Consider the following 55,838-nt stretch of genomic DNA (forward strand, 5'->3'; position numbering starts at 1 on the left):
TCTGAAAGTCGCACGGGACGCCAACTCGGCGACCTTCCTGACGTTCCAGTCGTTCGGCATCGCCGCGTTGATCTACCTGGCCGTGACCTTTGCCTTGGTCGGCCTGTTCCGGGTTGCCGAACGCCGCTGGCTGGCATTTCTCGGACCGGCCCATTAAGGACGGCAGTCACCGTTTGCGGCCTGCGCGTCGCAGCGAACCCTTTTTCTTTCTGGATGTTTGCGCCCATGTACAAACTGACCATTGAAGAGTTGCACAAGAGTTACGGTAGCCACGAAGTGCTCAAGGGTGTGTCCCTCAAAGCCAAGACCGGGGATGTGATCAGCCTGATCGGTGCCAGTGGTTCGGGCAAGAGCACCTTTTTGCGTTGCATCAACTTTCTCGAAACCCCCAACGACGGCGCCATGAGCCTGGACGGCAAGTCGATTCGCATGGTCAAGGATCACCATGGCATGCGCGTGGCCGACGACGCCGAGTTGCAGCGCCTGCGCACGCGCCTGGCGATGGTGTTCCAGCACTTCAACCTGTGGGGCCACATGACGGTGCTGGAAAACATCAGCATGGCGCCACGCCGGGTGCTGGGTGTCAGCAAGAAAGACGCTGAAGAGCGGGCCCGCCGTTACCTGGAAAAGGTCGGCCTGCCGGCTCGTGTGGCGGAGCAGTATCCGGCGTTTCTTTCCGGTGGCCAGCAGCAGCGGGTGGCGATCGCCCGTGCGCTGGCGATGGAGCCGGAAGTCATGCTGTTCGACGAACCCACTTCGGCCCTGGACCCGGAGTTGGTGGGTGAGGTGCTCAAGGTGATCCAGGGGCTGGCCGAAGAAGGCCGGACCATGATCATGGTCACCCATGAAATGAGCTTTGCGCGCAAGGTCTCCAACCAGGTCTTGTTCCTGCACCAGGGGCGAGTCGAAGAGCAGGGCGCGCCGGAAGAGGTGCTGGGTAATCCGAAGAGTGAGCGTCTGCAACAGTTTCTCAGCGGTAACCTGAAGTAAGTGCGCGCGCGTTTGGCCTTGGGGCTGGACGCGCGTAGCTTTTTATAGCGAGAGCAACAGGCGTCCGGCAAACAGAATCAGGATCACGCCCATGGTCCGTTCGAACCAGTGGCCCATGCGCATGAACTGCAAGCGCACCCGATTGCTGGAAAAGAACAGCGCCACCAGGACAAACCACAGGGCGTTGACCAGGCACATCCACAGACCGTACAACGCCTGCACCCCTAGCGGCGTGGTGGCGCTGATGAGCGTGGTGAAGATCGCCAGAAAGAACAGCGTTGCCTTGGGGTTGGTGGCGTTGGTCAGGAAACCGGTGGTGAAGGCTTTGCCCAGGCTCTGCGGGGCATCGGGTGCGGCGGCGGCCGGTTCGCTGTCAAGCGTCGACTTGGGTTTGCTGCGCAGCAGGCTGACGCCCAGATAAACGATATAGCCGCCCCCCAGCACCTTGGCCACTGTCAGCAGCCAGGGTGTGGTGTGCATCAGTGCGCCGACGCCCAGCACCGTGTAAAGCACATGCACCGAAATGCCCGCGCCAATGCCCAGTGCAGTGCAGATTCCCACCCAGCGGCCAAACCTCACGCTCTGGCGGATCGTCACTGCAAAGTCCGGCCCCGGGGCCACCACGGCGAGAAAGTGAATGGTCGCCAACGCCAGGAACTCACCCAGATAATTCGAAAGCATTTCAACTCCAGCTGATAAGGGGAGCATGCTCTGGCGAGCATGCCGGTAACGTGTGCTTTCGGGGTGGGGCGAGGCAGGCCGGGACTCAGCTGACGTCGTAGCGCACGGACAGCGTGCCCTTCTTCTGCGAGAGGCTGGCGATGGTCACCGTGCCCAGTTCCTGCAGACGCTGTACATGGGTGCCGCCGCAACCGTAGGCGGGCAGTTCACCAAAACTGATTTCCCGTGCGCCTTCGCGCAGCGAGGTCAGGCGCGGCAAGTCTTCTTCAATCCACTGGGCCAGGGCATCTTGCAGTGCGCTGGCATCGAACTCCGTGGGCGTCTCACCCGGCTTGAACGTCACCCGCCCTTCGCCTGGCCAGTGATGGGCCTTGATCGGAATCCAGCCGAGGGTTTCGGCAAAGTGCCCGATCAAGTGCCCGGCCGTATGCAGCCGGGTATTGAGTTGGCGACGTTGCTCGTCGAGGCGGATGCGGGTCATGCCGGGGCTGATGGGGCGATCGACGTAGTGCACGATGCGCTCGGGCTCCTGAACCACCCGCAGGACCTGGCTTTCACCGATCCAGCCGGTGTCGCAGAGTTGGCCGCCACCTTGAGGGTGGAACAGCGTGGCGCGCAGTACGACGGCAAATTCGCTCTCGTAGGGCGTGCATTCCAGGACTTCCACGTTGGCACTGTGTTCATCGCTGTGGAAGAACAGGCGAAGCGTCATATTCCAGGCTCTTATCAAAATTTCCATTTTTTATTATATGGATGGCGCAATAGCGTGATAATCCGTTCAAACATCAAAGGACTGTTGCGCTGTGAGCATAAATCTCCCGTTACCGCTGTTGGGTGAAATGGCAATTTTCGTCAAGGTGGTCGAGACCGGCAGCTTCTCGGAAGCTGCGCGCCAACTGGGCTCTTCTCCCTCGGCGGTGAGCCGGAGTATCTCGCGCCTGGAAAAAGCCCTGGCCACCCGCTTGCTGCAACGCACTACGCGCAAGTTGCGCCTGAGCGATGGTGGCGAAGAGGTGTTCAAGCGCTGCCAGGAGATGGTCAGCGCGGCCCGTTCGGTCATGGAAATCAGTGGCCAGTTCACCCAGGAAGCCGAAGGGCGGGTGCGGGTCAGCGTGCCCAAGGCCGTGGGACGGTTTGTGATCCATCCACATATGCCGGAGTTTCTGCGGCGCTACCCCAAGGTCGATGTCGAGTTGCTCCTGGAGGACCGTGAGGTTGACCTGATCGACGACCATGTCGACCTGGCGATTCGCATCACCGACCGCCCGCCAGTGGGGCTGGTAGGGCGCCAGTTGCTGACCATCGACCACCTGCTGTGCGCGACGCCGCAGTACCTGGCGGAGCACGGCACGCCGAGCCATCCCCACGACCTGCTGAATCACAGTTGTATCTACCTGGGCGAAACGCCGAGCGACGCGCGCTGGAAGTTCAAGCAGGGCAGCAAGGCGGTGACCGTCGGGGTGCGCGGGCGTTATGCCGCCAATCACACCGGGGTGCGCCTGGGGGCCGTGTTGCAGCACATCGGCATTGGCAGCCTGCCGTACTTCACCGCCCGGCATGCGCTTGAGCAGGGGTTGATTGTGCAGGTGCTAGCGGACTGGAGCTTTCTTGCTTCCTACAGTGGTGGTGCCTGGTTACTGCACTCGCCAACCCGCTACTTGCCACCCAAACTGCGGGTGTTCATCGATTATCTGGTGGAGTGCCTGGAGAAAGAGCCAACGCTGAGTAAGCCGGGGAAATCCGCTGGGGCTGGCGCGCTCGTTGCGCACTATGAGTTGCCGGAGAGTGAGGGGCTGTTCTGAGGGGCGGCGGGGTGATTCAGGCTGTACGCGTGGTCGTCAACGTCCATCGCGAGCAAGCTCGCTCCTACAGTGTCCCTGGCTTACACGGGAATTTTGAAGAAGCTGGCTTGCCAGCGAACAGGGCCGCAAGCCATTGCAGGGCTGTTGATCAGTGCTTGCTGTCCTGGTTCGACAGGGCCAGCAGTTGTTTTTCCTGGTTCCAGTCGAAGGGTTCGTCGTTCTGTTCGGCTTCGAAGCGACGTTCTTCCAGGGCCTGGTACAGGTCGATTTCATCGTCGGGCATGTAGTGCAGGCAGTCACCGGCGAAGTACCACAGCAGGTCGCGTGGGACCATATGGGCGATTTGCGGGTAGCGCTGGATGATCTGGCACATCAGGTCCTGGCCCAGGTACTGGCTTTCGATCGGATCGATCGGCAGGGCGGCACGCAGTTCGTCGAAGCGTTCCAGGAACAGCGCATGGCTTTCTTCCGGAACCTGCTCGGCTTCACCGACAGCGACCAGGATACTGCGCAGGAGGTCGAGCTGGACGAGAGTTTGGTCGAGCATAACGGGAGTCCTCTAGAACTAAAGCAAAACGGGCGCCGGAGTATATAGCCCTGGCGCCCGTTTTTCATCTGTACCGCGCTGGACGGGCCCGGGTATTAGCGGACTTTGCCCTCGGCCAGTTGCAGTTGCTCCTTGGAAAAGTCATCGACGTCGATCACCTTGCGGCGCGCTACTTCGGCTTCGCGCAGGTTTTGCGCTTCCACGGCTTGCAGCACCCCGGCCTCGAGTGCCGCGTCGATGAGGTTCTCCCCGGCAGCGGGCTTGAACTGCCCGCTCTTGAGGGCCAGGTGGACTTTTTTCTGCAGTGGATGGACTGCATTGAGCAGGTCGCAGGCGTGTTGCAGGGCGCCCACCGGATCGTCGACGGCTTGCGGACGGTAGCAGCCGCCCAGCAGTTCTTCGAGGGTCGGGTCGCCCTTGGGCCGGCCGATCACGCCTGCCACTTCGGCACCGAGTCGATCGTCCGGGCCTTTGTGGCGGCGTCCGAACGGAAACACGATGACCCGCAACAGGCAGCCCAGCACCTTGCTCGGGAAGTTGCTCAGCAACTCGTCCAGCGCCCGCTCGGACTGCCCCAGGCTTTCCTCCATTGCCCAGGTGAACAGCGGCCGCATGTGTTCAGGCGAGTCGAGGTCGTGATAACGCTTGAGCGCCGCGGAGGCCAGGTACATGTTGCTCAGCACATCGCCCAGACGGGCCGACAAGCGTTCACGGCGTTTCAGTTCGCCGCCCAGCAACATCATGCTCAGGTCGGCGAGCATGGCGAAGGCAGCCGCCTGACGGTTGAGCGCGCGGAAGTAACCCTGGCTGAGTTTGTCACCGGGACTGTGTTCCAGATGACCAAGACCGAGGTTGAGTACCAGGGTGCTGGCCGCGTTGCTCACGGCAAAGCCGATGTGCTTGAGCAGCAGGCCGTCGAACTCTTTCAGTGCCTGCTCTTTGTCTTCGCGACCGGCGAGGGCCATTTCCTTCAGGACGAACGGGTGGCAGCGGATCGCGCCCTGGCCGAAGATCATCAGGTTGCGCGAGAGAATGTTCGCGCCTTCCACGGTGATGAAGATCGGCGCACCTTGCCAACTGCGTCCCAGGTAGTTGTTCGGCCCCATGATGATGGCCTTGCCGCCGTGCACATCCATTGCGTGGCTGATGCACTCGCGACCCCGTTCGGTGAGGTGATATTTGAGCACTGCCGAAAGCACCGAGGGTTTTTCGCCTAGGTCCAGGGCGCTGGCGGTGAGCATGCGTGCCGCGTCCATCATCCAGGCATTGCCACCGATGCGCGCCATGGCTTCTTGAATGCCTTCGAAGGCCGAGAGCGGCACGTTGAACTGTTCGCGCACCTGGGCATATTGGCCGGTGACCAGGCTTGTGAACTTGGCGGCGCCCGTGCCTACGGCCGGCAACGAAATCGAACGCCCCACCGACAGGCAGTTCATCAGCATCATCCAGCCCTTGCCGAGCATCTCCTGGCCGCCAATGAGGAAGTCCAGCGGCACGAACACGTCCTTGCCGGAGTTGGGGCCGTTCATGAACGACGCGCCGAGGGGCAGGTGGCGACGCCCGATTTCCACCCCGGCGGTATCGGTGGGAATCAAGGCCAGGCTGATGCCCAGGTCTTCCTCGTCGCCCAGCAGATGGTCCGGGTCATAAGCCTTGAACGCCAGGCCGAGCAGGGTGGCGACGGGGCCCAGGGTGATGTAGCGCTTTTCCCAGTTCAGGCGCAGACCCAGGGTTTCCTCGCCTTGCCATTGGCCTTTGCAGATCACCCCGGTGTCGGGCATCGCGCCAGCGTCGGAACCTGCCAGCGGGCCGGTCAGGGCGAAGCACGGGATGTCATCGCCACGGGCCAGGCGCGGCAGGTAGTGGTTGCGTTGTTCTTCGGTGCCGTAGTGCAGCAGCAGCTCGGCCGGCCCCAGTGAGTTGGGGACCATCACGGTGGAGGCCAGGTCGCCACTGCGGGTCGCCAGTTTCATCGCCACCTGCGAGTTGGCGTAGGAGGAGAACCCCTTGCCGCCGTATTCCCGGGGAATGATCAGGGCAAAAAAGCCGTTGGCCTTGATATGTGCCCAGGCTTCGGCTGGCAGGTCCATGGTCTGGCCGATCTGCCAGTCGCTGACCATGGCGCAGAGTTCTTCGGTCGGGCCGTCGAGAAAGGCTTGCTCCTCGTCGCTCAACTGCGCCTTGGGATAGGCCAGCAGCTTGTTCCAGTCCGGCCGGCCGCTGAACAGTTCGCCATCCCACCAGACAGTGCCCGCATCGATGGCGTCGCGTTCGGTCTGCGACATGGGCGGCAGGGTTTTCTGGAACCAGCTGAACAGCGGGGCGCTGAAGAATTTGCGCCGCAGGTCTGGCAGGAGCAGGGGGGCGGCCACGGCCGCCAGCGCAATCCAGAAAATCAGCAGCAACCAGCCTGGTGCATGACTCAGGATGCCCATCGCCAGCAGGTAGACGGCGACGATGCCCAGGGCGGGCAGGGGCGCGGTGCGGCGGTGAGCCAGATAGGCAATTCCGAACACCAGAACCAGTATCCACAACAGCAACATATTCAATCCTCCGTGAAACCAGGGTCAAAACCACCCCAAGAGCTTAGTCGGCATCTGCCAAAGGGGGCGGTTGGTACTATGTGTTTGAATGTGTAGGAAACAGGGGGTGTATTTCGCTTGTGAAACCGGGCGGCAAGCTGAGTAAACCCTGCGTGGGGTGTGCGACAAGCGCTCATGTTTGGCCGAAATGTCGTTATCTCTGTGCTGAGGGTATCGCTAGACTCGGGGCTTCCCCAGGAGAGCGTTCTCATGCACGAGTATCTAAGTCCCGGCCGCTTCATCGATAGTGACCACCCCTCGGTGGTGGAGTTCGCCGAAAAACATCGGGGCAGCAGTCGTGACCCGATCGCGCAGGCGGTCAATCTCTATTACGCGGTGCGCGAGGCCGTGCGCTACAACCCCTACACCTTCAGTCGTGATCCCGAGACACTGCGCGGCAGCTATGCCCTGGCCACCGGTGAAAGCTACTGCGTGCCCAAGGCCACTTTGCTGGCCGGCTGTGCCCGGCATTGCGGGATAGCCGCACGCATCGGCCTGGCGGACGTGCGCAATCATCTGTCGACTCCGCGCCTGATCGCCTTGCTCAAGAGCGATGTATTCGCCATGCACGGCTACACCGAGTTGTATCTGCAGGGGCGCTGGGTCAAGGCGACGCCGGCGTTCAATGCGCGGCTGTGTGAAGTGTTCGATGTGCCAGCGTTGGAGTTCGACGGGGTCAACGACAGCGTATTCCATGCCTTCAACCGGCAGGGGCAGCAGTCCATGGAGTACCTGGTGGATCATGGCCAGTTTGCCGATGTCCCCGAGGTGTTCTTTTTCGAGCACCTGCAGCAGTGCTACCCCCATTTGTTCAGCGAGCAAATGCCGGCCCTGTTGGGTGACATGCAGAGCGATTTGTCTGACGCCTGATCCGGCGTAGACTGCTGCGGCATTCATCCATTGAGGGAAGATCATGCTGAAGATCTGGGGTCGGAAAAACTCGTCGAACGTCAGGAAACCCCTGTGGGCGGCGCAGGAACTTGGCCTGGCCTACGAGGCCATCGACGCCGGCGGCGCGTTTGGGCTGGTCGATACGCCTGAGTACCGGGCCATGAACCCCAACGGCCGAGTGCCGGTGATCGAAGATGACGGGTTTGTCCTTTGGGAGTCCAACACCATCGTGCGTTACCTGATGGCCCGTCATGCCAATGGGACCCCTTGGTATCCGGCCGATGTCCAGGCCCGTGCCAGTGCCGAAAAGTGGATGGACTGGACCACTTCCAGTTTCGCCGGTCCGTTCCGCACCGTGTTCTGGGGGGTGTTGCGCACCCCGCCCGCGCAGCAGGACTGGTCGGCGATCAAGGCCGCGATCAAGGAGTGCGAAGCCTTGCTGGCGATGGCGGATCAGGCATTGGCCAGCCAGCCCTATCTGTCCGGTGCCGAGATCGGCATGGGCGACATTCCCCTGGGCAGTTTCATCTATGCCTGGTTCGAGATGCCTATCGAGCGCACCCATCAGCCCCATCTGCAAGCCTGGTACGCGCGCCTGAAACAGCGCCCGGCCTATCAGCAGGCGGTCATGACCGCGTTGACTTAATACTGACTATCAATACGCATGACTGTACTTGTGCGGCGTCGCCAAGCACCATAACGCTCATGCGCCGCGGTGGTTTTGCTCGCCGCGAGCCCCAACGTATTCCTCACTTCCCTTCTTGGTGCGTAAATCCGATATGAGTTCTGCTCTGTCCATCCGGCAGCTAACCAAAACCTACGGCAACGGTTTCCAGGCCCTGAGTGGTATCGATCTGGATGTCGCTGAAGGTGACTTCTTCGCTTTGCTCGGCCCCAACGGTGCCGGCAAATCCACCACCATCGGCATTCTCTCGACCCTGGTGAACAAGACCAGTGGCAGCGTGAATATCTTCGGTCACGACCTGGACCGCGACCCGGCCGGGCTCAAGCGCTGTATCGGCGTGGTGCCCCAGGAGTTCAACTTCAACCAGTTCGAAAAGACCTTCGACATCGTGGTGACCCAGGCCGGTTACTACGGGATTCCGTCCAAGGTGGCCAAGGAGCGGGCCGAGCAGTACCTGACCCAGCTTGGCCTGTGGGACAAACGCGATGTACCGTCGCGCTCACTGTCTGGCGGCATGAAGCGCCGGCTGATGATCGCCCGGGCGCTGGTTCACGAGCCGCGCCTGCTGATCCTTGACGAGCCCACTGCCGGCGTTGATATCGAACTGCGTCGCTCGATGTGGAGCTTTCTCACCGAGCTGAACCAGAAGGGCATCACCATCATCCTCACCACCCACTACCTGGAGGAGGCTGAGCAACTGTGCCGCAACATCGGCATCATCGACCACGGCACCATTGTCGAAAACACCAGCATGCGTAATCTGCTCGGCCAGTTGCATGTCGAGACGTTCCTGCTCGACCTCAAGCACGACATGCAGGTGGCCCCGCAGTTGATCGGCTACCCGAGCCGGCTGATCGACAGTCATACCCTGGAAGTCCAGGTGGATAAAGCGGTGGGCATCACTGCGTTGTTCGCTCAGTTGGCGACGCAGAACATCGAAGTGTTGAGCCTACGCAATAAAACCAATCGCCTCGAGGAGCTGTTCGTGTCCCTGGTGGAGAAAAATCTGGCGAAGGTGGCCGTATGAGTTCCGAACTGCAACCCAACCTCGTTGCCCTCAACACCATCGTTTACCGTGAAGTCCGCCGGTTTACCCGGATCTGGCCGCAGACCCTGCTGCCGCCGGCGATCACCATGGTTCTGTACTTCGTGATTTTCGGTAATCTGATCGGCCGGCAGATCGGTGACATGGGTGGCTTCACCTACATGGAGTACATCGTGCCGGGATTGATCATGATGTCGGTGATCACCAACTCCTACGGCAACGTGGTGTCGAGTTTCTTCGGCAGCAAATTCCAGCGCTCCATTGAAGAGCTGATGGTGTCACCGGTGTCCCCGCACACCATTCTGATCGGCTACACCCTGGGCGGCGTGCTGCGTGGCTTGATGGTCGGGGTCATCGTGACTTTGCTGTCGTTGTTCTTCACCGACTTGCAGGTGCATCACCTGGGCGTGACTGTCCTGGTGGTGGTGCTGACAGCCACTATTTTCTCGTTGTTGGGGTTCATCAACGCGGTGTTTGCACGTAACTTCGACGATATCTCGATTATCCCGACCTTTGTGCTGACTCCCCTGACTTACCTGGGCGGGGTGTTCTACTCCATCAGCCTGCTGCCGCCATTCTGGCAGACGGTGTCGCTGGCCAACCCGGTGCTGCACATGGTCAACGCCTTCCGCTACGGCATTCTTGGCGTGTCGGACATCAAGATCAGCATCGCCATCACCTTCATGCTGGTGGCCACCGTGGTGCTGTATGTCGGTTGTGCACGGTTGCTTGTCAGTGGTCGCGGGATGCGCACCTGATACCGTCACTCGGTGACAACAAAAAACGGCACCTCAGGAGGTGCCGTTTTTCATTTGGTCCGTCGGGCTTTCTTGCGTCGCGTCCACTGCCGGCCGACCCACCAACGCCAGTAGGTCATGGTCATGCAGTAAGCCAGGGCGCCGAGCACCAGGCCGGCCACCACCGAACCCAGCAGGAACGGTTGCCACAGCGTTGACAGTTCGCCGCTGATCCATTCCCAGGTCAGCTCCTCCGGCAGGCTGCGGGCGGGGACATTCATCAGCCAGGCGCCAGTCTGGTAGGTACAGAAAAACACCACCGGCATGGTGATCGGGTTGGTCAGCCAGACCAGGCTCACCGCGATCGGAATGTTTCCGCGCACCGAAATTGCCAGTGCCGCGGCCACCAGCATCTGCATGGGGATCGGCAAAAAGGCGGCAAACAGGCCCACGGCCATGGCTCGGGCTACAGAGTGGCGGTTGAGGTGCCAGAGGTTCGGGTCATGCAGCAGGGTGCCGAGAAAGCGTAAGGACTTGTGTTCCCTGATGCTGCTCGGGTCTGGCATGTAACGTTTGAATAAGCGCCGGGGCATAGGGCTTCTCGGTCAGTTCAGGCGGCAAGTATGCCCGGATTCGAGGAAACGCCCATTCAGACTTTGTGACAATTAATAAATGCGCGGCATCGTGACTCGGCTAATCCAAGAGAGGGAACTCTCAAGGACGGGCTTATGCGCACAGGGATGTTGGCGCTCGCGCTGGGTCTGTTGACCCTGGTTTTTTTGCCGGCCTTACCACCGGTCGGGATGTTGCTGGCGATGGTGTTGCTGGCGTTGATGCTGTTGCCGTTTCGCACCTATCCGCTGGCGTTTTTTCTGTTGGGCCTGGTGTGGGCCTGTATCAGTGCGCAGTGGGCACTCGATGACCGTCTGGCGCCGGAGCTCGACGGCCAGACTCGCTGGATTGAAGGCCGGGTCGTCGGCTTGCCCCAATACTCGCCAGGGGTAGTGCGTTTTGAATTGGCCGATGCCCGGGCGCGGCGTACCGAGGTGCCGACGTTGCTCCGGCTGGCCTGGTATGACGGGCCACGGGTCAACAGCGGCGAACGCTGGCGGCTGGCCGTGACGCTCAAGCGGCCAGTGGGCCTGCTCAACCCCCATGCTTTTGATTACGAGGCCTGGCTGTTGGCGCAACGCATCGGTGCCACGGCCACCGTCAAGGACGGACACCGTCTGCAGTCTGCGCAATGGGCCTGGCGCGACGCGGTTCGCCAGCGCTTGCTGGCCGTCGACGCCCAAGGCCGGGAGGGGGCGCTGGCGGCGTTGGTGCTGGGCGACAGCTCTGGGTTGAGCCGTGCCGACTGGCAGGTCTTGCAGGACACCGGCACCGTGCACTTGCTGGTGATATCCGGACAGCACGTGGGTTTGCTGGCGGGGATGGTCTATCTGCTGGTTGCGGGCCTCGCGCGGTATGGCCTGTGGCCGCAGCGCCTGGCGTGGTTGCCCTGGGCCTGTGGCCTGGCGTTCGCCGCAGCGCTGGGCTATGGGCTGCTGGCCGGATTCGAGGTGCCCGTGCGCAGGGCCTGCGTGATGATCGGCCTGGTGTTGTTATGGCGCCTGCGCTTTCGCCATCTGGGGGCCTGGTGGCCCTGGCTGCTGGCGCTGAATGCGGTGCTGCTGCTGGACCCATTGGCCAGTCTGCGCCCGGGGTTCTGGCTGTCGTTTGCCGCGGTGGCGGTGCTGATCTTCACCTTTGGCGGGCGACTGGGGCCGTGGCGCTGGTGGCAAACCTGGACCCGCGCCCAGTGGCTGATTGCGCTTGGCTTAGGTCCGGTGCTGTTGATCCTCAACCTGCCCATCAGCCTCACCGGTCCCTTGGTCAATCTGCTGGCCGTGCCCTGGATCAGCCTGCTGGTCCTGCCACCCGCCTTGCTGGGGACGTTGTTGCTGCCGGTGCCCTATGTCGGGGAGGGGCTGTTGTGGCTGGCTGGCGGCTTGCTCGATGGGTTGTTCAGTGCACTGAGCTGGGTGGCAGGGAAACTGCCGGCCTGGGTGGCGCCAGCAGTGCCTTTGTGGGCCTGGGCGATCGCTGTGCTGGGCGCGGTATTGCTGTTGCTGCCCAAGGGGGTGCCGTTGCGGCCACTTGGTTGGCCGATGTTGCTGCTGCTGGTGTTCGCGCCGCCCCGGGTGGTGCCCGAGGGCCGGGCCGAAGTCTGGCAGCTGGATGTCGGCCAGGGCCTGGCGATTGTGGTGCGTACCCGGCAACACACCTTGCTCTATGACACGGGGCCGGGTTTTCGCGGGTTTGACCTCGGCGCGCAAGTGGTCCTGCCGGCGTTGCGCAAGTTCGGTGTCCGCCACCTGGACCTGATGTTGATCAGTCACGCCCATGCCGATCATGCCGGGGGCGCACGCTCAATCTGGCGTGGCCTGCCGGTCAGGCAAGTCATCAGCGGCGAACCGCAGGATCTGCCGAATGAATTGCGTGCGTTGCCCTGTGCCAGTGGCAAGCAGTGGGAGTGGGACGGTGTGCGTTTTACCCTGTGGCATTGGTCTGGGGCGACTGACAGCAATCAGAATTCCTGCGTGTTGCAGATTGAGGCCAACGGTGAGCGCTTGCTGCTGACCGGCGATATTGACGCCCGTGCCGAGCGGGTGTTGCTCGATTCGCCGCTGGCGGTCAGCAGCCATTGGCTGCAAGCGCCGCACCACGGTAGCCGCAGCTCCTCGTCCGAGGCGTTTGTCCGTGCGCTGGCGCCCCAGGGGGTGCTGATTTCCCGGGGGCACGGCAACAGCTTCGGTCATCCCCATCCCCAGGTGGTCGAGCGCTATCAACGCCTGGGTGTGCAGATCTATGACAGTGCCGAGCACGGCGCGGTGCGCCTGCTTCTGGGGGAGTTCACGGCGCCGCAGGCGATGCGTCGCGCCGCGCGTTTCTGGCGCAGTGCGCCGTCTGTCAGCCCTGCGCCCTGAGGCGGCCCGGACTGGTGTCATGGCCGGGCACGGTCGTCGGCGGGCCCGGTCTCTACGGCCTGTCTGTATGCTAAAGTGGCGCACTTTTTCGAGGGGACTGTCACTGTGTGGGAATTGGTCAAATCCGGCGGCTGGATGATGTTGCCGATCATTTTGAGTTCGATCGCTGCATTGGGCATTGTTGCCGAGCGCCTGTGGACCCTGCGGGCCAGCCGTGTGACCCCGGAGCATTTGCTCGGGCAGGTCTGGGTGTGGATCAAGGACAAGCAACTCAATAAGGAAAAACTCAAGGAACTGCGCGCCAACTCGCCGCTGGGGGAAATCCTCGCCGCGGGCCTGGCCAACTCCAAGCATGGTCGCGAGATCATGAAGGAGTGCATCGAAGAGGCTGCCGCCCGGGTCATTCATGAGCTGGAGCGCTATATCAATGCACTCGGCACCATTGCTGCCATGGCGCCATTGCTGGGGCTGCTGGGTACGGTGCTGGGCATGATCGATATCTTCAGCTCGTTCATGGGCTCGGGCATGACCACCAACGCCGCGGTGCTGGCCGGTGGTATCTCCAAAGCCTTGATCACCACCGCCGCAGGCCTGATGGTGGGGATTCCGTCGGTATTCTTCCACCGGTTCCTGCAGCGCCGCATCGATGAACTGGTGGTCGGCATGGAGCAGGAGGCGATCAAGCTGGTTGAAGTGGTGCAGGGCGACCGTGACGTTGACCTGACCGAGGGCAAAGCGTGAAATTCCGCCGCAAACCACGGGAGAATGTGGACATCAACCTGGCGTCGCTGATCGACGTGGTGTTTATCCTGCTGCTGTTTTTCGTCGTGACCACCACTTTCACCCGGGAAACCCAACTGCGGGTCGACTTGCCGGAAGCGGTCAGCGGCTCGCCGGCCGAAGACCAGCAGGCCAAGCAACTGGACGTCGCCATCAGCGCCGACGGGACGTTCTCGGTGAACAACCAGGTGCTGCCCAAGAACGACCTGGCCAGCGTGATCGATGCGCTGAAAAAAGAGTCCAATGGCGACACCAACCTGCCGCTGTCCATCAGCGCCGATGGCAAGACCCAGCACCAGGCGGTCATCACCGCCATGGACGCCGCCGGCAAGCTGGGGTTCACCCATTTGCGCATGACCACTGTTGAGGCGGCTCCGGCACCCTGATGGCCATGTCCGATCGATTGCTCACTGCGTGGTACGCCGGTCATCCGGCGCTCAAAGTCTTGTGGCCACTGGAGTGGTTGTACCGGCGCGTGGTCACGGCCAAGCGCCAGCGGTTCCTGGCGGGCGAAGGCGAGATCTACCAGCCCCCGGTGCCGCTGATCGTGGTCGGCAATATCACCGTCGGGGGTACCGGCAAGACACCATTGATTCTGTGGATGATCGAACACTGCCAGCGCGCCGGCCTGCGGGTCGGGGTGGTCAGTCGCGGCTACGGGGCGACGCCGCCCCAAATGCCCTGGCGGGTCGAGGCGCAACAGACTGCCGCAGTGGCCGGCGATGAGCCGCTGCTGATCGTCCAGCGTACCGGCGTGCCTTTGATGATCGACCCGGACCGCAGCCGTGCCGTCCAGGCGTTGCTGGCCACCGAGCCGCTGGACCTGATTCTTTCTGACGACGGCATGCAGCATTACCGCCTGGCGCGCGACCTGGAACTGGTGCTGATCGATGCGGCGCGCGGCCTGGGCAATCGTCGTTGCCTGCCGGCGGGGCCGTTGCGCGAGCCGGTGGAGCGTCTGCAAAGCGTCGATGCGGTGCTGTTCAACGGCGCCCTGGCCGATGCCGACGAGGGTTTTGCATTCCGCTTGCAACCCACAGCGCTGGTCAACCTGCTGACCGGTGAACGCCGCGGCCTCGAGTATTTCCCCGCGGGGCAGGCGTTGCACGCAGTGGCCGGGATCGGCAATCCGCAACGTTTCTTCACTACCCTTGAAACGCTACACTGGCAGCCTGTGTCACATGCGTTTGCCGACCACGCGCAATACAGCGCGGCGGCCTTGAATTTCACGCCATCGCTGCCACTGGTCATGACGGAAAAGGATGCGGTGAAATGCCGAGCCTTTGCTGCTGCCGACTGGTGGTACCTGGCGGTCGATGCTGCGCCTTCACCGGCTTTCGTGGCCTGGTTCGATACGCAGTTGATGCGGCTGTTGCCCGCACGTCTTTTGCCTTAAAACGCTTTTTCCAGGGAGTTTTCATGGACACCAAATTGCTCGACATCCTCGCCTGCCCGATCTGCAAAGGTCCGCTCAAGCTCAGCGCCGACAAGACCGAACTGATCAGCAAGGGTGCTGGCCTGGCATTTCCGATTCGTGATGGCATTCCGGTCATGCTGGAAACCGAAGCCCGTACCCTGACCACCGAAGAGCGCCTGGACAAATGAGTCACGCGTTCACGGTGGTGATTCCGGCGCGATTTGCCTCCACGCGCCTGCCAGGCAAGCCCCTGCAGATGATTGCCGGCAAGCCGATGGTCCAGCATGTCTGGGAACAGGCGCGCAAAAGTGCCGCCCAGCGAGTGGTGATCGCCACTGACGACGCGCGCATTGTCGAGGCCTGCCAGGCCTTTGGGGGTGAAGTGGTGATGACCCGGGTCGACCACAACTCCGGCACTGACCGCCTGGCCGAGGTCGCCAGCCAACTGGGTCTGGCGCCAGATGCCATTGTGGTCAATGTCCAGGGCGACGAGCCATTGATTCCGCCGAGCGTGATCGACCAGGTCGCCGCCAACCTGGCAGCCCATGCCGAAGCGGGCATGGCGACCCTGGCCGAACCGATCGAAGACCTTGAAACCCTGTTCAACACCAATGTGGTCAAGGTCGTCAGCGACCTCAATGGCCTGGCGTTGACCTTCAGCCGGGCGACCCTGCCGTGGGCGCGCGACCAGTTCGCCAAGAACCAGACGCAAATGCCCGAGGGTGTGCCGTACCGCCGTCATATCGGGATCTACGCCTACCGTGCCGGCTTCCTGCATGACTTCGTCAGCTGGGGCCCCTGCTGGCTGGAAGACACCGAGTGCCTGGAGCAACTGCGCGCACTCTGGCATGGCGTGCGAATCCATGTCGCCGATGCCCTCATTGCCCCGCCAGCGGGGGTCGACACCCTTGAAGACCTCGAGCGCGTCCGTCGCCTGCTGGAGGCCTGATGCGGGTTCTGTTTGTCTGCCTGGGCAATATCTGCCGTTCGCCGACGGCCGAGGGCGTACTGCGGCATAAATTACGTACCGCCGGATTGACCGGGCAGGTCGACGTGGCTTCTGCCGGCACCGGCGACTGGCATGTCGGCAATCCGCCGGACAAGCGCAGCCAGGCCGCGGCGTTGCGCCGTGGCTACGACCTGTCGGCGCAGCGGGCGCAACAGGTGACGCGGGCCGACTTCTCCAGCTACGACCTGATCCTGGCCATGGACCAGAGCAACCTGCGCAACCTCAAGGCCCTGCAGCCGGCCCAGGGCAAGGCCGAGCTGGACCTGTTCCTGCGTCGTTATCAGTCGAGTGTCGATGACGTGCCGGATCCTTATTACGACGGTGAGCATGGCTTCGAACAGGTACTGGACCTGATCGAGCAGGCCTGCGATTTGCTGGTGATTGAATTGAAGGGACGCTTATGACTTTGCACCTGCAGTCGCAGGTTTCGCTCAAACCATTCAACAGCTTTGGCGTGGACGTGCGTGCGCAACTGTTCGCCGAGGCCCGTAGCGATGCCGACGTTCGCCAGGCGCTGGCGTATGCCGACGAGCACGGGCTGCCATTGTTGGTGATTGGGGCGGGCAGCAATCTGCTGCTGACGGCGGATATCCAGGCGCTGGTGCTGCGCATGGCCACTCGCGGTATTCGCCAGTTGAGCGACGACGGCACGCGGGTGGTGATCGAGGCCGAGGCCGGCGAAGCCTGGCACCCCTTTGTACAGTGGACGCTGGCGCAGGGCTTGTCGGGCCTTGAAAACCTCAGCCTGATTCCCGGTACGGTAGGGGCGGCGCCGATGCAGAACATCGGGGCCTATGGGGTGGAGATCAAGGACGTGTTCGCCGGGTTGACGGCCCTCGATCGCCAGACCGGCGAGCTGCGGGATTTCACCCTGGCCGAATGCAACTTCGCTTACCGCGACAGCCTGTTCAAACAACAGGTTGGCCGCTGGTTGATCCTGCGGGTGCGGTTTGCCCTGGACCGGGTCGAGCATTTGCACCTGGAGTACGGCCCGGTGCGCCAGCGCCTGACCGAGCAGGGCATCGAGCAGCCAAGCGCCAGTGATGTCAGTCAGGCGATTTGCAGCATTCGCAGTGAGAAGTTGCCTGACCCGGCGGTGCTCGGCAACGCCGGCAGCTTTTTCAAGAATCCGGTGGTCGGCGCCCAGCTCGCTGCACACATCCGCCTCGCGCACCCGGGCCTGGTCGGTTATCCGCAAGCTGATGGCCAGGTCAAGCTGGCGGCTGGCTGGTTGATCGAGCAAGCGGGCTGGAAAGGTTTTCGTGAAGGCGACGCCGGGGTGCACCGCTTGCAATCGCTGGTGCTGGTCAACTACGGCGGCGCCACCGGGCTTGAACTGCTCGAACTGGCGCAGCGGATCCAGAAAGACATACTCGAGCGTTTTAATGTCGAGCTGGAAATGGAACCGAATCGCTATTGAGCTACGCTTGAACGCTGAACCCAGAGCCCTGCACGCCCTAATGGTTGCAGGGCTTTTTTGTTAATGATCAGTTAACGTGATCTTCTGACGATGTTTTCCTTTGCTCCAACAAAGGCCCGGTGAAGACCCATCTTCACAAGAGAGCCCATCAGCCTGAGTCGATCTGCGTGTTCCGAACCCTCGCTACAGCGCGGCAGATAACTCGACCCCATAACCTCATGCATATGCGGGCGTGCCCATGATTACCCTGAAGCTCAATGGTCAAGACCATCAACTGGATGTCACCGAGGACATGCCGCTGCTCTGGGCGATCCGCGACGTTGCCGGTTACCGCGGCACCAAGTTTGGCTGCGGTATGGGCCTGTGTGGTGCATGCACTATCCATATCGACGGTGCCCCGGCACGCAGTTGCATCACCCCGATCGGCTCGGTGGTCGGCCAGGCTGTCAGCACTATCGACAATCTGCACCGCGATCCGCTCGGTCAACTGGTCCAGCAAGCCTGGCTCGATACCGCCGTCGCGCAGTGCGGGTTCTGCCAGGGTGGCCAGATCATGTCGGCCACGGCATTGCTCAAGACCCATCCCAATCCCAGCGATGAGCAGATCGAGACTGCGATGGTCGGCAATATCTGCCGCTGCGGTACCTATAACCGGATCAAGACCGCGATCCGCCAGGTGGCGACCCATCTGCAGGAGGCCAAGGCATGAGCCGCTTACCAATGGATTTTGTCCTGAGTAACCTCAGCCGACGCGGCTTCCTCAAGGGCGTAGGGGCCACGGGAGCGCTGGTGCTGGCGGCCAGTTGGGGCTGGCAGGACGCGTTCGCCGAGGACAAGAAGTTCGGTGCCGACGGCATGCCCAACGGCTGGGTCGATGACCCCAAGGTGTACGTCAGCATCGCCGCCGATGGCACCGTGACGGTGCTGTGCAACCGCTCGGAAATGGGCCAGGGCGTGCGCACCAGCCTGAGCATGGTGGTGGCCGATGAGCTGGACGCCGACTGGGCCATGGTCAAGGTTCGCCAGGCGCCGGGCGATGAAGTGCGTTTCGGTAACCAGGACACCGACGGCTCGCGCAGCATGCGCCACTGGTATGAGCCGATGCGCCGGTGTGGGGCCGCGGCGCGGAGCATGCTGGAACTGGCGGCGGCCAATCAGTGGCAAGTGCCGGTCGGCGAATGCCGGGCGCAATTGCACACCGTCCTGCACCAGCCCAGTGGGCGTCAGTTGGGTTATGGCGCGCTGGCCGAGGCGGCCGCTGCCTTGCCGGTGCCGGCGCGAGAAAGCCTGCGGCTCAAGCAGCCTTCGCAGTTTCGTTATATCGGCAAGGAGTCGGTGCGTGCCATCGATGGCGAAGACATTGTCACTGGGCGGGCGGTCTATGGTGCCGATGTGCACTTCGAAGGCATGCTCTTTGCCACCGTGGCGCGGCCGGCGGTGTATGGCGGCACGGTCAAGTCCTTTGATGCCAGTGCGGCGCTGAAGGTGCCGGGGGTGGTCAAGGTGATGCAGATCGACAGCCGGCCGATTCCCTCCGAGTTCCAGCCGTTGGGCGGTGTGGCGGTGATTGCGAGCACTACCTGGGCGGCGATCAAGGGGCGCGAGGCACTGAAGATTGTCTGGGACGACGGCGCCAATGCCGGTTATGACTCGATCGCCTACCGCAAGGTGCTGGAAGCTGCGGCGCTCAAGCCGGGCAAGGTGGTGCGCAGCACCGGTAATATCGACGAGGCGCTGAACAGTGCCGACAGCAGCCTGGAGGCGACCTATTACTTGCCTCACCTGGCGCAGTCGCCGATGGAACCGATGGTTGCCGTCGCACGCTTCCAGGACGGTCAGTGCGAGGCTTGGGCGCCGAGCCAGGCCCCTCAGGTCACCCGTGAGCGTATCGCCGAACGCCTGGGCATACCTTTCGACAAGGTCAGGGTGAACGTCACCTTGCTCGGTGGTGGTTTCGGGCGCAAGTCCAAGCCGGACTTCATCCTTGAGGCGGCTATCCTGGCCCAGGCGCTCCCTGGCAAGGCAGTGCGGGTGCAGTGGACCCGTGAAGACGATATCCACAACTCCTACTTTCACACGGTTTCGGCCGAATACCTCAAGGCCAGTCTCAACCAGGACGGCATGCCCTCCGGTTGGCTGCACCGCACCGTAGCGCCAAGCATCACCGCGTTGTTCGCGCCGGGGATGAATCATGAAGCCGCTTTTGAGCTGGGCATGGGCTTTACCAACATGGCCTATGCGATTCCCAATGTGCGCCTGGAAAACCCTGAAGCCGCTGCCCATACCCGGGTCGGCTGGTATCGCTCGGTGTCGAACATTCCCCATGGCTTCGCCATCCAGAGTTTTGTCGACGAGCTGGCGCACAAGGCCGGCCAGGATCCGCTCAAGTACCAGATCAAGCTATTGGGGCCCGATCGGCAGATCGATCCACGGACCTTGAGCGAGGAGTGGAACTACGGCGAATCCCCGGAACGTTACCCGATCGACACCGCGCGTTTGCGTGCTGTGCTGGAAACCGCCGCCCAGGCCGCCGGCTGGGGGCGCGAGTTGCCCCGGGGGCGTGGCCTGGGGCTGGCGGTGCACTACAGCTTCGTCACCTATGTGGCGGCAGTCATCGAAGTGGAGGTCAGCGGCGACGGCACGTTGCTGGTGCACAAGGCGGATATCGCCGTCGATTGTGGTCCGCAGATCAACCCCGAGCGTATTCGCTCGCAGTTCGAGGGGGCTTGCGTGATGGGCCTGGGCAACGCCGTGCTGGGGGAGATCAGCTTCAAGGACGGTAAGGTCCAGCAGGACAACTTCCATATGTACGAGGTGGCGCGCATGTCCCTGGCGCCAAAGGTACTGGCGGTGCATCTGGTCACGCCCCCCGGCAATGTGCCGCTGGGCGGGGTTGGTGAGCCGGGCGTGCCTCCGATTGCACCGGCCTTGTGCAATGCGATCTTTGCCGCGACCGGCAAGCGCATCCGCAGTTTGCCTGTGCGTTATCAGTTGCAAGGCTGGCAGCAGGAAAAGGCGTGATGAGGCGCGTGCAGTGCAATGTCGGCGCGATCATTCTCGCGGCAGGGCAGGGCAGTCGTTATCGGCAAGTGGCCGGCGCCGACCAGGACAAGCTGCTGGCGCGGTGTAAGGGTCGCGACGGTGTTGTCCGGCCGGTGCTCGAACACAGCCTGCGCAATTTGCCGGACAGCGTCCAACCGCGCTGGCTGGTGACCACGCCGGACCGCCCCGAGGTTGCCCGACTGGCCCGTGCCTACGGCTGCGAAGTGCTGTGGCTGGCCTCCGCGGGGATGGGCGACAGCATTGCTGCGGCAGTGTCGGCCTGCCCGGGACTGGGCGGCTGGCTGGTGGTGCTGGGGGACATGCCGTTTATCTTGCCGGCGAGTATCGATGAGGTCGTGGCACAGGTGACGGCCGATGCCATCAGTGTGCCGGTGCGGGCCAGCGAGTTCGGCCACCCTGTGGGGTTTGGCGCGTCGTTTGGCCCGGCGCTGATGGCGTTGTCCGGAGACCGTGGGGCCAAGCCGTTGTTTGCCAAGGCCAGGGTGGTCGAGGTGGTGGTGGACGATGGGGGCGTTTTGTGGGATGTGGATGTGCCACAGGCGCTGGTCTTTGATCAGTCCGCCGGGGGATACCTGTAGGCGTTTGCGGTTTGCTCGCGATGGGTGCGAGGGTGCAACCCGAATATAAAAAAAGCCCCACCTGATTGCTCAGGCGGGGCTTTTTAGTGGCCGATGGAATCAGGCGAGGGGTTTAGGCTCGTGCTCTTTTTCCAGGGCCTCAGGGTGTTGCTCTACCACTTCTTCGACGGAACGCAGGTTTTCGTCGATGGCAGGGGCAGCAGGCTCGGCAGCGACTTCAGCGACCGGTGCAGCAGCGGCAGCCAGTTCGGCTTCCTTCTGCAGGCGCTCGGCTTCACGCTTGCGGCGACGCACTTCACGTGGGTCGTTCGGTGCGCGACCGTTTTCGGTCAGGACCACGGCTGGTGCAGCTTCGACAACGGGTGCAGTTTCGACAACCGGGGCAGCCGCTTCGGCCACGACTGGCGCTTCAACTGGCGCTGGCTCGGCAACCACAGGGGCAACCGGTGCCACAACCTCGGTGACTACGGCTTCAACCACGGCTGGCTCGGCTACCCAGTTGAAGGCGGTCTGCTCTTCGCGGGCTTCAGGTGCCTGTTCGGCTACCGGCGCTTCGACAGCAGGTGCTTCAACCACCACAGGGGCTTCGACTACCGCTTCTACAGCGACAGGTGTGTGCACCACGGCTTCGGCTTCAGCCACTACTTGCGGTTGTGCTTCAACAACCTGGGCTTCAACCACGGGCGCCACTTCTACAGCAGGAGCGGCTGGCGCTTCGACTGGGGTGGTGGCTTCCACGGCGGGTGCTTCAACCTCAGCGGTTGGCTGAGCAACGTCTTCAGTCACGGCGGCGGTAGCGCGCTCAGCTTGCTGATGAGCCTCGGCTTCGGCTGGAGCACTGATCACGCTGCTGGCAACCGCTGCGGTCACGGCCAGGCCGGCAGCCAGTTCAGCGCCCGTAGGCTCTTCGTTGCCTTCGGACTCTTCCGAGCCTTCGATCACGTTGCCGTTGGCATCACGTTGACGCTCACGACGGTTGCTGCGGCGACGCTGGCCACGGGAGCGGCGACGTGGACGATCGCCTTCGGCGTTGTCCTGGCCATCTTCCGACAGTTGCTCTTCGCTGGTTACCAGTTCTTCTTCGGCAACCGGGGCAGCAGCCTGTTCGGCACGTGGTTGACGCTCTTCACGCGGCGGACGCGGTGCACGCTCTTCGCGTGGCTGACGAGCTGGGCGCTCTTCAGCGACGGCGGTAGCAGCAACAGCGGCAGTAGCAGCGGCGGGGGCGGCATCCAGAGGCTCACGCAGTTCACGTACCGGACGGTCTTCACGATCGCCACGTGGCTTGCGCTCTTCACGGGGTGGGCGTGGAGCACGCTCTTCACGTGGGGCGCGAGGTGCGCGCTCTTCGCGAGCAACGGTCGGGGTCTCTTCACGGGCTTCGCGTGGTTGGCGCTCTTCGCGCGGCTCGCGTGGAGCGCGTTCTTCACGCGGTGCACGTTCTTCGCGTGGCTTGCGTTCTTCATCGCGGCGACCGTTACGGTTGCGGCTCTGCTGACGGCCGTTGCGACGCTCTTCATTGCGGGCTGGACGCTCGGCGGCAGGTTTTTCAACCACTACCGGAGCGGCTGGCTCTTCCTTGGTGGCGAACAGGCTGACCAGCGACTTCACCAGGCCCTTGAACAGGCTTGGCTCTGGCACGGCAGCCGGAGCCGCTACCGGAGCCGCTGCGACTTCAACCGGCACCGGTGCGTTGGCACGGGCTGGGGCAGTCTTCACCGCGGCTTCCTGGCGAACCAGGGTGCGGGTGGCGGCGGCCGGTTGCACTTCTTCCACTTCAGCCGCGGCAGCTGCGATTTCGTAGCTGGACTGGTTGGTGTGGGCTTCCGGGCTGTCATCGCGCAGGCGCTGCACTTCGAAGTGCGGAGTCTCGAGGTGATCGTTCGGCAGGATGACGATGCGGGCGCGGGTGCGCAGTTCGATCTTGGTGATCGAGTTGCGTTTTTCGTTGAGCAGGAACGCTGCCACCGGGATCGGCACCTGGGCGCGAACTTCGGCAGTGCGGTCTTTCAGGGCTTCTTCTTCGATCAGGCGCAGGATCGCCAGCGACAGCGATTCAACGTCACGGATGATGCCGGTGCCGTTGCAACGCGGGCAGACGATGCCGCTGCTTTCGCCGAGCGATGGACGCAGGCGCTGACGGGACATTTCCAGCAGGCCGAAGCGCGAGATGCGACCGACTTGCACGCGAGCGCGGTCGGCTTCCAGGCATTCGCGGACTTTTTCTTCCACGGCGCGCTGGTTCTTGGCAGGGGTCATGTCGATGAAGTCGATGACGATCAGGCCGCCGATGTCGCGCAGGCGCAACTGACGGGCGATTTCTTCGGCGGCTTCAAGGTTGGTCTGCAGGGCGGTTTCTTCGATGTCGCTGCCTTTGGTGGCGCGCGCCGAGTTGATGTCGATGGACACCAGGGCTTCGGTTGGATCGATGACGATGGAGCCGCCGGAAGGCAGTTCAACGACGCGCTGGAAAGCGGTCTCGATCTGGCTTTCGATCTGGAAACGGTTGAACAGCGGCACGCTGTCTTCGTACAGCTTGATCTTGCTGGCGTACTGCGGCATCACCTGGCGGATGAAGGTCAGGGCTTCGTCCTGGGCTTCAACGCTGTCGATCAGCACTTCGCCGATGTCCTGGCGCAGGTAGTCGCGGATCGCGCGGATGATCACGTTGCTTTCCTGGTAGATCAGGAATGGCGCGGAGCGATCCAGCGAGGCTTCTTTGATGGCGGTCCACAGTTGCAGCAGGTAGTCGAGGTCCCACTGCATTTCTTCGCTGCTGCGGCCAAGGCCGGCAGTGCGCACGATCAGACCCATGTCAGCCGGGGCAACCAGGCCGTTCAGGGCTTCACGCAGTTCGTTGCGCTCTTCACCCTCGATGCGACGGGAGATACCGCCAGCACGTGGGTTGTTTGGCATCAGCACCAGGTAACGACCGGCCAGGCTGATGAAGGTGGTCAGGGCGGCGCCCTTGTTGCCACGTTCTTCTTTTTCGACCTGAACGATGACTTCCTGGCCTTCGCTCAGGACGTCCTTGATGTTGACGCGACCTTCAGGAGCTTTCTTGAAGTATTCGCGGGAGATTTCTTTGAGGGGCAGGAAGCCGTGGCGCTCAGAGCCGAAATCGACAAAGGCAGCCTCAAGGCTTGGTTCGATGCGAGTAATCCGGCCTTTATAGATGTTGGCCTTCTTCTGCTCGCGTGCACCGGATTCGATGTCCAGGTCGTAGAGGCGCTGGCCATCTACCAGTGCAACACGCAACTCTTCGGGTTGAGTTGCGTTAATCAGCATTCTTTTCATGTAGTACCGTCGGTTTCCGGGCTGCCGGAAACGGCGTTCGGCACACACGACTTCTCACGGTCGGTGTCAGGTGCGTCAGGAGTGGTTGGCCATTCCCGTGTCCAGCGAAGTCCGGCCAATGTGGGCCTTCATCGCGACGTACGCGTCCTGCTTGCTGTGGCTACTTAAGCACTCAGTCAGGAGGAGGAATCAACCGGCGACTGTGGACGAGATGAAGCGTCTAAATATAAGCCTAGTGCTACACGGTCCGACGGTTGTGCATCTCCACCCTACACGTATCCCTGATAATTCGGGTGCTGCCGCGCGCAGAATCCGCAGCGGGTTGGCATTTACCGTGTTCTCCAATGGGGAGTCCACGCTCATGGCTACACAAGACTGGGTGAAAGCTGTTTGGCTGGCTCCCAGCTTGTAACAGGCGTTGTTTCCGAAACTCTCGACCCAGGTGTGATTCGGGACTGACTGCACTTTGTGAACTGGCCGTAAATATCGGCGCAACAGACGAGTGGTACTCTGTTTGTTGCACTCGCTTCAGGCCTCATGTCACCTGCGCTTGTTACAATCACGAACCTTCCAGAAGATGCGAAAGCCCCGTAGGACGGCCTCGCGTCCTGATGAATTGCGTTGGTCAGGGCCGGCAACTTGCCGTTTGTCCTCTGTCCAGCCGCTTTTGGCGGCGTTCGCGACTATAGCAGCAATGATTAAGTGCTTCAATTCCATAAAAAATTGTTATCATTCGCGACATGACGACGACTACCCCCCCGACCCCAGCCGTACAACTGCTGGAGGTCTCGCCGGAATATGCCGGCCAACGAATTGACAACTTCCTTCTTGCTCGGCTCAAAGGCGTGCCCAAGACCTTGATTTACCGCATTTTGCGTAAAGGCGAAGTGCGAGTGAACAAAGGTCGGATCAAGCCCGAGTACAAACTGCAGGCGGGCGACATCGTGCGCGTGCCGCCGGTGCGTGTGCCGGAGCGTGACGAGCCGGTGCCCCTGGCCCAGGGGTTGTTGCAACGCCTGGAAGCCTCGATAGTCTTTGAAGACAAGGCGCTGATCGTGATCAACAAGCCGTGCGGCATTGCCGTTCACGGTGGCAGCGGCTTGACCTTCGGGGTGATTGAGGCTTTTCGTCAGTTGCGTCCCGATTGCAAGGAGCTGGAACTGGTTCACCGTCTCGACCGTGACACCTCCGGCCTGCTGATGATTGCCAAGAAGCGCAGCATGCTGCGTCACTTGCACACGGCATTGCGCGGCGATGGCGTGGACAAGCGCTACATGGCGCTGGTACGCGGCAACTGGGCGAGTTCGATCAAGCAAGTCCGGGCTCCGCTCGGCAAGAGCAATCTGCGCTCCGGCGAGCGCATGGTCGAGGTCGACGAGGAGGAGGGCAAGGAGTCCGTGACCGTGTTCAAGGTCCTGCTTCGCTTTGGCGACTTTGCCACCTTGATCGAAGCCAAGCCGATTACCGGTCGGACTCACCAGATCCGTGTCCATACCTTGCACGCCGGGCACTGCATTGCTGGCGATACCAAGTACGGCGAGGAGGGGTTCTCCAAGGAGATTCGCGATCTGGGTGGCAAGCGATTGTTCCTCCATGCCTACATGCTGACTGTGCCGCTGCCGGACGGCAGTGAGTTGAAGTTGCAGGCGCCAGTGGATGAAATGTGGGCCAAGACCGTGGAGCGCCTGAGTGCACCCCTCTGATTGCAAGCTACTGATTTTCGATTGGGATGGGACGCTGGCCGATTCCATTGGCCGGATCGTCGAGGCGATGCATGTCGCGTCCGAGCGCTCAGGTTTTGCGCTGTGCAGCGATCTGGCAGTCAAAGGCATTATCGGGCTGGGTCTGCCAGAGGCGATTCGCACCTTGTACCCGCAGATCGGTGATGCAGAGTTGGTGGCGTTTCGTCAGCATTATGCCGATCACTACATCGCGTTGGAGGCCGAGCCTTCGCCGTTGTTCGAGGGTGTGCTCGAGTCGCTTGAGGCATTTCGTGACGAGGGTTATCAGTTGGCCGTGGCCACCGGCAAGGCGCGTCGCGGCCTGGATCGGGTGCTGAAGTCCCATGGCTGGGAAGATTATTTTGATATCACCCGCGCCGCCGACGAAACCGCCAGTAAGCCGCACCCCTTGATGCTCGAGCAGATCCTGGCGCATTGCGCGGTCAGGCCTGAGCAGGCGCTGATGGTGGGGGATTCCTCGTTTGATCTGCAGATGGCTCGCAATGCCGGGATGGCGTCTGTCGCCGTCAGCTATGGCGCCCAATCCATAGAGGCGCTGCGCGCGTACGAGCCGTGCCTGGCTATTGATCATTTTTCGCAATTGCGTGCCTGGCTGGGTCAGCGGGCCAATTAAGTTCGGGTTGGGGTAGATGCAATGACTGACGAATGGAAGGCGCCTGTCAAAGCCAGTGCTGCAGATGGCGAAGACAAGAGCTGGAAACTGCTGGAAAAAACCCTGCTGGCCGGTGTGCAGGAGCAGCGGCGCTCGCGGCGTTGGGGGATTTTCTTCAAGCTGCTGACCTTTGTGTACCTGTTTGTCGCGCTGATCCTGTTCACGCCGCTGATGGATATTGAAAAGAGCGCGACGCGTGGTCCGGGCTACACCGCGTTGATCGAGATCACCGGGATGATTGCCGACAAGGAGCCGGCCAGCGCCGACAATATCGTTGGCAGTCTGCGTGCGGCGTTCGAGGATACCAAGGTCAAGGGTATCGTGCTGCGGATCAACAGTCCGGGCGGCAGTCCGGTGCAGTCCGGTTACGTCTATGACGAGATCGTGCGGTTGCGCGCCTTGCACCCGCAGATCAAGGTTTATGCGGTAATTTCCGATCTGGGTGCCTCGGGTGCCTACTATATTGCCAGTGCCGCGGACCAGATCTATGCCGACAAGGCCAGTCTGGTGGGCTCCATCGGTGTCACAGCGGCCGGCTATGGCTTTGTTGGCACCATGGAGAAGCTGGGTGTCGAGCGGCGTACCTACACCTCGGGTGAGCACAAATCGTTCCTCGATCCGTTCCAGCCACAAAAACCGGAAGAAACCCAATTCTGGCAGAGCGTGCTGGACACCACTCATCAGCAGTTCATTGCCAGTGTGAAGAAGGGGCGTGGTGACCGGCTGAAGGACAAGGAGCATCCGGAGCTGTTCTCCGGGCTGGTCTGGTCTGGCGAGCAGGCTTTGCCGCTGGGCTTGATCGATGGCCTGGGCAGTGCCAGTTCGGTGGCGCGGGACGTGATCGGCGAGAAGGAGTTGGTGGACTTCACCATCCAGGAATCGCCGTTCGATCGCTTCTCGAAAAAACTTGGCGCCAGTGTGGCTGAGCAATTGGCCATGTGGATGGGCTTTCACGGCCCGGCCTTGCGCTGATTACTGCACGACATGAAAAACCGGCCTGCGTGGCCGGTTTTTTTATGGTCTGTAGCCGCTGGCGCAGCCTGTGTTGGGTGGCGTAGTGACCCTGTGCACATTGTCGGGCCGAGCGAACGTCCTGCGGTCGTTGGTGTTGTCTCGCGCGGCTCGGCAGTGGCTACGGGATCTGGATGCCTTCGGCCAATAGCATGTCCACCAGGCGAATGAGCGGCAGGCCGACCAGGCTGGTGGCGTCCGGGCCTTCGGTGCGCTGGAACAGGCTCACCCCCAGTCCTTCGGCCTTGAAGCTGCCAGCGCAGTCGTAGGGCTGCTCGGCGCGCAGGTAGTGCTCCACGCGCGCGGGGTCGAGTGTGCGCATATGGACGGTGAAGGGGATGCAGTCGAGCTGGCAGTGGCCGCTCTGGCTGTTGAGCAGGGCCAGGCCGGTGAGGAAGGTCACGCTGGCACCGCTGGCGGCCAGCAGCTGTTCGCGAGCCTTGTCGAAGGTGTGGGGCTTGCCGATGATCTTGCCGTCGAGTACCGCGACCTGGTCCGAGCCGATGATCAGATGCCCCGGATGGCTGGCAGCCAGTGCCTGGGCCTTGGCCTGTGCCAGGCGTCTGACCAGCTCGATGGCGGACTCGCCTGCCAATGGGCTTTCGTCGATATCCGGGGAGCTGCAGGTAAAAGGCAGCTGCAAGCGAGCCAGTAATTCACGGCGATAAACCGAGCTTGAAGCGAGTAATAAAGGCAGCATAGGGCTCTCCAGAAGTCAGTCGCAAATTCTAGCGGGGGCTGCAAGTGACGGACAGGACTGAATTTCCTTTGACAAGGGCGGGTGCATCCCTATAATGCTGCGCCTATGTTGAATGACCCGATTCCACCTCACGTTGACCCGCGCAAATTGGCTGATCGTGGCACCACCCTCCAAGGTGAAATGCTGCTGGCCGATTTGGAGAGACTCTGCGACCCGCTTTCCGACACTGTCGGTACGGTGCAGGCTAAATTCGTTTTTGAACGAGATGAACGTAAATCTGTGGTGATCCACAGTTTTATCGACACCGAGGTCAAAATGGTTTGCCAGCGTTGTCTTGAGCTGGTCACCCTGCCGATTCACAGCGAATGCAGTTATGCTGTGGTAAAGGAGGGTGCGAATACCCAGTCGTTGCCGAAAGGTTATGACGTGCTGGAACTGGGCGAAGATCCTTTGGATCTGCAGTCACTGATCGAGGAGGAGCTTTTGCTCGCCTTGCCCATTGTGCCTGCTCATCATCCGGAAGAATGCCAGCAGCCGGCGGGTCTCGATGAGCCCGAACCGAGCGAGGACGAGGTAACGCGGTCCAACCCGTTCAGTGTATTGGCGCAGTTAAAGCGTGACCCAAACGTTTAGGAGTTAATCAATTATGGCTGTTCAGCAGAACAAAAAATCCCGCTCCGCCCGTGACATGCGTCGTTCGCACGACGCTCTCGAGGCAAGCACTCTGTCCGTAGAAAAGACCACTGGTGAAGTTCACCTGCGTCACCACGTATCGCCAGAAGGCGTATACCGTGGCCGTAAAGTGATCGACAAGGGCGCTGACGAGTAATCCTTGTCCGCTCAAGTCATCGCGATTGACGCAATGGGCGGGGACTTCGGTCCCCGCAGCATTGTTCAGGCCAGCCTTGCTTGTCTGTCTGCTACGCCCTCGCTGCACCTGACCCTCGTCGGTCAACCCTCCCTTCTTGAAGAATTGATCGCTGGCCAATCGGCTGTGGATCGCGCGCGCCTGTCGATTGCTCCGGCATCCGAAGTCATCACCATGGACGAAAAACCCGCCCAGGCCCTGCGTGGCAAGCCCGATTCGTCGATGCGCGTGGCGCTCGAGTTGCTGCGTGACGGCAAGGTCCAGGCCTGTGTCAGTGCTGGCAACACCGGCGCGCTGATGGCGTTGTCGCGGTTCGTGCTCAAGACGTTGCCGGGAATCGATCGTCCAGCGATGGTTGCGGCGATCCCGACACAAAAGGGTTATTGCCAGTTGCTGGATCTGGGGGCCAACGTCGATTGCAGTGCCGAGCACCTGTTCCAGTTCGCGGTGATGGGGTCGGTGGCGGCCGAGACGCTGGGGATCACCCGGCCCAGAGTGGCGTTGTTGAACATCGGCACCGAGGACATCAAGGGCAATCAGCAGGTCAAGCTTGCGGCGACCCTGTTGCAAGGTGCCCGGGGCTTGAACTACATCGGTTTTGTCGAGGGTGATGGCCTGTACCGGGGCGAGGCGGATGTGGTGGTCTGTGACGGTTTTGTCGGCAACATCCTGCTCAAGTCCAGCGAAGGCCTGGCGACCATGATTGCCGGGCGTATCGAAGCCTTGTTCAAGCAAAATCTTGCATCAAGGCTGGTCGGGGCCCTGGCATTGCCCTTGATGAAGCGCTTGCAGGCCGACTTGGCGCCTGCGCGGCACAACGGCGCGAGCTTCCTCGGGTTGCAGGGGATTGTGGTCAAGAGCCACGGTTCGGCTGGCGTGCAGGGCTTTCAGAGTGCGATCCAGCGAGCCTTGATCGAGATTCAGGAGAATCTGCCGCAGCGACTCCATGGGCGTCTCGAGGATTTGCTGCTTTAGGCATTTTCGTCGGACAATGCTTAAATGTGACCGCTCGGTTCAATTGGCCATCCAACTGTCAGTTTCTTGCGTCCCCACAGCGGGGCGTCAACTCTCCGACGACAAGATCATTAGGGGCTTGTTACATGTCTGCTTCCCTCGCATTCGTCTTTCCAGGACAGGGTTCGCAGTCCCTCGGCATGCTGGCCGAGTTGGGCGCGCAATATCCGCTGATCCTCGAAACATTCAAAGAAGCTTCCGATGCTCTGGGTTACGACCTGTGGGCACTGACCCAGCAAGGGCCGGAAGAGCAGCTCAATCAAACCGACAAGACCCAGCCGGCCATCCTGACCGCCTCTATCGCTCTGTGGCGCCTGTGGCTGGCTGAAGGTGGTGCGCGTCCGGCTTATGTAGCCGGTCACAGCCTGGGCGAATACAGCGCCCTGGTCGCGGCAGGCAGCCTGAGCCTGGGCGACGCCGTGAAGCTGGTGGAGCGTCGTGGCCAACTGATGCAACAAGCCGTTCCGGCCGGGCAGGGCGCCATGGCGGCGATTCTCGGCCTGGATGATGCTGACGTGCTGGCGGCCTGTAGCGAAGCGGCGCAGGGCGAGGTAGTCAGTGCCGTCAACTTCAACTCCCCGGGCCAGGTGGTGATCGCCGGTGCCAAGGCGGCAGTCGAGCGTGCCATCGAAGGCTGCAAGGCGCGGGGTGCCAAGCGCGCCATGCCGTTGCCGGTCAGCGTGCCGTCTCACTGTGAGCTGATGCGTCCGGCGGCCGAGCAGTTTGCCGAGTCCGTCGCTGCGATTGACTGGCAGGCCCCGCAGATTCCGCTGGTGCAGAACGTCAGCGCGCAAGTGCCGGCCGATCTGCAGACCCTCAAGCGTGATCTGCTCGAGCAACTGTACAAGCCAGTGCGCTGGGTCGAGTCCGTACAGGCGCTGGCGGCCAAGGGCGCGACCAATCTGGTCGAGTGCGGCCCGGGCAAAGTCCTGGCCGGCTTGAACAAGCGCTGCGCCGAAGGCGTGTCGACATCCAACCTCAATACCCCAGACGCTTTCGCTGCCACCCGTGCAGCGTTGGCCTGAATCAGGAGAAGCTTGCATGAGTCTGCAAGGTAAAGTTGCACTGGTCACTGGTGCGAGCCGTGGCATTGGCCAGGCTATCGCCCTGGAATTGGGTCGTCAGGGTGCCATCGTGGTTGGCACCGCGACTTCCGCCTCGGGTGCCGAGCGCATTGCCGCCACCCTGAAGGAAAATGGTATTCAGGGCACGGGCCTGGAACTCAACGTCACTAGCGACGAGTCCGTGGCCAGTGTTCTGGCAAGCATCCAGGAGCAGTTCGGTGCGCCGGCGATCCTGGTCAATAACGCCGGTATCACCCGCGATAACCTGATGATGCGGATGAAAGATGACGAATGGCATGACGTCGTCGATACCAACCTGAACAGTCTGTTCCGCCTGTCCAAGGGCGTTTTGCGCGGCATGACCAAGGCGCGATGGGGTCGAATTATCAGTATTGGTTCGGTTGTGGGTGCCATGGGCAACGCAGGCCAAGTAAACTATGCAGCCGCCAAGGCAGGTCTGGAAGGTTTCAGTCGCGCTTTGGCCCGTGAAGTGGGTTCGCGCTCGATTACGGTCAACTCGGTGGCCCCTGGGTTCATCGACACCGATATGACCCGCGAACTGCCTGAAGCGCAGCGTGAAGCCCTGCAGACACAAATTCCGCTGGGTCGTCTGGGGCAAGCTCAAGAGATCGCGTCTGTGGTCGCTTTTCTTGCGTCGGACGGTGCGGCTTACGTTACTGGGGCTACAATCCCGGTGAACGGCGGGATGTACATGAGTTAAATGTGACGGATCGCTTCAAAAAAATGTCATACGAGCTGTCTAAAATCCGTTATAAAGCTGCAATCTATTTATAGGCAGCCGGTCGTCAGGGTTTGAGGAGTGAAGCTTTCAGTTGAAAAACTGAAAAGCCTTTCTATACACTTACCCACTGGCCAGCTGCCTGAATTTGTCCATTAGGAGTGAAAACAAGGTATGAGCACCATCGAAGAGCGCGTCAAGAAAATCGTTGCTGAGCAACTGGGCGTTAAAGAAGAAGAAGTGGTGAACACTGCTTCCTTCGTTGAAGACCTGGGTGCCGACTCCCTTGACACCGTTGAGCTGGTGATGGCTCTGGAAGAGGAATTCGAGACCGAAATCCCTGACGAAGAAGCTGAGAAGATCACTACTGTACAAGCTGCCATCGATTACGTTACTAGCCACCAGGCGTAATAGTTTGTAATCGTTGTTCGCTGTCATGGAAAAACCGCACTGCCATCATGGCGTGCGGTTTTTTCTTTAGGTCTGATGCAAAGTCGTCATTTGAAAAAAGGAGAGTGCTGTGTCGCGTAGACGCGTCGTAGTCACCGGTATGGGTATGTTGTCGCCACTGGGCACGGATGTGCCGAGCAGCTGGCAGGGCATTCTGGCTGGCCGCAGTGGCATTGGTCTGATCGAACACACTGACCTTTCTGCCTATTCCACTCGTTTTGGCGGCTCGGTAAAGGGCTTCAATGTCGAGGAGTACCTGTCGGTCAAGGAAGCTCGCAAACTCGACCTGTTCATTCAATACGGTCTGGCGGCCGGGTTTCAGGCAGTGCGTAATGCCGGCCTGGAAGTCACCGATGCCAACCGTGAGCGTATCGGCGTGGCCATGGGCTCGGGTATTGGCGGTCTGACCAATATCGAGGAAACCAGCCGCACGCTGCATGATTCCGGGCCGCGACGGATTTCTCCGTTTTTCGTGCCGGGCTCGATCATCAATATGATTTCCGGTTTCCTGTCGATCCACCTGGGTATACAGGGGCCTAACTACGCCATCGCCACCGCCTGCACCACCGGTACCCACTGTATCGGCATGGCTGCGCGCAACATTGCCTACGGCGAAGCCGACGTGATGATTGCCGGTGGTGCCGAAATGGCAGCCTGTGGCCTGGGTATGGGCGGCTTTGGGGCTGCCCGTGCACTCTCCACGCGCAATGACGAACCGACTCGCGCCAGCCGTCCATGGGACAAGGGCCGTGATGGTTTTGTACTGTCCGACGGTGCCGGGGCCCTGGTTCTCGAAGAGCTGGAGCACGCCAAGGCGCGCGGGGCGACCATCTACGCCGAGCTGATTGGTTTTGGTACCAGCGGCGATGCCTATCACATGACCTCGCCTCCGGCGGACGGTGCCGGTGCTGCGCGCTGCATCGCCAACGCCCTGCGCGATGCGCGGATCAATGGCGATCAGGTGCAGTACATCAATGCCCACGGCACCTCGACCTCGGCCGGCGACCTCGCCGAAGCCCAGGCGATCAAGACCGTGTTCGGCGATCACGCCTACAAGCTGGCCGTCAGCTCGACCAAGTCCATGACTGGCCACCTGCTGGGTGCCGCGGGCGCCGTCGAGGCGATCTTCAGCGTGCTGGCAATCAATGGCCAGGTGGCGCCGCCAACCATCAACCTGGACGAGCCTGACGAAGGCTGCGATCTCGATTTTGTGCCGCACACCGCGCGCAATATGGATATCGACGTGGTGCTGTCCAACTCCTTCGGGTTTGGTGGCACCAACGGCTCCCTGGTGTTCCGTCGGTTCGCCGACTGATGGAAAGCTGGGTCGACGGTCAGCCGGCTGACGCACTGTCGCTAAAAGACCGCGGCCTGGCCTACGGCGATGGCTTGTTCGAGACCATCGCCGTCAGGGGCGGCCAGCCCGTCTTGTTGGAGCGCCACCTGCAACGCTTGGCCGAGGGGTGCTCACGGCTAGCGCTGGCGGCGGATCACGGGTTGATTCGCGCCGAGCTGGTGGCGTATGCCGCTGCGCTTGGCGACGGCGTGCTCAAGCTGATCCTGACCCGCGGCGACAGCCAGCGCGGTTATGCCTTCGACCCTGCTGCCGCGCCGCGGCGTATCCTGCAAGGCAATCCCCCCGCACGTTATCCGGATGTTCATGCCGAGCACGGTGTGCGCCTGTTCCCCTGCGCTACACGTTTGTCCAGCCAGCCGCTGCTGGCCGGCCTCAAGCACCTCAATCGCCTTGAGCAAGTCCTTGCTCGCGCCGAGTGGCAGGGGCCTGAGTACGCAGAAGGGCTGATGCTGGATCTGGACGCCCGCGTCATCGAGGGCGTCTTCAGTAATCTGTTCATCGTGCATGAAGGTGTGCTGGTAACCGCCGATTTGCGCCGTTGTGGCGTCGCCGGCGTGATGCGTGGCGAATTATTGTTTCAAGCCAAGTCACTGGGGATCCCCACTGAAATCACTGACATCAGCCTCGAACAACTGCAACAGGCTGATGAGGTTTTCGTCTGCAACAGCGTCTACGGCATCTGGCCGGTGAACGCGTATGCTGCGCTGAGCTGGCCGGTTGGGCCGCTCACCCGTAAACTGCAGGGAATTGCCCGCGCGCTACTGGATGCTTGATTCGTGAGACGTAAACTCTTGCTACTGCTGGAAACCGGATTGGTTCTGGCGGGGCTGCTGCTGGGCGCTTCGGCCTGGAAAATCAATTCGGCGCTGGAACAGCCGCTCAACATTACTCAGGAAGAGTTACTCGACGTACCCACTGGCTCGACACCGTCCGGGACCTTCAATCGCCTGGAAGCCGACGGCGTGCTCGAGGACGCTTTCTGGCTGCGCCTATACTGGCGCTTCAACCTGGCCACCCAGCCCCTGCACAGCGGCGAGTACCGCATGTTGCCGGGCATGAGCGCCCAAGGCCTGATCGGCCTGTGGCAGCGCGGCGAAGTGGTCCAGTACAGCCTGACGCTGGTGGAAGGCTGGAACTTCCGCCAGGTGCGTGCAGCGCTGGCGAAAAACGACAAGCTCGAACAGACCCTCGCCGGCCTCAGCGACAGCGAACTGATGGAAAAGCTCGGCCATGCCGGTGTGTTCCCCGAGGGCCGGTTCTTTCCGGACACCTACCGTTTCGTTCGCGGCATGACCGACGCCGAAGTGCTGGAAAAGGCCTACGATCGACTGGAAGAAGTGCTGGCCAAGGAGTGGAGCAAGCGCTCCCCGGATGTGCCGTACTCCGAGCCCTACCAAGCGCTGATCATGGCGTCCCTGGTGGAGAAGGAAACCGGCGTGCCGCAGGAGCGCGGGCAGATTGCCGGAGTGTTTGTACGGCGCATGCAGATCGGCATGATGCTGCAGACCGATCCGACCGTGATCTATGGCCTGGGAGAGCGCTACAACGGCAAATTGACCCGCGCGTCCCTGCGCGAGCCGACCCCCTACAACACTTATGTGATTTTCGGCCTGCCGCCGACGCCGATTGCCATGGTCGGTCGTGAAGCAATTCATGCGGCCCTCAACCCGGTGGCGGGCAGCAGCCTGTACTTCGTGGCGCGTGGCGATGGCAGCCATGTGTTCTCCGATGATCTGGATGCCCACAACAACGCCGTGCGCGAGTATCAGCTCAAGCGCCGCGCCGACTACCGTTCCAGCCCTGCGCCGGCCAACGGTGCGGTGACGCCCGAGGAACCGGTGCCGGTCGTGCCCGAGGTGCCAGCGGTACCGGAATCGCCTGAGGCGGCCCCGCAGGCACCCGCACCGGCGTCGGCGCCTGACACCCAGGCACCGCAAGGCCCGCAATGACTCTGACTAAGGACTGCCTGTGACTGGCTTGTTTATTACCCTGGAAGGCCCAGAAGGCGCCGGCAAAAGCACCAATCGCGAATACCTGGCCGAACGCCTGCGTGACGCCGGTATCGAGGTGGTGCTGACGCGCGAGCCGGGGGGGACCCCTTTGGCCGAGCGCATCCGCGAAGTACTGTTGGCGCCGGTCGAGGAAGTCATGCACCCTGACACCGAGCTGTTGCTGGTGTTCGCGGCCCGCGCCCAGCACCTGGCCGAGGTCATCCGCCCGGCGCTGGCGCGCGGTGCGGTGGTGCTCTGTGACCGGTTTACCGATTCGACCTACGCCTATCAGGGCGCCGGCCGCGGGTTGTCGCTGGAGCGTATCGCCGCGCTGGAGACCTTCGTCCAGGGTGATTTGCGCCCGGACCTGACCCTGGTGTTCGATTTGCCGATTGAGATTGGCATGGCCCGCGCCAGTGCCCGTGGCCGACTGGATCGGTTCGAGCAGGAAGGCCGTGTGTTCTTCGAGGCCGTGCGCGCGGCTTTCCTGCAGCGTGCCGCGGCAGATCCGGGGCGTTACCTGTTGGTCGACGCCGCCCAGCCATTGACGCAGGTGCAGCAGGCGCTGGACGTCTTGCTGCCACAGTTGCTGGAGCGTCACCGTGGCTGAAGCCTATCCGTGGCAGGACAGCCTCTGGCAGCAACTGGCCGGCCGCGGGCAGCACGCCCACGCCTATCTGCTCCATGGCCCCAAGGGCATTGGCAAACGCGCCCTGGCCGAGCGCCTGATGGCGCGCCTGCTGTGCCAGCGGCCAGAGGGCCTGGACGCTTGCGGGCAATGCAAATCCTGCCTGCTGCTCAAGGCCGGCAGTCACCCGGACAATTACATCCTCGAACCGGAGGAGGCGGACAAGGCGATCAAGGTCGACCAGGTCCGTGAGCTGGTCAGTTTCGTGGTCCAGACCGCGCAGTTGGGCGGGCGCAAGGTGGTGCTGATCGAGCCGGTGGAGTCGATGAACACCAACGCCGCCAACGCCTTGCTCAAAAGTCTCGAAGAGCCGTCCGGTGACACCGTGCTGTTGCTGGTCAGTCACCAGACCAGCCGCCTGTTGCCGACCATCAAGAGTCGCTGTGTGCAGCAGGCCTGTCCCTTGCCCAGCGAGGCCATGAGCCTGGCGTGGCTGGCCCAGGCCTTGCCTGATTGCTCTGAAGAGGAGCGCGTCGAGTTGCTGACCCTGGCGGCCGGCTCGCCGTTGGCAGCCGTCACCCTGCAGGCCCAGGGCGTACGCGAACAGCGGGCGCTGGTGGTCGACGGGGTCAAGAAACTGCTCAAGCAACAGCAGTCACCCACCCAACTGGCCGAAGGCTGGAATGCGATCCCGCTGCTGTTGTTGTTCGACTGGTTCTGCGACTGGTCGAGCCTGATCCTGCGTTATCAGCTGACCCAGGATGAAGCCGGCCTGGGCCTGGTGGATATGCGCAAAGTGGTGCAGTACCTGGCGCAGAAGTCCTCCCAGGACAAAGTGCTGAACATCCAGGACTGGATTCTCGCCCAGCGGCAGAAGGTCCTGAGCAAGGCTAACCTCAACCGTGTGCTGCTGCTCGAAGCCCTGCTGGTGCAGTGGGCCGGGTTGCCGGCTCAACGTTAAACCGCGCTGCCCGGACGTTGTCCGGGTGCCCCACCCATACGATTTAGTTGCAGCCTCACTATGCTTGTAGATTCCCATTGCCATCTCGACCGTCTCGACCTTGCCGCCCACGACGGCTCCCTGGACGCTGCCCTGGAAGCGGCGCGCCAGCGTGGGGTCGGGCATTTCCTGTGTATCGGCGTCAGTGCCGACAACGCGGCCGACGTCAAGGCGCTCGCCGAGCGTTATGACGACGTCGACTGTTCAGTGGGCGTGCACCCGCTGGACGTCCAGCCGGGCGCGGCGCCGGCGCTGGACTGGCTGTTGCAGGAACTCAACCACCCGCGGGTGGTGGCCATTGGCGAGACTGGCCTGGACTACCATTACGAGCCAGAGGCGGCCGAACTGCAGCAGCAATCCTTCCGCCTGCACCTGCAAGCCGCCCAGCAAACGGGCAAGCCGGTGATCGTCCACACCCGTGGTGCGCGCGCCGACACCCTGGCCTTGCTGCGTGAGGCCGCCTTGCCTCAGGCGGGCGTGCTGCATTGCTTCACCGAAGATTGGGACATGGCCAAGGCGGCGCTGGACCTGGGCTTCTACATCTCGTTGTCCGGCATCGTCACCTTCCGCAATGCCGATGCCCTGCGCGACGTCGCGAGCAAGGTGCCGGCCGATCGCCTGTTGGTGGAAACCGATTCCCCCTACCTGGCGCCGATTCCCTACCGTGGCAAGCCGAACCTGCCGCAATACGTGCGCGAAGTGGCGGAGTTCCTGGCGATGCTGCGCGGTGAATCCTACGAGCGGTTTGCCGAGCAGACCACCGAAAACTTCAAGCGGCTGTTCCCCCTGGCCCACGTCAAGTCGGCGTGAGCGACGGCCCTGGGGAGGGGGCAAATCGCAGGCAAAAAAAACCCGGGTTCTGGGGGGTGAATCCGGGTTAAGACCATTAGGAGTAAAACAAAGGCACGCGGTCCGTTGGTACCTATATCCACGCGCCACTTGGGGGAGATGACGCGCCGACATTTCAAGTATTGATCAGTATTGCGCCGAGTCCAGTCTGCTCCCCCGGTTTCTTAAACATATTTGGAATACCGGCGCTTCGCTTGAGTTCTCACTGCTTGGCGATGACCGAGACGATGGCGATAGTTTCGTCGATCACGCGTTTTTCAGTATAGAAATGCGGGGAAAAGCGCACGCCGGGCCCGCGCGGAATACACACCACCTGCTGGGCGGTGAGGGCCTTGTGCACGACCTGGTTATCGATGCCGTCGATGCTGAAGGACAGAATCCCCCCGCGCCGGGCCGGATTGAGCGGGCTGTGCAGGGTGATCCCGGCGATTGCGCCCAAACCGTCCTGCAGCCACTGCACGCGTTCGGCGATCAGGGCGGCCACGGTTGGCATGCCGACTTCTTCCAATAACGACAGACTCGCCTCCAGGGCCATCGCGCCGAGCATGTTCGGGCTGCCGCACTCGAAACGCCGGGCACTCTTGGCCGGCTCCCAGGTGGTGCGGCTGTAGTCGCCCATGTGTTCAAGCATGTGCCAGCCGAATTCGTGCAGCTTGAGTTGTTCGCGCAGTTCGCTACGCACGTAGAACACCCCTAAGCCCTCCGGGCCCAGCAACCATTTGTGGCCGTCGGCCATGGCAAAGTCGCATTGATAGCTCTGGACATCGAAGGGCAGGGCGCCGAGTTGCTGGATGGCATCGATGCAAAACAGCACGTTTTGCTGCTTGCAGCCGGCTCCCAGGCGCTGCAGGTCCAGGCGCAGGCCGCTGGCAAATTGTACGGCGCTGACCGACATCAAGCGCGTGCGGGGGCCGCAGGCAGCCAGCAGCGCGCCTTCCGGGTCATCGCCCTTGAGGCTGGCCTGGATCACTTCGACGCCTTGCGCCGCCAGGGCTTCCCAGACGATGCGGTTGGATGGGAACTCCTCGTCACTGATGACGATCTGGTCACCGCTCTGCCAGGGCAGTCCGAAGGCGACAAAAGACAGCGCTTCAGAAGTATTTTTGACCAGGGCGATATCGTCCGTCGATGGCGCGTTTAGCAGGCGCATCAGGCGTTCACGCAGGCGTTGCTCCAGCGCCATCCAGTCCGAATAGTCCCGCGCGCCCAGCAAAACGTTCTCCTGGGCGAAGCGCGCCACGGCGCTGGCCGCTCGATTTGGCCACGGCGCGACGGCCGCATGATTCAAATAGCGAAGCCCTGGAGCCTGTACAAATTCATCAAGAAACGTAGTCATGGTCGGATGATCCGTGCAATTTGGCGCAAGTTAGGCATAATACGCGGCTTCGAATTTTGACCCCTACAGACCTTTTTCTTATGCACAAAGAACCTCGTAAGGTCCGTGAGTTTCGTCGCCGCGAGCAAGAAATTCTCGACACCGCGCTCAAGCTGTTCCTCGAACAAGGTGAAGACAGTGTCACCGTCGAGATGATCGCTGATGCCGTGGGTATCGGCAAAGGCACCATCTATAAGCACTTCAAGTCCAAGGCGGAGATCTATCTGCGCCTGATGCTCGATTACGAGCGTGACCTGAACGAGCTGCTGCACTCTGCCGATGTCGATAAGGATAAGGAAGCCCTGTCCCGGGCCTACTTCGAATTCCGCATGCGCGACCCACAACGCTACCGGTTGTTCGATCGCCTGGAAGAGAAGGTGGTCAAGGGCAACCAGGTGCCGGAGATGGTCGAGGAGCTGCACAAGATCCGCGCCTCCAACTTCGAGCGCCTGACCCTGTTGATCAAGGGCCGCATCAGCGAAGGCAAGCTCGAAGACGTGCCGCCGTATTTCCACTACTGCGCATCCTGGGCGCTGGTGCACGGCGCGGTGGCGCTGTATCACTCGCCGTTCTGGAGCAATGTGCTGGAAGACCAGGAAGGCTTCTTCCAGTTTCTGATGGATATCGGCGTGCGCATGGGCAACAAGCGCAAGCGCGATACCGACACCCCAGGCAGCTGACTCATTCAGCGGCCTTATTGCGCCATGTTTTCCCTGTATGGCGCAGTGCCCCAGGAATATACTCAGGCTTAGGTATTGCTAAAACTTGATTTGTGAGTCAAGTTTTAGCTTTTCCGCACCGACTTCCGCCGGAGTAATCCATGATTGTTGACCGACAAGGCAGGCGCTTCCGCAATTTGCGAGTCAGCCTGACCTCCGCCTGCAACTATGCCTGTACCTACTGCGTGCCTAACGGCAAGCGACTGGTGGCTGCGCAGGACGAATTGTCGGCCGAAGCCATGGCGCGCGGGGTCGCGTACCTGATCGAGGCGGCTGGCATCGAGCGGCTGCGCATTACTGGCGGTGAACCGCTGGTGAGCCCGAAGCTGGAAACCTTCATGCAGGCGGTCGGGCAAATGGGCCTGGCCGACATCAGCCTGACCACCAACGGTCAGTTGCTGGGCAAAAAGCTGCCCTTGCTGGTGGATGCCGGCATTCGCCGGATCAACGTTTCCCTCGATACCCTCGACCCGGCAGCCTTTCGCAGTATCGCCCGGGGTGGCGATCTGCCGACGGTGCTTGATGGCATGCAGCAGGCCCGTGCCGCGGGCATCAAGATCAAGGTCAACATGGTACCGCTGCGCGGGCAGAACCTGGATCAGGTGATGCCCTTGCTCGATTACTGCCTGGAGCGCGGCTATGAGCTGCGCTTTATCGAATTGATGCGCATGGGCCACCTGGCGTCTGACTCGAATGCCTTCCTGCAACAGTTCGTCAGCCTCCAGCAGTTGCTCAGCCTGATTGGCGAGCGCTACGAATACCTGCAAGCCGATGCGCCGGTGGATGCCACGGCGGTGCGCTATGAAATCCCCGAACTCGGCCATTTCGGCGTGATCGCCAATGAAAGCGTTCCGTTCTGTCGGACTTGCTCGCGCCTGCGCCTGTCGTCCACGGGCTGGTTGCATGGCTGCCTGTCATCGAGCAATCGGCACTATGTCGGCGACCTGCTGGACAAGCCCCGTCACCAGGCCTTGCCGGCGTTGCAACGGCTGTTGGTCAAGGCGCTGGGGGACAAGCAGGAAGTGGCATTTTCCGGTGGCGCGACCGTGATGAAAATCATCGGCGGCTGAGCTGGCGCGGAAGCTGCATCTTGCCCGGATTCGCCGGTTTTCCGTCACCGGCTTCTGGAGGGTAAGGATGCGTAGCCTGGTTTTGCTGCTGGCGGTTGTCACGCTTGGCGGCTGCATGACTGTCAGCGACATGGGCGAAGGGGTTCGCTATCAGATGAGCGACGCCGGTTTTCTCGATCACAGCGACAGCCGTCGAGTGAACAACCTGCGTATTCAGCCAGACTCGTTCATCTACATTGCCCAGGGGCCGTTCGCCCCGCCGGGCAGTGCCGAGCCGCGCCCCAACGTGGTTGCCGAACAAGCCTTCAACGGTTTTATCGAGTATTTCCCGATGGTCCGCCGCGCCCGCGCGCCCGAGGGGCTGGATGCCGCCATGGGTGAGGCCCGGGCCGCCGGCGCCCATTACCTGCTCTACACCCGCTTTGCCAACGCTGACGACCGCATCGGCAACTCCGATGAGTGGCTCGATCAAGAGGCGGTAGATCGCCTGGGCATCGACAAAGGGGTGATTCAACTGATGTTGATCGAGACCAGCACCCAGTATTTGATTGATACTGCACGGATCAAGAGTCGTGGCGGTTTACTGACGTTCCACGACACCAGGCCAGAAGATCTGCTGGGCCCGCCGCTGGCGCAATATGCGCGTAGCCTGCTGGGCCTGGGTGATCAATAGTTCAACGGGAGAACAACATGAGTGGTGCGCAGAAAGCTAACGATCTGCTGGGGCAAATCCCCAAGTCCAAAGGCTTGCCGCCGGTTCATCTGTGGAATCCCGACTTCTGTGGCGACATCGACATGCGCATCGCCCGCGACGGCACCTGGTACTACCTGGGTACGCCGATCGGGCGCAAGCCGATGGTCAAGCTGTTCTCCACCATCATGCGCCGAGATGGTGACGATTATTTCCTGATCACGCCGGTGGAGAAGGTCGGGATCACAGTTGATGACGCGCCCTTCGTGGCCGTGACTCTGGAGGTGCAAGGCGAGGGCGAAGCCCAGGTGCTGCGTTTCACCACCAACGTCGAGGACGTCACCGAAGCCGGGCCTGAGCACCCCTTGCGAGTGGTCATCGACCCGCAGACCCAGGAACCCGCCCCCTATGTGCACGTACGGACCAACCTCGAAGCCTTGATCCATCGCAATGTGTTCTACCAACTGGTCGAGCTGGCCGTCACCCGCGAACTCGACGGTCAGCGTTGGCTGGGGGTTTACAGCGGTGGCGAGTTTTTCCCCATCGGGCTCGAACCCTGATCGCGACTGGCACGAACACCCCCCTATCTCCTGTAGGAGCATGGCTTGCCCGCGAGCAGGCCAGCGCCCCTAAGCCTCCTGCAATGCCTGGCTCGCGAGTCGCCAGCGCCACAACAACCGCCCGACCGTAATCAACCAGTTCAACAGCGCCACGCCCAGCACCACCAGCAGCATCGTCGGCAGCCCTTGCTCGACGATGATCCTGCCCGCCAGCCAGGGAAAGCCGAACACCCCGACAAAATAGCCCAGGCTGAACAGCAGCAGGGCTTGTGGGGTGCTGCCGGGCGGCGCTTCGTTGGCCGCCAGGCCATTGATCACCGAGTAGGTCAGGCCGTAGCCGATACCCAGCACCACGGCGGCGAGCAGGTAGCTCAAGGCATCGTCGACGACGAAACTGAACATCAGCACCGACATCACCATCAACCCCGACAGTAGGCAGGATGCCCAGTAAGGGTCGCGCCTGACCACGAAGCTGGCAATCAACATGCGACTGGTAATCGCCGCGCTCATGAAGCCAAGAAAAAACAGCGAGTAATCCAGCGCGCGCTCAGCGGCGTAGCTGGTCTGGAAGCTCGACAGACCGCCGAATACGCAACCACCGAGGCCCACCATAATGATCGGGAACAGCGCCCTGGAGGACATTACCCGAACCGTCGCCGCCCAGGTGATGCGCGATAGCGAGGCGTTGCCCAACTGGTTGGGTCGTTGCGCAAGCACCGTACCCAGGCGCCAGAACAGCAGTGCGCCGATCAGGCTGGCGAGGGCGGCGAGGAAAAATGCGCTGCTCAGCGGATAACCCAGGGCGCTGGCGGCGCGCCCCAGCAAGGGCCCGGACCCGATGCCGGTCATCATGCTGCCCGACAGCAGGGCGAAATACCTGGCCCGTTGCGCCGGGGTGACCAGCATGGCCACGATGATCGGCCCCAGGGTGTAAAACACGCCCCAGCCCAGGCCCAGGGTCAGGCCGAAAAACAGCAAGGCACTGCCAAATCCCGGCGTCAGGGCAAACCCCAGGCTGGCCAGCACCAGCAGGCCGCCGAACAGGGCAATCGAACGCGCTGCGCCGAACACGTCCGACAAGTGCCCGGAAACAAGCACCGCGGCGAAGGTGCTGAGCATCGCCGCAGAAATCACGCTGCCGGCATCGTGCTCGTTGCCGCCCCGTGAGCTGATCAGCAGGGACAGTAAAAAGGTCGAGCCGTAGGACAACGACAGCAGGTAGCTGGCGAGGCAGAACAGAGCAAACAGTTTTCCCGCGACGGCGGAGTCCGGAGTAGGGCGACGGGGCATGGACAGATCTCGTGACCGGTAGGTTGTCGAGCCCCTATCTACCACGGCCGGCCCGGGCGTTTGTTCTGTGGTTGGCGGTTTCAGGGTTAGTGAAGAGCGGAGTAACCCCTTTGCTCAGCAACAGCGTGGCCTGCACAAAGATTGACAGTGCTATGTGACGAACGGCGATTGGCGACATAGTATGGCGTTTTAATTCGTTCTCAAGGGACGTCCATGTCGATCGAGATCCGCCCGGCCACACCCAGCGATGCACCCCAAATTCTCGCCTTCATCACCGAGCTGGCGGATTACGAGCGCGCCCGACATGAAGTCATCGCCAGTGTGGCTGACATCGAGCGCAGCCTGTTCAGCGAAGGTGCCACCGCCCACGGCCTGATCTGCCTGCGCGATGGCCTGCCGATCGGGTTTGCGGTGTTTTTCTTCAGCTATTCGACCTGGCTGGGCAGTAACTGCCTGTACCTTGAAGACCTGTACATCACGCCCGAGCAGCGCGGTGGTGGCGCAGGCAAATACTTGCTGCGCCACTTGGCGAAGATTGCGTGCGCCAACGACTGCGGGCGCTTTGAGTGGAGTGTGCTGGAGTGGAACACCCCGGCCATCGAGTTCTACAAATCCCTCGGCGCCCAGCCCCAGGAAGAGTGGGTGCGCTATCGCATGGACGGCAATGTCCTGCGTGATTTCGCCGAGGGGCGCTGACGCCGTGCTCAGGCCTTGAGGGTCGCCATGTCGATCACAAAGCGATACTTCACGTCACCGGCGATCATGCGCGCGTAAGCCTCGTTGATCTGGCGGATATCGAGCATTTCGATGTCACAGGTGATTGCGTGCTCGGCGCAGAAATCCAGCACTTCCTGGGTTTCGGCAATGCCGCCAATCAATGAGCCGGCGAGGACCCGGCGGCTCATCACCAGTTTGCCGGCGTGGACCGGCGGATCGACGGGTTCAATCAAGCCCACCAGGATGTGCACACCGTCAAAGCGCAGCGTGTCGAGGTAGGGGTTGAGGTCGTGCTGCACCGGAATGGTGTCGAGCAGGAAGTCGAACTGTCCGGCCGCCGCTTCCATTTGCGCGGCGTCGGTGCTGACGATCACATGGTCGGCGCCCTGGCGACGACCTTCTTCAGCCTTGCTGGCCGATCGGGTGAACAGCGTCACTTCGGCGCCCATGGCCTTGGCGAACTTGATCCCCATGTGGCCCAGGCCACCCATGCCGAGAATGCCGACCTTGTCGCCTGCCTTCACGCCGTAGTGCTTGAGCGGCGAATAGGTGGTGATACCGGCGCAGAGAATGGGTGCGGCGCTGGCCGGGTCCAGTTGCGGCGGGATGCGCACCACAAAGTGTTCACTGACCACGATGCTGTCGGAGTAGCCGCCCATGGTGTTGCTGCCGTCGACCCGGTCCGGGGTGGCGTAGGTCATGGTCGGGCCTTCGAGGCAGTACTGCTCCAGGTCGGCCTGGCAGGCTTCGCAGTGGCGGCACGAGTCGACCATGCAGCCGACGCCGACCAGGTCGCCGACTTTATGCTGGCTGACGTGGGAGCCGATGGCCGTGACCCGGCCGACAATCTCGTGGCCCGGCATCAACGGGTAAACGGCAATCCCCCATTCATTGCGTGCCTGGTGGATGTCCGAGTGACAGACGCCGCAGTAGAGGATCTCGATCGCCACGTCGTCAGCCCGGGGGCTGCGGCGTTGGAATTGCACAGGGGCGAGGGGAGTGGTGGCCGACTGGGCGGCGTAACCGATGGCGGTGTACATGGTGAACCTCGCAAAAGCAGTGACAGGTGAGGCGGCGCATTCTGGGCGTCCGATCGGCCAGCGGCCATGGCGATTCCTCCGGGTGTCATGCCTAATCCTCCGGCATCGGCCGGCAAAGGCTCGCATTGGCGAGCAGACCTGCGATGATGCTTTCATCCCATTTTTGCGAAGTTTTTTCTATGTTGCTGACCCGTCATCTCGACGCCAATGCCAACCTGGTGGCGCTGATCGAGCCGCTGGCCGCCGGCGATGGTTTCACCCCGACCGCGTTGCCCGGCGTGCAGGTGCTGCGCGCCAGTTGCGACGTTGCCCGCGGCCCGCATATCTATGAGCCGAGCCTGATGATCATCGCCCAGGGCAGCAAACTGGCCTACCTGGGACCGCGGACCATGGAGTACGGGGCCGGGCACTACCTGATCCAGGCGTTGCCGGTGCCCTTCGAGTGCGAAACCTTTGCCTTGCCCAACGCCCCCTTGCTTGGTGTCTCGGTGGCGATTGACCGGGTGCTGCTGGGGGAGTTGGTGCTGGCCATGGGGCTGGCGCCGGGGCGCGGAGGCGCCGCGCAGACGCCCGAGTCGATGACCTCGGTGGTGCTCGATGACGGCATGCGTGGTTGTGTCGAGCGGCTGTTGTCGTGCCTGCACGATCCGCTGGAAAGCCGGATCATGGGCCCGGCGCGCCTGCGTGAATTGTTGTTCACCGCTTTGCGCGGGCCCCAGGCCGATGTGCTGCGGGCGCTGGTGGAGCAGCAAGGCCAGTTCGCCCGCGTTGCAGCGTCGATCAGCCATCTGCATGCGCACTACAACGAGCCATTGAACGTCGAAACCCTGGCCAGTTGCGCCAACATGAGCGCCTCGACCTTTCATGAACACTTCAAGCGCAGCACCCTGTTGTCGCCGGTGCAGTATTTGAAGCGCCTGCGCCTGCTCAAGGCGCAGACCTTGCTGGTGGCCGAAGGCCTGGGCGTGGCGCAGGTGGCGCATCGGGTGGGTTATCAGAGCACGTCGCAGTTCAGTCGCGAGTACAAGCGCTACTTCGAGCGCAATCCGGGGGATGAGCGCGCCGCCTGACGCCGCCTTGCGCGACTCCGAAGTGTTTTATTGCGGGCAACAAAAAGGCCCCCATTCGGGAGCCTCACTGTTCAGGCATACGGCTTACATGTTCGGGTAAGTCGGTCCGCCCGCGCCTTCCGGCGTCACCCAGGTGATGTTCTGCGCAGGGTCCTTGATGTCACAGGTCTTGCAGTGCACGCAGTTCTGGGCGTTGATCTGGAAGCGTTTCTCGCCGTCTTCCTTGGTGATCACTTCATACACGCCGGCCGGGCAGTAGCGCTGCGCAGGCTCATCGTAGAGCGGCAGGTTCTTGCTGATCGGGACGCTCGCGTCGGCCAGCTTGAGGTGGCACGGTTGCTCTTCTTCGTGGTTGGTACCGGAGATGAACACCGAGCTGAGCTTGTCGAAGCTGAGTTTGCCGTCTGGTTTCGGGTAGTCGATCTTCTTGCAATCGGCCGCCAGCTTCAGGCACGCGTAGTCTGGCTTGGTGTCGTGCAGGGTGAACGGCAGTTTGCCGCCGAAGATGTTCTGGTCTAGCCAGTTGACCCCACCGCCGATGATCGCGCCGTACTTGTGGATCGCCGGACCGAAGTTACGGCTGGCGAACAGTTCTTCGTACAGCCAGCTGCTCTTGAAGCTGTCGACATAGGCAGTCAACTCGTCGCCGCCTTCGGATTCGGCGAACAGGCGATCGGCCACCGCTTCAGCGGCGAGCATGCCGGATTTCATCGCCGTATGGCTGCCTTTGATCTTGGCGAAGTTCAGGGTGCCCAGGTCGCAACCGATCAGCGCGCCGCCTTTGAAGACCATTTTCGGCAACGAGTTCAGGCCACCTTTGCAGATTGCCCGAGCGCCGTAGCTGATGCGCTTGCCGCCTTCCAGGTACTGCTTGAGCACCGGGTGATGCTTGAGGCGCTGGAATTCGTCGAACGGCGACAGGTAAGTGTTGCTGTAGGACAGGTCGACGATGAGGCCCACGACCACTTGATTGTTTTCCAGGTGATAAAGGAACGAACCGCCCGTGTTCTCTTTGCCCAGAATGTCCAGCGGCCAACCGGCGGTGTGGACCACCAGGCCAGGCTGGTGCTTGGCCGGGTCGATTTCCCAGATTTCCTTGAGGCCGATGCCGTAGTGCTGGGCGTCGGCATCGCTGTCCAGGTTGAAGCGCTTGATCAGTTGTTTGCCGATGTGGCCACGGCAACCTTCGGCGAACAGCGTGTACTTGCCACGCAGTTCCATGCCAGGGGTGTACAGGCCTTCTTTCGGATTGCCTTCGCGGTCGACGCCCAGGTCACCGGTGATGATCCCGCGGACCACGCCATTTTCGTCGAACAGGGCTTCCTGTGCGGCGAAGCCAGGGTAGATTTCCACGCCCAGGTTCTCGGCCTGCTGGGCGAGCCAGCGGCACAGGTTGCCCAGGGAGATGATGTAGTTGCCTTCGTTGTGCATGGTCTTGGGCACAAAGAAGTCAGGAACCTTGATGGATGCCTCGGTGTTGCGCAGCACATAGATATCATCGCGCACGACCGGGGTGTTGAGCGGGGCGCCGAGCTCTTTCCAGTCCGGGAACAGTTCGTTCAGGGCCCGAGGTTCGAACACCGCGCCGGAGAGGATATGAGCACCGACTTCGGAGCCTTTTTCGACCACGCAGACGCTAATTTCCTTACCGGCTTCGGCGGCCTTCTGCTTCAATCGGCAGGCGGCGGAAAGACCAGCGGGGCCGGCACCGACGATGACCACGTCGAATTCCATGTATTCGCGTTCCACAGGTTATCTCCTACTCAAGGCTCAACAGTTTTTTTTCTAATTGGAGGTTTGGTGTCGCCCCGATCAATTACGCTGCCCTGTGGGCAGGAGGACAATCGAGGCCCACCTTTCTCTCTAGGTGGCGCATTATATCTACACCACTCTCAGCGTCCAATACAAACGTTTGTTTGAAATTGCTGGAAGCCAGATAAATCAAAGAAGCGCGGCTTATAACTGGCCATTTTGCCGTATTGACCGGAATAGGCGTTCCGGTCAAGATACGGGCGGTTTTGCGCTCGCCGTAGGCTGACTGTTGGTTTCAAGAGCACCTCTAAAGACAGGGCGAAGGCAGTATAAGGTGATGCGCAACGTGGGTTCGCGGCGAAGTCTACACGCTGTGAAAACGAATGACTTGTCAGTCACCACTGATGAACGGTCATTTACCTCCCGAGCAGGATTACCCGATACCCAGGCCGGCGTTTTTAGAGGTGCCCTTGTGCCCGATGAGCATCAACCGCCAGGTTCGCCTAGGCGACTTTCTTTTCACCGGAGAGTAACGAGGAATCCATGAAGGTTCTTGTAGCTGTCAAACGAGTGGTCGACTATAACGTCAAGGTCCGCGTCAAAGCGGATAACTCCGGCGTCGATCTCGCAAACGTCAAGATGTCGATGAACCCTTTCTGCGAAATCGCAGTGGAAGAAGCCGTACGCCTGAAAGAGAAAGGCGTTGCGACTGAAATCGTCGTCGTCTCCATCGGCCCGTCCACCGCTCAAGAGCAACTGCGCACCGCGCTGGCTCTGGGTGCCGACCGCGCCATCCTCGTCGAATCCGCCGAAGACCTGACTTCCCTGGCCGTTGCCAAGTTGTTGAAAGCTGTTGTCGACAAGGAACAGCCTCAGCTGGTGATCCTGGGCAAACAAGCGATCGACAGCGACAACAACCAGACTGGCCAGATGCTCGCTGCATTGAGCGGCTACGGTCAGGGCACCTTCGCTTCGAAAGTCGAAGTGTCCGGCGACAGCGTTGCCGTGACGCGTGAAATCGACGGCGGCGCGCAGACAGTTTCCCTGAAACTGCCAGCCATCGTCACCACCGACCTGCGTTTGAACGAGCCGCGTTATGCGTCCCTGCCAAACATCATGAAAGCCAAGAAGAAGCCGCTTGAAGTGCTGACTCCGGATGCTTTGGGCGTTTCCACCGCCTCCACCAACAAGACTCTGAAAGTCGAAGCGCCTGCTGCACGCAGCGCGGGTATCAAGGTCAAGTCGGTGGCTGAACTGGTCGAGAAACTGAAAAACGAAGCGAAGGTAATCTAAATGACTATCTTGGTTATTGCTGAACACGACAACAAAGTGCTGGCCCCGGCCACACTGAACACCGTTGCTGCCGCTGCCAAGATTGGCGGTGACATCCACGTTCTGGTTGCAGGCCAGGGCGCTGGCGCCGTGGCTGAAGCCGCTGCGCAAGTGGCTGGCGTGAGCAAAGTATTGGTCGCTGATAACGCCGCCTACGCACACCAACTGCCGGAAAACGTTGCGCCGCTGGTTGCCGAATTGGGCAAGGGCTACAGCCACATCCTGGCCGCTGCCACTTCCAACGGCAAAAACATCCTGCCGCGCGTTGCCGCGCAGCTGGACGTCGACCAGATCTCCGAGATTATCTCGGTCGAAAGCGCTGACACCTTCAAGCGCCCGATCTACGCCGGTAACGCGATCGCCACCGTGCAATCGAACGCCGCGGTAAAAGTGATCACCGTGCGTGCCACCGGTTTCGACCCGGTTGCAGCCGAAGGTGGTTCGGCTGCTGTTGAAGCGGTGGCTGCAGCTCACGACGCTGGCACCTCCAGCTTCGTTGGCGAAGAGCTGGCCAAGTCCGATCGTCCGGAACTGACTGCTGCCAAGATCGTCGTTTCCGGCGGTCGCGGCATGCAGAACGGCGACAACTTCAAACACCTGTACGCCCTGGCCGACAAGCTGGGCGCTGCTGTCGGCGCTTCCCGTGCCGCGGTCGACGCAGGTTTTGTACCTAACGACATGCAGGTCGGTCAGACCGGCAAGATCGTTGCTCCACAGCTGTACATCGCCGTCGGTATTTCCGGCGCGATCCAGCACCTGGCCGGCATGAAAGACTCCAAAGTGATCGTTGCGATCAACAAGGACGAAGAAGCGCCGATCTTCCAGGTGGCCGATTACGGCCTGGTGGCGGACTTGTTCGAAGCCATCCCTGAGCTGGAGAAGCTGGTCTAATCCAGCGGCTTCACTTATAAAGAGCCCGGCCTTTTGGCCGGGCTTTTTTTTGTCCGCGAGTTGAGAGTGGAGACATACGCCATGGATTTGCGTCGCTTGAGCGGTTGGTCGATGTTCCTCGGCCTGGCGCTATTGCCCCTTGTATCGAACGCTGCCGGCAAATGCGAACGCCTGGTGGTGACCGGCAGCCCCGATGCGCCGCCCTATCTGTGGCAAGACCCGCAGGACCCCGTGCACCTGATCGGCGCCAATGCCGACGTGCTGCAGCAGGTGGCGGCGCAGATGGGGATCAAGGTCGAGTTGCGGTATGCCGGCAAGCGCTCCCAGGCGCTGGAGGAGGTGCGCAGCGGGCGTATCGACATGCTGGCGGATGCTTCGCTGACAACCGAGCAACTGGAGGCGCTGGACTACATACACCCGGCGCTGGCCAGCAATGACTACCTGGTATGGACTCGCAATGGTTCGACGCTGGACTACAGCGAGGCCAAGGATTTGAGCGGGCATGTCGGCGCGGTGTCGCAGCAGGCACGGTTGACCCAGGATTTCGCAGCATTCGCCCAATCGCAGCTGACCCTGGTCAGTACGCCGAACCTGACCCAGGCGTTTCAGAAGCTGTTGCTGGGCGAGGTGGAGTTTGTGTTGGCTGGGCGGTACGCCGGGATGGCCATGACCCAGACCCTGAGCATCGCCAACGACGTGCAGGCTTACGCCCAGCCGGTGGATAAACCCGGGCTGTTCCTGGCTATTTCCCACAACTCGGCGTGCAACGATCCATGGTTGCGCGGACAGTTGGCCAAAAAGATGACAGAATTGCCCGCGTCCGGTCTGACTGAGGCCGTGCTACAGCGCAATCTGGAGCGCTGGAAGGCACAATTGAAACAGCCCGTCAGCACCCCAAAACAGTAGGGATTTTTAGTGACTATTCGACCTCTTTTCGCTGCCCTGGCCGTCACGGCTCTGGCGGGTTGTGCAGCCGATCCGGCGCCGAATGAACAAATGCGTTTGACCGGGCAAGCCCTGGAGCAGGCGACCGCGGTGGGAGCCACCGTGGAGGACGTGCCGGAACTGAAACTGGCGGAAGGCAAATACAGCCAGGCCAAGGCCGACATGGCCGACCAGTCATTCAAGGATGCCCGCGTCCAGGCCGAGCAGGCCGAGCTGGATGCACGCCTGGCCGAAGCCAAGGTCCTGACGCTTAAAAGCCAGGAGCAACTGAACGTTCTCAACACCCGCATCGCGCGCCTGCGCAAGCAGTTGGGAGACGCCCAATGAAACTCAAGAATGGCGTCCTCGGCGGCCTGCTGCTGGCCAGCCTGTACGGCTGTGCGGGCCAACACAGCGATGTGGCACTGCAACAAGCCTACAACGACTTCCAGAAGGTCAAGGAAGACTCCAACGTACTGCGCATCGCGCCCAAGGACGTGATCCGGGCCGGTGAATCCCTGGCCCGGGCCGATCGTCTGTCCAGCTATTGGGGCAGTGGCGCCGATGTGCAGCACTACGCCTACCTGAGCCAGCGTTACAGTGAGATCGCCCGGCAACATAGTGAGAAAGTGCTCAACGAAGAACGCGCAGCCAAGCTCGAGCTGGAGCGCCAACGCCTGCAGCTGGCGTTGCGCGAAGCCAAGTTGCTGAGCGTGCAGCAGCAGGGCAAATGGCTGGAAGAGCAGATCATCAGCCTGGCTACCACCCAGACCGATCGTGGCCTGGTGATGACCCTGGGCGATGTGCTGTTCGACACCGGCGAGGCGGAGCTCAAGAGTTCGGCCAACCGCACGGTGCTGAAAATTGTCCAGTTCCTGCAGCTCAACCCCAAGCGTGTCGTGCGCATCGAGGGTTACACCGACAGCACGGGTGGCAAGCAGGAAAACCGCAAACTGTCCCGGGACCGCGCCCAGGCCGTGGCCGACATGCTGATGGACCTGGGGGTTGACGACAAACGTATTCACGTCGAAGGATATGGCGACGAATACCCGGTCGAGGCCAACGCTTCCGAACGGGGCCGGGCGCAGAACCGCCGGGTGGAAATTGTGTTCTCCGACGAAAAAGGCCAGCTCGGCGCTGCCCGCTAAGGTCAGCGTTACTGGAAAGCCCGGCACCTGTAGAGGTGCCGGGTTTTTTTTGGCCTGCCAATCGGCGCACAAAACAGTACAGTTTTTACTGACACTGGACTGTACGGTCGACTATTGTGGCAACTGTCCCCGTACACTTCTAAACTGTGCCGGTATAGTTCTCTACAAAAATAATATGCCCGTGAAATCGAGTGCTGCGTCATGACCAATCTTTTGCTCTATCAACGTATCGCTCAGCAACTGGCTGAGGATATCCGGCGCGGCGTCTATCAGCCTGGCGAGCGTGTGCCTTCAGTGCGCAAGATGAGCTCGCAGCTCAATGTCAGCCACGCGACGGTGCTCCAGGCCTATGCCAACCTGGAAGACCAGGGCCTGATTCGCGCACGTCCTCAGTCGGGTTACTACGTCCATCAGACCCCGGCCCTGACCGCGCCGACCCCGGATATCGCCCGGGTCGAGCGCCCTGGCCTAGTGACCCGCAGCAGCATCATCCAGCAAGTACTGGTGGAGTCACGCCGCGAAGGGGTGTTCCCGCTGGGCGCAGCCGTGCCCAGTGTCGACTATCTGCCGGTGCGGGCGCTGCATCAGCAATTGGCCAAGGTCACGCGCTTTCACAGTCCGCGGGCGTTCAGCTACATGTTCAGTCCCGGTTTCGAACCCTTGCGCCGCCAGGTAGCAATTCGCATGCGCGATGCCGGGGTGGTGGTCGACCCATCCGAAGTGGTGATCACCCACGGCTGTGTCGACGCCCTGCAGATGTCCTTGCGCGTATTGACCCGTCCCGGTGATCTGATTGCCGCGGAGTCGCCGACCTACTATGGCCTGTTGCAACTGGCCGATCTGCTCGGCCTCAAAGTCATCGAGATTCCCAGTGATCCGTCCACCGGCATGAGCCTGGAAGCCTTGCAACTGGCCGCCAACCAATGGTCGATCAAGGCCTTGGTGCTGACCACGCGTCTGAGCAACCCCCTGGGTGGCACCATGCCGGAAGACCGGCAGAAACAACTGCTGCGCCTGGCCTCGGACTTTGATATCCAGGTGGTCGAAGACGATATCTACGGCGAATTGATGTTCGAGCAGGGGCGCACCAAGTCCCTCAAGGCCTATGACCGCCTGGACCGGGTGATCTACTGTTCGAGTTTTTCCAAGACCCTGTCCCCCGGGGTGCGCATCGGCTGGATGATCGCCGGCAAATACCAGCAGGAAATCCAGCGCCTGCAGACCTTCAGTACCCACTCGGCCTGCAGCGTCACCCAGATGGGCATCGCGGCCTACCTGGAGAATGGCGGTTACGATCGACACCTGCGCTACATCCGCCAGGAATACCGCAAGAACCTCAGTGCGTTCCAGCTGGCAGTGCAGCAGTATTTCCCCGAAGGCACCCAGATGACCCGGCCCACTGGCGGTTTTATCCTGTGGGTCAGTTTGCCGGGACGGGTCAATACCCAGGAACTGCATGTGCGGGCCCTGCAACAGGGGATCAGCATCGCTCCAGGACTGATTTTCAGTAACACCGAGCAGTTCAACCACTGCATTCGCTTGAATTGCGGCATTCCCTGGAACCGTGAGGCCGAGCGCGCCTTGATGACCCTGGGCATGCTCGCGACCCAGCTGTGCCAGGAAACCGCCAGCGGATTTTGAGGCGTCGACGGGGCTGATCGAGATGGGCGCTTGTCAGCGTCCCTTCAACAGGCGAGCATATGGCCCTCTGCCGTTAGTGCTGTAGGGGTTATGAAAGCGATTTTTCCTGCTGGTGTGGTGTTGGTCTGCCTGCTGAGTATGTTCAATGGGGCGCGCGCGATGGCGGCGACGACTCCGGATCAAGCGGTTTCCAGTACGTCAACGACTAAGGTGGCAACCACCACTGCGGTCAAAAAAGTCGCGCCTGTGAAAAAGCCAGACACCGCGAAAAATCCCGCTGCCCACAAGCAACGACCGCCGATTGCCTCGAAATCCAGGGCAGCGAGCGAAGTGGTGCGCACCACTGAGTTGCCATCCACCAATATCGACCTGAGCCTGCCACCGGAAATGGTCCGTCAGTTGCAACCCATTGGCACCGTCCCGATCGTCAAGCGCGCGCCCTTGCTGCCGCCACTGTTCGAGGAAAAGCCCAAGGAAGAAAGCAAGTTCCAGCTCAACGGCCGGCTGATTACCAACGAAATGCAATTGCAGCTGCGCAATGAAGATCGTCGGGAAATCGAAGGGGCGGCCCTGGAATTCCAGTTCAATCAGTAAAAACCGACGGCAGGTGTGACCTGGCGACCTGACGCTTTGTCGCAAGACTGATCAGTCACGCGTATTTGCGCGAAAAACCCCTGGGCGGCCAATTTCAAACGGCTGTTTAAGCGGGTACTCTAGTCCCCGTCATTCCACACTCCCGAGGAGCTTGTCGTCATGAAATGCCGAGAAGGCTGTGGCGCCTGCTGCATTGCCCCTTCCATCAGCACACCGATTCCCGGCATGCCCCATGGCAAGCCTGCGGGCGAACGTTGTGTGCAACTGTCTGTCGATAATCTGTGCAGTATCTTCGGCCAGCCCGAGCGTCCTGCCGTCTGTGGCGCGTTCCAGGCGGATATCGAGGTCTGCGGCAGCAGCCAGGAACAAGCCATCACGCTGATCGGCTGGTGGGAGCAAATGACCGCGGCGTAGTGTGTTCAACGAACGGAACTTCAACAAGAAGGAACAAGACTATGGGTTCGCT

The 55,838-nt window shown here is 61.5% G+C and carries 58 protein-coding genes and 1 pseudogene (1 of these 59 running past the window's edge); 48 read left to right on the plus strand and 11 right to left on the minus strand.

Annotation, left to right across the window (positions count from 1 at the left end):
• A pseudogene (locus H7995_RS21760) lies at positions 1-157 on the plus strand (amino acid ABC transporter permease); the annotation flags it as partial.
• Positions 158-225: 68 nt separating this feature from the next.
• Positions 226-990, plus strand: coding sequence for an ABC transporter ATP-binding protein (locus H7995_RS21765; RefSeq protein WP_166591288.1), 765 nt, complete (start codon positions 226-228; stop codon positions 988-990).
• A gap of 42 nt (positions 991-1,032) precedes the next feature.
• Here H7995_RS21765 and H7995_RS21770 read toward each other — a convergent pair whose 3' ends face one another.
• On the minus strand, positions 1,033-1,671 hold the full coding sequence (locus H7995_RS21770) for a LysE family translocator (protein ID WP_182343955.1): 639 nt from the start codon (positions 1,669-1,671) through the stop codon (positions 1,033-1,035).
• An 85-nt stretch (positions 1,672-1,756) separates the two neighbouring features.
• A complete protein-coding gene (locus H7995_RS21775; protein ID WP_166591290.1) occupies positions 1,757-2,383 on the minus strand; it encodes an alanyl-tRNA editing protein in 627 nt (208 codons plus the stop codon).
• A 91-nt stretch (positions 2,384-2,474) separates the two neighbouring features.
• Between H7995_RS21775 and H7995_RS21780 the strand changes: the two genes are divergently transcribed.
• A complete protein-coding gene (locus H7995_RS21780; protein WP_185818830.1) occupies positions 2,475-3,473 on the plus strand; it encodes a LysR substrate-binding domain-containing protein in 999 nt (332 codons plus the stop codon).
• Positions 3,474-3,621: 148 nt separating this feature from the next.
• On the opposite strand, the gene H7995_RS21785 is transcribed toward H7995_RS21780, so the two are convergent.
• On the minus strand, positions 3,622-4,020 hold the full coding sequence (locus H7995_RS21785; protein ID WP_095167600.1) for a PA2817 family protein: 399 nt from the start codon (positions 4,018-4,020) through the stop codon (positions 3,622-3,624).
• 95 nt (positions 4,021-4,115) lie between these two features.
• Positions 4,116-6,563 (minus strand): acyl-CoA dehydrogenase, encoded by a 2,448-nt coding sequence (locus tag H7995_RS21790; protein WP_166591292.1) that lies wholly within the window; start codon positions 6,561-6,563, stop codon positions 4,116-4,118.
• A 249-nt stretch (positions 6,564-6,812) separates the two neighbouring features.
• Here H7995_RS21790 and H7995_RS21795 point away from each other — a divergent pair, with 249 nt between their 5' ends.
• From H7995_RS21795 to H7995_RS21810, 4 genes are all read left to right on the plus strand, one after another.
• Positions 6,813-7,472: a transglutaminase-like domain-containing protein gene (locus tag H7995_RS21795; protein WP_166591293.1), complete on the plus strand. Its 660-nt coding sequence runs from the start codon at positions 6,813-6,815 to the stop codon at positions 7,470-7,472.
• Positions 7,473-7,515: 43 nt separating this feature from the next.
• Complete coding sequence (locus H7995_RS21800; protein ID WP_166591294.1) at positions 7,516-8,139, plus strand: glutathione S-transferase family protein; 624 nt, start codon at positions 7,516-7,518, stop codon at positions 8,137-8,139.
• Positions 8,140-8,272: 133 nt separating this feature from the next.
• Positions 8,273-9,205, plus strand: coding sequence for an ABC transporter ATP-binding protein (locus H7995_RS21805; RefSeq protein ID WP_166591295.1), 933 nt, complete (start codon positions 8,273-8,275; stop codon positions 9,203-9,205).
• Positions 9,202-9,981 carry an ABC transporter permease gene (locus H7995_RS21810; RefSeq protein ID WP_166591296.1) on the plus strand — a complete coding sequence of 260 codons (780 nt, stop codon included), beginning with the start codon at positions 9,202-9,204 and terminating at the stop codon, positions 9,979-9,981. The genes H7995_RS21805 and H7995_RS21810 overlap by 4 nt, the downstream gene beginning before the upstream one ends.
• A 50-nt stretch (positions 9,982-10,031) precedes the next feature.
• On the opposite strand, the gene H7995_RS21815 is transcribed toward H7995_RS21810, so the two are convergent.
• Entirely contained in the window at positions 10,032-10,553 is a 522-nt protein-coding gene (locus H7995_RS21815; RefSeq protein WP_095167612.1) for a DUF2062 domain-containing protein, read from the minus strand.
• Between the two features lie 135 nt (positions 10,554-10,688).
• On the opposite strand from H7995_RS21815, the gene H7995_RS21820 reads away from it, so the two are divergent.
• The 11 genes from H7995_RS21820 to H7995_RS21870 all read left to right on the plus strand — a co-directional run bounded on the left by H7995_RS21820 (position 10,689) and on the right by H7995_RS21870 (position 21,196).
• Positions 10,689-12,929 (plus strand): DNA internalization-related competence protein ComEC/Rec2, encoded by a 2,241-nt coding sequence (locus tag H7995_RS21820; RefSeq protein WP_166591297.1) that lies wholly within the window; start codon positions 10,689-10,691, stop codon positions 12,927-12,929.
• Positions 12,930-13,034: 105 nt separating this feature from the next.
• On the plus strand, positions 13,035-13,670 hold the full coding sequence (locus H7995_RS21825) for a MotA/TolQ/ExbB proton channel family protein (RefSeq protein WP_162530197.1): 636 nt from the start codon (positions 13,035-13,037) through the stop codon (positions 13,668-13,670).
• Positions 13,667-14,095 (plus strand): ExbD/TolR family protein, encoded by a 429-nt coding sequence (locus tag H7995_RS21830; RefSeq protein WP_166591298.1) that lies wholly within the window; start codon positions 13,667-13,669, stop codon positions 14,093-14,095. Before H7995_RS21825 ends, H7995_RS21830 begins: the two co-directional genes overlap by 4 nt.
• Positions 14,095-15,105 (plus strand): tetraacyldisaccharide 4'-kinase, encoded by a 1,011-nt coding sequence (lpxK, locus tag H7995_RS21835; RefSeq protein WP_166591299.1) that lies wholly within the window; start codon positions 14,095-14,097, stop codon positions 15,103-15,105. The genes H7995_RS21830 and lpxK overlap by 1 nt, the downstream gene beginning before the upstream one ends.
• Before the next feature lie 23 nt (positions 15,106-15,128).
• The gene (locus tag H7995_RS21840; protein WP_095167619.1) at positions 15,129-15,314 is read left to right on the plus strand and encodes a Trm112 family protein; all 186 of its coding nucleotides are present in this window, start codon (positions 15,129-15,131) and stop codon (positions 15,312-15,314) included.
• A complete protein-coding gene (kdsB, locus tag H7995_RS21845) occupies positions 15,311-16,075 on the plus strand; it encodes a 3-deoxy-manno-octulosonate cytidylyltransferase (protein ID WP_185818831.1) in 765 nt (254 codons plus the stop codon). Before H7995_RS21840 ends, kdsB begins: the two co-directional genes overlap by 4 nt.
• The gene (locus H7995_RS21850; protein WP_166591301.1) at positions 16,075-16,539 is read left to right on the plus strand and encodes a low molecular weight protein-tyrosine-phosphatase; all 465 of its coding nucleotides are present in this window, start codon (positions 16,075-16,077) and stop codon (positions 16,537-16,539) included. Before kdsB ends, H7995_RS21850 begins: the two co-directional genes overlap by 1 nt.
• Positions 16,536-17,555 carry a UDP-N-acetylmuramate dehydrogenase gene (murB, locus tag H7995_RS21855; protein ID WP_166591302.1) on the plus strand — a complete coding sequence of 340 codons (1,020 nt, stop codon included), beginning with the start codon at positions 16,536-16,538 and terminating at the stop codon, positions 17,553-17,555. The genes H7995_RS21850 and murB overlap by 4 nt, the downstream gene beginning before the upstream one ends.
• A gap of 238 nt (positions 17,556-17,793) precedes the next feature.
• Entirely contained in the window at positions 17,794-18,264 is a 471-nt protein-coding gene (locus H7995_RS21860) for a (2Fe-2S)-binding protein (RefSeq protein ID WP_166591303.1), read from the plus strand.
• Complete coding sequence (locus H7995_RS21865; protein WP_166591304.1) at positions 18,261-20,576, plus strand: xanthine dehydrogenase family protein molybdopterin-binding subunit; 2,316 nt, start codon at positions 18,261-18,263, stop codon at positions 20,574-20,576. Before H7995_RS21860 ends, H7995_RS21865 begins: the two co-directional genes overlap by 4 nt.
• On the plus strand, positions 20,576-21,196 hold the full coding sequence (locus H7995_RS21870) for a nucleotidyltransferase family protein (protein WP_206684699.1): 621 nt from the start codon (positions 20,576-20,578) through the stop codon (positions 21,194-21,196). The genes H7995_RS21865 and H7995_RS21870 overlap by 1 nt, the downstream gene beginning before the upstream one ends.
• Before the next feature lie 99 nt (positions 21,197-21,295).
• Here the strand turns inward: H7995_RS21870 and rne are convergent, their stop codons facing one another.
• Positions 21,296-24,493 carry a ribonuclease E gene (rne, locus tag H7995_RS21875; RefSeq protein WP_166591305.1) on the minus strand — a complete coding sequence of 1,066 codons (3,198 nt, stop codon included), beginning with the start codon at positions 24,491-24,493 and terminating at the stop codon, positions 21,296-21,298.
• Positions 24,494-25,233: 740 nt separating this feature from the next.
• Here rne and rluC point away from each other — a divergent pair.
• The 3 genes from rluC to sppA are packed head-to-tail and all read left to right on the plus strand — an operon-like array spanning position 25,234 to position 27,859.
• A complete protein-coding gene (gene rluC, locus H7995_RS21880; protein ID WP_185818832.1) occupies positions 25,234-26,196 on the plus strand; it encodes a 23S rRNA pseudouridine(955/2504/2580) synthase RluC in 963 nt (320 codons plus the stop codon).
• Complete coding sequence (locus tag H7995_RS21885; RefSeq protein ID WP_166591307.1) at positions 26,183-26,848, plus strand: HAD-IA family hydrolase; 666 nt, start codon at positions 26,183-26,185, stop codon at positions 26,846-26,848. Before rluC ends, H7995_RS21885 begins: the two co-directional genes overlap by 14 nt.
• Before the next feature lie 21 nt (positions 26,849-26,869).
• Positions 26,870-27,859 (plus strand): signal peptide peptidase SppA, encoded by a 990-nt coding sequence (sppA, locus tag H7995_RS21890; RefSeq protein WP_185818833.1) that lies wholly within the window; start codon positions 26,870-26,872, stop codon positions 27,857-27,859.
• Positions 27,860-28,019: 160 nt separating this feature from the next.
• Here the strand turns inward: sppA and H7995_RS21895 are convergent, their stop codons facing one another.
• The gene (locus H7995_RS21895) at positions 28,020-28,598 is read right to left on the minus strand and encodes a Maf family protein (RefSeq protein WP_166591309.1); all 579 of its coding nucleotides are present in this window, start codon (positions 28,596-28,598) and stop codon (positions 28,020-28,022) included.
• Between the two features lie 105 nt (positions 28,599-28,703).
• Here H7995_RS21895 and H7995_RS21900 point away from each other — a divergent pair, with 105 nt between their 5' ends.
• The 12 genes from H7995_RS21900 to H7995_RS21955 all read left to right on the plus strand — a co-directional run bounded on the left by H7995_RS21900 (position 28,704) and on the right by H7995_RS21955 (position 38,519).
• Positions 28,704-29,231: a YceD family protein gene (locus H7995_RS21900; RefSeq protein ID WP_008152342.1), complete on the plus strand. Its 528-nt coding sequence runs from the start codon at positions 28,704-28,706 to the stop codon at positions 29,229-29,231.
• A 13-nt stretch (positions 29,232-29,244) separates the two neighbouring features.
• Entirely contained in the window at positions 29,245-29,427 is a 183-nt protein-coding gene (rpmF, locus tag H7995_RS21905; protein WP_003179396.1) for a 50S ribosomal protein L32, read from the plus strand.
• Positions 29,428-29,430: 3 nt separating this feature from the next.
• A complete protein-coding gene (gene plsX, locus H7995_RS21910) occupies positions 29,431-30,441 on the plus strand; it encodes a phosphate acyltransferase PlsX (RefSeq protein ID WP_182343966.1) in 1,011 nt (336 codons plus the stop codon).
• 125 nt (positions 30,442-30,566) lie between these two features.
• Positions 30,567-31,505, plus strand: a complete 939-nt coding sequence (fabD, locus tag H7995_RS21915) for an ACP S-malonyltransferase (protein ID WP_166591311.1) — start codon at positions 30,567-30,569, stop codon at positions 31,503-31,505.
• A gap of 16 nt (positions 31,506-31,521) precedes the next feature.
• Positions 31,522-32,265, plus strand: coding sequence for a 3-oxoacyl-ACP reductase FabG (gene fabG, locus H7995_RS21920; protein ID WP_166591312.1), 744 nt, complete (start codon positions 31,522-31,524; stop codon positions 32,263-32,265).
• 192 nt (positions 32,266-32,457) lie between these two features.
• Positions 32,458-32,694, plus strand: a complete 237-nt coding sequence (acpP, locus tag H7995_RS21925) for an acyl carrier protein (protein WP_003175607.1) — start codon at positions 32,458-32,460, stop codon at positions 32,692-32,694.
• A gap of 109 nt (positions 32,695-32,803) precedes the next feature.
• On the plus strand, positions 32,804-34,048 hold the full coding sequence (gene fabF, locus H7995_RS21930; RefSeq protein WP_166591313.1) for a beta-ketoacyl-ACP synthase II: 1,245 nt from the start codon (positions 32,804-32,806) through the stop codon (positions 34,046-34,048).
• Positions 34,048-34,863, plus strand: coding sequence for an aminodeoxychorismate lyase (gene pabC / locus H7995_RS21935; protein WP_185818834.1), 816 nt, complete (start codon positions 34,048-34,050; stop codon positions 34,861-34,863). The genes fabF and pabC overlap by 1 nt, the downstream gene beginning before the upstream one ends.
• A gap of 3 nt (positions 34,864-34,866) precedes the next feature.
• Entirely contained in the window at positions 34,867-36,039 is a 1,173-nt protein-coding gene (gene mltG / locus H7995_RS21940; protein WP_166591315.1) for an endolytic transglycosylase MltG, read from the plus strand.
• Positions 36,040-36,058: 19 nt separating this feature from the next.
• Positions 36,059-36,691 carry a dTMP kinase gene (gene tmk / locus H7995_RS21945; protein WP_166591316.1) on the plus strand — a complete coding sequence of 211 codons (633 nt, stop codon included), beginning with the start codon at positions 36,059-36,061 and terminating at the stop codon, positions 36,689-36,691.
• Positions 36,684-37,670, plus strand: coding sequence for a DNA polymerase III subunit delta' (locus H7995_RS21950; RefSeq protein ID WP_166591317.1), 987 nt, complete (start codon positions 36,684-36,686; stop codon positions 37,668-37,670). Before tmk ends, H7995_RS21950 begins: the two co-directional genes overlap by 8 nt.
• 60 nt (positions 37,671-37,730) lie before the next feature.
• A complete protein-coding gene (locus H7995_RS21955; protein WP_166591318.1) occupies positions 37,731-38,519 on the plus strand; it encodes a TatD family hydrolase in 789 nt (262 codons plus the stop codon).
• A gap of 241 nt (positions 38,520-38,760) precedes the next feature.
• Here H7995_RS21955 and H7995_RS21960 read toward each other — a convergent pair whose 3' ends face one another.
• Positions 38,761-39,894: an aminotransferase class V-fold PLP-dependent enzyme gene (locus H7995_RS21960; protein ID WP_166591319.1), complete on the minus strand. Its 1,134-nt coding sequence runs from the start codon at positions 39,892-39,894 to the stop codon at positions 38,761-38,763.
• An 80-nt stretch (positions 39,895-39,974) separates the two neighbouring features.
• On the opposite strand from H7995_RS21960, the gene H7995_RS21965 reads away from it, so the two are divergent.
• The 4 genes from H7995_RS21965 (at position 39,975) to H7995_RS21980 (ending at position 42,973) form a co-directional block, all read left to right on the plus strand.
• Positions 39,975-40,613: a TetR/AcrR family transcriptional regulator gene (locus tag H7995_RS21965; protein ID WP_095167659.1), complete on the plus strand. Its 639-nt coding sequence runs from the start codon at positions 39,975-39,977 to the stop codon at positions 40,611-40,613.
• Between the two features lie 140 nt (positions 40,614-40,753).
• Positions 40,754-41,722, plus strand: coding sequence for a GTP 3',8-cyclase MoaA (locus H7995_RS21970; protein WP_166591321.1), 969 nt, complete (start codon positions 40,754-40,756; stop codon positions 41,720-41,722).
• Positions 41,723-41,789: 67 nt separating this feature from the next.
• Positions 41,790-42,395: a DUF4823 domain-containing protein gene (locus tag H7995_RS21975; protein ID WP_185818835.1), complete on the plus strand. Its 606-nt coding sequence runs from the start codon at positions 41,790-41,792 to the stop codon at positions 42,393-42,395.
• A gap of 17 nt (positions 42,396-42,412) precedes the next feature.
• The gene (locus tag H7995_RS21980) at positions 42,413-42,973 is read left to right on the plus strand and encodes a DUF1285 domain-containing protein (RefSeq protein ID WP_166591323.1); all 561 of its coding nucleotides are present in this window, start codon (positions 42,413-42,415) and stop codon (positions 42,971-42,973) included.
• Positions 42,974-43,042: 69 nt separating this feature from the next.
• Here the strand turns inward: H7995_RS21980 and H7995_RS21985 are convergent, their stop codons facing one another.
• Entirely contained in the window at positions 43,043-44,263 is a 1,221-nt protein-coding gene (locus tag H7995_RS21985) for an MFS transporter (protein ID WP_185818836.1), read from the minus strand.
• Positions 44,264-44,476: 213 nt separating this feature from the next.
• Here H7995_RS21985 and H7995_RS21990 point away from each other — a divergent pair, with 213 nt between their 5' ends.
• Complete coding sequence (locus H7995_RS21990; RefSeq protein WP_095167667.1) at positions 44,477-44,959, plus strand: GNAT family N-acetyltransferase; 483 nt, start codon at positions 44,477-44,479, stop codon at positions 44,957-44,959.
• Positions 44,960-44,967: 8 nt separating this feature from the next.
• Here the strand turns inward: H7995_RS21990 and H7995_RS21995 are convergent, their stop codons facing one another.
• Positions 44,968-46,020 (minus strand): NAD(P)-dependent alcohol dehydrogenase, encoded by a 1,053-nt coding sequence (locus H7995_RS21995; RefSeq protein WP_166591325.1) that lies wholly within the window; start codon positions 46,018-46,020, stop codon positions 44,968-44,970.
• A gap of 179 nt (positions 46,021-46,199) precedes the next feature.
• Between H7995_RS21995 and H7995_RS22000 the strand changes: the two genes are divergently transcribed.
• Entirely contained in the window at positions 46,200-47,090 is an 891-nt protein-coding gene (locus tag H7995_RS22000) for an AraC family transcriptional regulator (RefSeq protein WP_185818837.1), read from the plus strand.
• A gap of 84 nt (positions 47,091-47,174) precedes the next feature.
• On the opposite strand, the gene H7995_RS22005 is transcribed toward H7995_RS22000, so the two are convergent.
• Positions 47,175-48,839, minus strand: coding sequence for an electron transfer flavoprotein-ubiquinone oxidoreductase (locus H7995_RS22005; RefSeq protein ID WP_166591327.1), 1,665 nt, complete (start codon positions 48,837-48,839; stop codon positions 47,175-47,177).
• Between the two features lie 546 nt (positions 48,840-49,385).
• Between H7995_RS22005 and H7995_RS22010 the strand changes: the two genes are divergently transcribed.
• From H7995_RS22010 to H7995_RS22050, 9 genes are all read left to right on the plus strand, one after another.
• Positions 49,386-50,135 carry an electron transfer flavoprotein subunit beta/FixA family protein gene (locus H7995_RS22010; RefSeq protein ID WP_003226982.1) on the plus strand — a complete coding sequence of 250 codons (750 nt, stop codon included), beginning with the start codon at positions 49,386-49,388 and terminating at the stop codon, positions 50,133-50,135.
• A complete protein-coding gene (locus H7995_RS22015) occupies positions 50,136-51,065 on the plus strand; it encodes an electron transfer flavoprotein subunit alpha/FixB family protein (protein WP_166591328.1) in 930 nt (309 codons plus the stop codon).
• Between the two features lie 81 nt (positions 51,066-51,146).
• Positions 51,147-51,971: a substrate-binding periplasmic protein gene (locus H7995_RS22020; protein WP_166591329.1), complete on the plus strand. Its 825-nt coding sequence runs from the start codon at positions 51,147-51,149 to the stop codon at positions 51,969-51,971.
• 9 nt (positions 51,972-51,980) lie between these two features.
• Positions 51,981-52,337, plus strand: coding sequence for a DUF4398 domain-containing protein (locus tag H7995_RS22025; protein WP_166591330.1), 357 nt, complete (start codon positions 51,981-51,983; stop codon positions 52,335-52,337).
• Positions 52,334-53,137: an OmpA family protein gene (locus H7995_RS22030; protein WP_166591331.1), complete on the plus strand. Its 804-nt coding sequence runs from the start codon at positions 52,334-52,336 to the stop codon at positions 53,135-53,137. Before H7995_RS22025 ends, H7995_RS22030 begins: the two co-directional genes overlap by 4 nt.
• Before the next feature lie 201 nt (positions 53,138-53,338).
• Positions 53,339-54,778, plus strand: coding sequence for an aminotransferase-like domain-containing protein (locus H7995_RS22035; RefSeq protein WP_166591332.1), 1,440 nt, complete (start codon positions 53,339-53,341; stop codon positions 54,776-54,778).
• A gap of 90 nt (positions 54,779-54,868) precedes the next feature.
• Complete coding sequence (locus H7995_RS22040; protein WP_185818838.1) at positions 54,869-55,372, plus strand: translation initiation factor 2; 504 nt, start codon at positions 54,869-54,871, stop codon at positions 55,370-55,372.
• A gap of 159 nt (positions 55,373-55,531) precedes the next feature.
• Positions 55,532-55,786, plus strand: coding sequence for a YkgJ family cysteine cluster protein (locus H7995_RS22045; protein WP_095167692.1), 255 nt, complete (start codon positions 55,532-55,534; stop codon positions 55,784-55,786).
• 41 nt (positions 55,787-55,827) lie between these two features.
• Positions 55,828-55,838, plus strand: the beginning of a protein-coding gene (locus tag H7995_RS22050) for an START domain-containing protein (RefSeq protein WP_185818839.1). The gene runs 595 nt beyond the window's last position; the window shows 11 of its 606 coding nt (coding positions 1-11); its start codon is at positions 55,828-55,830; the stop codon falls past the right edge of the window.

Source organism: Pseudomonas kielensis, from assembly GCF_014236655.1.
Classification (GTDB): Bacteria; Pseudomonadota; Gammaproteobacteria; order Pseudomonadales; family Pseudomonadaceae; genus Aquipseudomonas; species Aquipseudomonas kielensis.

Bases quoted from the DNA above. Each gene is read 5' to 3' on its own strand.
- H7995_RS21765 (WP_166591288.1), top strand. From the start codon at position 226: ATGTACAAACTGACCATTGAAGAGTTGCACAAGAGTTACGGTAGCCAC.
- H7995_RS21770 (WP_182343955.1), bottom strand. From the start codon at position 1,671: ATGCTTTCGAATTATCTGGGTGAGTTCCTGGCGTTGGCGACCATTCAC.
- H7995_RS21775 (WP_166591290.1), bottom strand. From the start codon at position 2,383: ATGACGCTTCGCCTGTTCTTCCACAGCGATGAACACAGTGCCAACGTG.
- H7995_RS21785 (WP_095167600.1), bottom strand. From the start codon at position 4,020: ATGCTCGACCAAACTCTCGTCCAGCTCGACCTCCTGCGCAGTATCCTG.
- H7995_RS21790 (WP_166591292.1), bottom strand. From the start codon at position 6,563: ATGTTGCTGTTGTGGATACTGGTTCTGGTGTTCGGAATTGCCTATCTG.
- H7995_RS21795 (WP_166591293.1), top strand. From the start codon at position 6,813: ATGCACGAGTATCTAAGTCCCGGCCGCTTCATCGATAGTGACCACCCC.
- H7995_RS21800 (WP_166591294.1), top strand. From the start codon at position 7,516: ATGCTGAAGATCTGGGGTCGGAAAAACTCGTCGAACGTCAGGAAACCC.
- H7995_RS21805 (WP_166591295.1), top strand. From the start codon at position 8,273: ATGAGTTCTGCTCTGTCCATCCGGCAGCTAACCAAAACCTACGGCAAC.
- H7995_RS21810 (WP_166591296.1), top strand. From the start codon at position 9,202: ATGAGTTCCGAACTGCAACCCAACCTCGTTGCCCTCAACACCATCGTT.
- H7995_RS21815 (WP_095167612.1), bottom strand. From the start codon at position 10,553: ATGCCCCGGCGCTTATTCAAACGTTACATGCCAGACCCGAGCAGCATC.
- H7995_RS21820 (WP_166591297.1), top strand. From the start codon at position 10,689: ATGCGCACAGGGATGTTGGCGCTCGCGCTGGGTCTGTTGACCCTGGTT.
- lpxK (WP_166591299.1), top strand. From the start codon at position 14,095: ATGGCCATGTCCGATCGATTGCTCACTGCGTGGTACGCCGGTCATCCG.
- H7995_RS21840 (WP_095167619.1), top strand. From the start codon at position 15,129: ATGGACACCAAATTGCTCGACATCCTCGCCTGCCCGATCTGCAAAGGT.
- kdsB (WP_185818831.1), top strand. From the start codon at position 15,311: ATGAGTCACGCGTTCACGGTGGTGATTCCGGCGCGATTTGCCTCCACG.
- H7995_RS21850 (WP_166591301.1), top strand. From the start codon at position 16,075: ATGCGGGTTCTGTTTGTCTGCCTGGGCAATATCTGCCGTTCGCCGACG.
- murB (WP_166591302.1), top strand. From the start codon at position 16,536: ATGACTTTGCACCTGCAGTCGCAGGTTTCGCTCAAACCATTCAACAGC.
- H7995_RS21860 (WP_166591303.1), top strand. From the start codon at position 17,794: ATGATTACCCTGAAGCTCAATGGTCAAGACCATCAACTGGATGTCACC.
- H7995_RS21865 (WP_166591304.1), top strand. From the start codon at position 18,261: ATGAGCCGCTTACCAATGGATTTTGTCCTGAGTAACCTCAGCCGACGC.
- H7995_RS21870 (WP_206684699.1), top strand. From the start codon at position 20,576: ATGAGGCGCGTGCAGTGCAATGTCGGCGCGATCATTCTCGCGGCAGGG.
- rne (WP_166591305.1), bottom strand. From the start codon at position 24,493: ATGAAAAGAATGCTGATTAACGCAACTCAACCCGAAGAGTTGCGTGTT.
- rluC (WP_185818832.1), top strand. From the start codon at position 25,234: ATGACGACGACTACCCCCCCGACCCCAGCCGTACAACTGCTGGAGGTC.
- sppA (WP_185818833.1), top strand. From the start codon at position 26,870: ATGACTGACGAATGGAAGGCGCCTGTCAAAGCCAGTGCTGCAGATGGC.
- H7995_RS21895 (WP_166591309.1), bottom strand. From the start codon at position 28,598: ATGCTGCCTTTATTACTCGCTTCAAGCTCGGTTTATCGCCGTGAATTA.
- H7995_RS21900 (WP_008152342.1), top strand. From the start codon at position 28,704: ATGTTGAATGACCCGATTCCACCTCACGTTGACCCGCGCAAATTGGCT.
- rpmF (WP_003179396.1), top strand. From the start codon at position 29,245: ATGGCTGTTCAGCAGAACAAAAAATCCCGCTCCGCCCGTGACATGCGT.
- fabD (WP_166591311.1), top strand. From the start codon at position 30,567: ATGTCTGCTTCCCTCGCATTCGTCTTTCCAGGACAGGGTTCGCAGTCC.
- fabG (WP_166591312.1), top strand. From the start codon at position 31,522: ATGAGTCTGCAAGGTAAAGTTGCACTGGTCACTGGTGCGAGCCGTGGC.
- acpP (WP_003175607.1), top strand. From the start codon at position 32,458: ATGAGCACCATCGAAGAGCGCGTCAAGAAAATCGTTGCTGAGCAACTG.
- pabC (WP_185818834.1), top strand. From the start codon at position 34,048: ATGGAAAGCTGGGTCGACGGTCAGCCGGCTGACGCACTGTCGCTAAAA.
- H7995_RS21955 (WP_166591318.1), top strand. From the start codon at position 37,731: ATGCTTGTAGATTCCCATTGCCATCTCGACCGTCTCGACCTTGCCGCC.
- H7995_RS21960 (WP_166591319.1), bottom strand. From the start codon at position 39,894: ATGACTACGTTTCTTGATGAATTTGTACAGGCTCCAGGGCTTCGCTAT.
- H7995_RS21965 (WP_095167659.1), top strand. From the start codon at position 39,975: ATGCACAAAGAACCTCGTAAGGTCCGTGAGTTTCGTCGCCGCGAGCAA.
- H7995_RS21970 (WP_166591321.1), top strand. From the start codon at position 40,754: ATGATTGTTGACCGACAAGGCAGGCGCTTCCGCAATTTGCGAGTCAGC.
- H7995_RS21975 (WP_185818835.1), top strand. From the start codon at position 41,790: ATGCGTAGCCTGGTTTTGCTGCTGGCGGTTGTCACGCTTGGCGGCTGC.
- H7995_RS21980 (WP_166591323.1), top strand. From the start codon at position 42,413: ATGAGTGGTGCGCAGAAAGCTAACGATCTGCTGGGGCAAATCCCCAAG.
- H7995_RS21985 (WP_185818836.1), bottom strand. From the start codon at position 44,263: ATGCCCCGTCGCCCTACTCCGGACTCCGCCGTCGCGGGAAAACTGTTT.
- H7995_RS21990 (WP_095167667.1), top strand. From the start codon at position 44,477: ATGTCGATCGAGATCCGCCCGGCCACACCCAGCGATGCACCCCAAATT.
- H7995_RS21995 (WP_166591325.1), bottom strand. From the start codon at position 46,020: ATGTACACCGCCATCGGTTACGCCGCCCAGTCGGCCACCACTCCCCTC.
- H7995_RS22000 (WP_185818837.1), top strand. From the start codon at position 46,200: ATGTTGCTGACCCGTCATCTCGACGCCAATGCCAACCTGGTGGCGCTG.
- H7995_RS22010 (WP_003226982.1), top strand. From the start codon at position 49,386: ATGAAGGTTCTTGTAGCTGTCAAACGAGTGGTCGACTATAACGTCAAG.
- H7995_RS22015 (WP_166591328.1), top strand. From the start codon at position 50,136: ATGACTATCTTGGTTATTGCTGAACACGACAACAAAGTGCTGGCCCCG.
- H7995_RS22020 (WP_166591329.1), top strand. From the start codon at position 51,147: ATGGATTTGCGTCGCTTGAGCGGTTGGTCGATGTTCCTCGGCCTGGCG.
- H7995_RS22030 (WP_166591331.1), top strand. From the start codon at position 52,334: ATGAAACTCAAGAATGGCGTCCTCGGCGGCCTGCTGCTGGCCAGCCTG.
- H7995_RS22035 (WP_166591332.1), top strand. From the start codon at position 53,339: ATGACCAATCTTTTGCTCTATCAACGTATCGCTCAGCAACTGGCTGAG.
- H7995_RS22040 (WP_185818838.1), top strand. From the start codon at position 54,869: ATGAAAGCGATTTTTCCTGCTGGTGTGGTGTTGGTCTGCCTGCTGAGT.
- H7995_RS22045 (WP_095167692.1), top strand. From the start codon at position 55,532: ATGAAATGCCGAGAAGGCTGTGGCGCCTGCTGCATTGCCCCTTCCATC.